Raw genomic sequence first — 44,080 nt, 5'->3', positions numbered from 1 at the left:
GCCACTCGCTACGACAAGACCCGCGAGTCCTACCAAGCCGTCGTCACCATCGCCTCAATCCTGCTCTGGATCTGACCTTTGAAGACGATCTCTAGGGCCCGCGGACGGCCCCGGTAATCAGTCGGTCAAAACCGGGTCACACGGCGGAAACACTTCAGACGTACTCTCCACCCCTGTCCACCTGCGGTTTTCGAACAAATGGCAGGTGCACCGCGGCCCATTCGTGTGTGTTACATCTAGAGCCGTCGCGGTGGCCGCGGCAGCCCGGACCGTCCGGTCCCGGCGTCATGTCCTGTGAGGTGGTACATGCAACTGACCCCGCACGAGCAGGAGAGACTGCTCATCCATGTGGCCGCGGACGTGGCGGAGAAGCGCCGCGCGCGAGGCGTGAAGCTCAACCACCCCGAGGTCGTCGCGCTGATCACCGCGCACATCCTCGAAGGCGCCCGGGACGGGCGGACCGTGGGAGAACTCATGTCCTCCGGACGCAAGGTGCTCCAGCGCGACGAGGTCATGGAGGGAGTCCCCGAGATGATCCACGACGTGCAGGTCGAGGCCACCTTCCCGGACGGCACCAAGCTGGTCACCGTCCACGAACCGATCGTCTGACGGGGGCGGCGGCCATGATTCCCGGAGAGATCCTCTTCGCCGACGCGCCGGTCCCCTTCAACGAGGGGCGCCCGGTCACCCGTCTGACCGTTCTCAACACCGCCGACCGGCCCGTCCAGGTCGGCTCCCACTACCACTTCGCCGAGGCCAACCCCGGTCTCGAGTTCGACCGCACCGCCGCGCACGGCACCCGGCTGAACATCGCCGCCGGCACCGCCGTCCGGTTCGAGCCCGGCATTCCCGTCGACGTCGAACTGGTCCCCCTCGCGGGAGCCCGCGTCGTCATGGGCCTGCGCGGCGCGACCGGAGGTGCCCTCGATGCCTGAGCTGTCCCGCGGCGCCTACGCCGACCTGTTCGGCCCGACCACCGGAGACCGGATCCGCCTCGCCGACACCGACCTCTTCGTCGAGATCGAGGAGGACCGCGCGGGAGGCCCCGGCCGCTCCGGGGACGAGGCCGTCTTCGGCGGCGGCAAGGTGCTGCGCGAATCCATGGGCCAGTCGCGCGCCACCCGCGCCGAAGGCGCCCCCGACACCGTTGTCACCGGTGCCGTGATCATCGACCACTGGGGCATCGTCAAGGCCGACGTCGGTATCCGCGACGGACGGATCACCGGCATCGGCAAGTCCGGCAACCCGGACACGATGGACGGCGTCCACCCCGGTCTCGTCATCGGCCCCGAGACGGAGGTCGTCGCGGGCAACGGCAAGATCCTCACCGCGGGCGGCATCGACACCCACGTGCACTTCATCGCGCCGACCGCCGTCGACGAGGCCCTGGCGTCCGGCGTCACCACCCTCATCGGCGGCGGCACCGGCCCGGCCGAGGGCAGCAAGGCGACCACCGTCACCCCGGGTTCGTGGCACCTGGCGCGGATGTTCGCCGCGCTGGAGTCGAGCCCCGTCAACATCGGCTTCCTGGGCAAGGGCAGCACCATGTCCAAGGATTCCATGCGCGACCAGCTGCGCGCCGGGGTGCTCGGCTTCAAGATCCACGAGGACTGGGGTGCCACCCCCGCAGCCATCTCCGCGTGCCTGGACGTCTGCGAGGAGTCCGGCGTCCAGCTCGCCGTCCACACCGACACCCTGAACGAGGCGGGCTTCGTCGGCGACACCTTCGACGCGGTCGCGGGCCGCACCCTGCACGCCTTCCACGTCGAGGGCGCGGGCGGCGGCCACGCACCCGACATGATCACCGCGGTCTCACTGCCCAACATGCTGCCGGCCTCCACCAACCCGACCCGGCCGCACACCGTCAACACCGTCGAGGAACACCTCGACATGCTGATGGTCTGTCACCACCTGAACCCCGCCGTCCCCGAGGACCTGGCCTTCGCCGAGTCCCGGATCCGGCCCAGCACCATCGCCGCGGAGGACGTCCTGCACGACATGGGGGCGATCTCCATCATGGCCTCGGACGCGCAGGCCATGGGACGCATCGGCGAGGTGATCATGAGGACCTGGCAGACGGCGCACGTGATGAAGCGCCGCCGCGGCTTCCTGCCCGGCGACACACGGGCCGACAACCACCGTGCACGTCGATATGTCGCCAAGTACACGATCAACCCCGCCGTGGCGCAGGGCATCGAGCACGAGGTCGGCTCCGTCGAGACCGGCAAGCTCGCCGACCTGGTGCTCTGGGAGCCGCGGTTCTTCGGGGTGAAGCCGCAGCTCGTCCTCAAGGGCGGGCAGATCGCGTACGCGCAGATGGGCGACGCGAACGCCTCCATCCCGACCCCGCAGCCGGTCCTGCCGCGCCCGATGTTCGGTGCCCACGGGACGGCGCCGGCCGGCAACTCGGTCGCCTTCGTGGCCGAGCGGGCCGTCGAGGACGGACTGGCGGAACGGCTGGGACTCGGGCGGGAGCTGGTGCCGATCCGGTCGACGCGCGGCCGTACCAAGGCCGACATGCGGGAGAACGACGCGCTGCCCCGCGTGGAGGTCGCCGCGGACTCCTTCGCGGTGACCATCGACGGCGAACTCGTCGAGCCCGCACCCGTCGCCGAACTGCCGCTGGCCCAGCGGTACTTCCTCTTCTGAGCGCCGGGATGAGCCGCGCAGCACTGCTCGTCCTCGCGGACGGCCGCTTCCCCGCCGGAGGGCACGCCCACTCCGGCGGGGCGGAGGCCGCCGTGCGGGCGGGACGCGTGACCGACGCCGTGAGCCTGGAGGAGTTCTGCCGGGGGCGGCTGCACACGAGCGGCGCCGTCGCGGCGTCCCTCGCGGCGGCCGCGGCCCTCGGTGCGGACCCCGTCGGGCTCGACCGGGCCGCCGACGCCCGTACCCCGTCGCCCGCCCTGCGGGGGGTGGCGCGCAGACTCGGGCGGCAGCTGATGCGGGCCGCCCGGGCGACCTGGCCGCATCCCGAACTCGACGCGCTGGCGGGGAGGTTCCCCAAGGGCGCGCATCAGCCCGTCGTGCTGGGGGTCGCCGCCCGGGCGGCCGGGCTGGGGGCGCTGGACGCGGCGTACTGCTCCGCCTACGAGGGGGTGAGCGGGCCGGCCACCGCGGTCGTGCGGCTGCTCAGCCTCGATCCGTTCGACGCGACGGGGGTGCTGGCGCGGCTTGCGGACGACGTGGACCTGGTGGCGCGGGACGCGGTGGAGGCGGCGGGGCGCGTCCTGGCCGACGGTGTCGACGTGCTGCCCGCGCGGTCGGCGCCGTTGCTGGAGATCGCGGCGGAGGCGCATGCGGGGTGGGCGGTTCGGTTGTTCGCCTCGTAGAGCGTTGTCCGCCCCGCCGCCCCTTCCCTTTCCCGACCCCAGGGGCTCCGCCCCTTCGACCCCGCCAGGGGGCTTCGCCCCCTGGACCCCCGTCGGCCTGGACGGCCTCGTCCTCAAGCGCCGGACGGGCTGCAAGCACACCAGAGTTGCCGAGGAGCCGTCTTATGCATCTTGACCATCACCACGAAGTCCCCGCCGCCGTCTCCGCCGACGCCCGGCGGCCCGACGGCACGCGCCGGGCGGTGCGGATCGGGCTCGGTGGGCCCGTCGGGTCCGGGAAGACCGCCACCGTCGCCGCGCTCTGCCGGGCCCTGCGCGAGGAGTTGTCGCTCGCCGTGGTGACCAACGACATCTACACCCGCGAGGACGCCGAGTTCCTGCTCCGGGAGGCGGTGCTGCCGCCCGAGCGGATCACCGCCGTCGAGACCGGGGCCTGCCCGCACACCGCCATCCGGGACGACATCTCCGCCAACCTGGAGGCCGTGGAGGACCTGGAGGACGAGGTCGGGCCGCTCGACCTGGTCCTCGTGGAGTCCGGCGGGGACAACCTCACCGCCACCTTCTCCAAGGGGCTCGTCGACGCCCAGATCTTCGTGATCGACGTGGCCGGCGGCGACGACATCCCGCGCAAGGGCGGGCCCGGCGTCGCCACCGCCGACCTGCTGATCGTCAACAAGACCGACCTCGCGCCCCACGTCGGCTCCGACCTCGCGCGGATGGCCGCGGACGCCAAGGCGCAGCGGGGTGAACTGCCCGTCGTCCTGCAGTCGCTGCGCGGCGAGGACGGGGTGGGCGAGGTCGCCGACTGGGTCAGGGGGCGGATCGCCGCGTGGACCGCGTGACCAGCCCGGGCGGCGTGCGGGCGAGGGCCCGGGTCCTCGCCCGCGGCGACGGGCGCGGCGGGACCGTCCTGCCTGTGCTGGAGGGCGGGGGACCGCTCGCGGTGCGCCGGACCCGGGGCAGCGGTGCCGAGGCCCGGGTGATGCTGGTCGGGGCGATGAGCGGGCCGCTCGGCGGCGACCACTTCACGGTGACGGCCGAGGCGGCCCGGGGCGCCCGGCTGCGGGTCGGCTCGGCCGCCGCCACCCTCGCCCTGCCGGGGCAGGATAAGGCTGGCTCCCGCTACGACGTCCGGCTCACCGTCGGCGAGGACGCCGAACTGCTTTGGCTGCCCGAGCAGCTGATCTCCGCCCACGGCAGCGACCTGTACGTCGGCACGTGCGTCGACCTCGCCGCCGGAGCCCGGCTGCTGCTGCGCGAGGAGCAGGTGCTCGGCCGGGCAGGGGAGGAACCGGGCCGCCTCACCAGCCGTCTGACGGTACGGATCGAGGGGCGCGGCGTCCTCGACCAGGAACTGGCCTGCGGGCCCGGCGCCCCGGCCGGCTGGGACGGGCCCGCGGGGCTCGCCGGACACCGTGCCGTCGGCCAGCTGGTCGTCGTACGGCCCGGATTCGCGAAGGAGCCGCCGGCCGCCCGGGTGTTCGAGGAGGGCGCGGCCGTCATGCCGTTGGCCGGCCCCGCCGTGCTGGTGACCGCGGTGGCGCCGGACGCGCTGCGGCTGCGGCGGCTGCTGGACGGGGCGTTGGCAGCGCTGGGACGCGACTAGCGAACGCCTTTCTCCGTTTATCGGATTGGCAAAGAAGTCATACATGGTCTGTTCTCAGTCGACGCACAGCCGCGAGGATCCCCGTACTTGTCACGAACACGTACGGGGAGGGCCACTTGAGCAAGAGCAGAGTGCGGCGGAGGGCGACGGCGTTCGGCACGGCCGGAGCGCTGGTCACCGCCACGCTGATAGCCGGTGCCGTCACGGCACCCACCGCGAGCGCCGCACCCGCGTCCGGGCAGCCCTCCGCGCAAGGCTGGGACCGCGAGGCCCGCGGTGCCGTCATCGCCGCCGCCCGCGCCGCCCGCGCCGGGGTCGACTGGCAGGACTGCCCCGCCGACTGGAACCTCCCCAAGCCGATCCAGTGCGGCTACGTCACGGTGCCGCTCGACTACGCCAAGCCGTTCGGCAAGCAGATCGAGATCGCCGTCGACCGCATCGGCAACACCGGCACCAGGAGCCAGCGCCAGGGCGCCCTCCTCTACAACCCCGGCGGCCCGGGCGGCTCCGGACTGCGCTTCCCGGCCCGCGTCACCGGCAAGAGCGCGGTGTGGGCCAAGACGGCCGAGGCCTACGACTTCGTGGGCTTCGACCCGCGCGGCGTCGGCAAGTCCGCGCCGATCTCCTGCGTCGACCCGCAGGAGTTCGTCAAGGCGCCCAAGATGGACCCCGTGCCCGGCTCCGAGGCCGACAAGCTCGCCCAGCGCAAGCTCGCCCGGGAGTACGCCGACGGCTGCTTCGAGCGCAGCGGCGAGATGCTCCCGCACATGACCACGCCGAACACCGCACGCGACCTCGACGTCATCCGGGCCGCCCTCGGCGAGAAGAAGCTCAACTTCCTCGGCGTCTCCTACGGCACCTACCTCGGCGCCGTCTACGGCACCCTCTTCCCCGGCCACGTGCGCCGCATGGTCGTCGACAGCGTCGTCAACCCGTCCCGCGAGAAGATCTGGTACCAGGCCAACCTGGACCAGGACGTCGCCTTCGAGCAGCGCTGGAAGGACTGGCAGGACTGGGTCGCCAAGAACGACGCCACCTTCCACCTGGGTGACACCCGCGCCGAGGTCCAGGAGCAGTGGCTGAAGCTGCGCGCCACCGCCGCGAAGGAACCCCTCGGCGGCGTCGTCGGCCCGGCCGAGCTGATCTCCTTCTTCCAGAGCGCCCCCTACTACGACTCCGCGTGGGCACCCATCGCGACCGTCTTCGGCAAGTACGTCGCCGGTGACACCCAGGCCCTCGTCGACGCCGCCGCGCCGGACCCCTCCGACACCGCGGGCAACGCCTCGTCCGAGAACGGCAACGCCGTCTACACGGCCGTCGAGTGCGCCGACGCCCAGTGGCCCACCGACTGGCGGACCTGGGACGCCGACAACACCAGGCTGCACCGCGACCACCCGTTCATGACCTGGGCCAACGCCTGGATGAACCTGCCCTGTGCCACCTGGCCGGTCAAGCAGCGCACCCCGGTGGACGTGAAGACCGGCAGGGGCCTCCCCCCGGTGCTGATCGTCCAGTCCGAACGGGACGCGGCCACCCCGTACGGCGGCGCCGTCGAACTGCACAAGCGGTTCAAGGGATCCCGCCTCATCACCGAGCGGGACGCCGGCTCGCACGGCGTCACCGGGCTGGTCAACCCGTGCGTCAACGACCGGGTCGACACCTATCTGCTCACCGGGAAGGTGGACACCAAGGACGTGACCTGCGCCCCGCACGCCACGCCCAAGCTCTGACACTCGCGCGACCGATGGGGGCGGCCGGTCCGAACGGCCGCCCCTTCGGCCGTTCTCAGCCCCGGCGCGCCGCGAACCAGGCGTCCTCGGCCGCGTAGTCGAAGAGGTCGCCGTACGCCTGGAACATCTTGGGGTACGCCTCCCGCCAGTCGCGTCCGGTCAGCCGCTCCTCGATGAAGGCGACCGTCTCCGCCAGATGGTCGGCGTACCGGCCCACCGGGCGGTAGCCCAACTGGCGTTCCGCCTCGCTCATGCCGCACACGACGGGCGCGGGCACCGACCACGGCGTGTCGCCCACGGTCTTTGCGGGCGGCTCCCCGTCCACCAGGACGTCCTCGGTCTCCACGCCCATCACCCCGTCGACGGCCGCCGCGATCTCCGCCACCGTCGGCGCGTCCGGGTCGACCGCGTTCAGGACGCGGCTGCCCGGCCGGGGCGCGGCCAGCCGGATCAGCTCGGCGATGGTGTGCACACTCGCCGGGTGGAAGCGGCTCTGGCCCCCGTACGCGAGTACCCGCCGGCGCCTGCCGTCGAGGTTGCGCTTGACGAAGTACAGCTCCCGCGGGGTCCGGCAGTACGGACCGTGCACCGCGCCCGCCCGCAGCAGGGTCGCCGGCAACCGGTCGCCCGCCGCGAGGAGTTCACGCTCCAGCGCCACCTTCCGGGTGCTGTACGAGGCGTCGCCCGGCTCGACGGTGCGCTGCGCCTCCGCGAGCGGCACCGGGTAGTTGGGGAAGCCGTCGGGCTCGGACTGGGTGTCGAAGTTCCGGCCCTGGTCGTCCTCGTAGACCGAGATGCTGGAGACGACCACGGCCGAGCCGACCCGACCGGCGAGTGCGGTCAACTGCCGTGCGTGCCTCGCGTCGAACGCCACCGTGTCCACCAGGACGTCACAGCCCTCGCCGACCGCCGCCGACAGCGCCGCGTCGTCCTCCCGGTCGGCCCGTACCACCCGTACGTCCCGCGGCCACCGCGCGTCCCGGTCGCCGCCCCGCGAGACGGCCGCCACCTCCCAGCCGTCCCGGGCCAGTGCCCCCACGGCCATGCGTCCGATCTGCCCCGTCGCCCCGATCACCACTGCGCGTGTCATACGCCGACCGTAGGCAAGTCCCCCGGTTCCGGCCACGGCCTTCTGCCGACAGCAGACGGCCCGCCCCGGGCCCTGCCGTCAACAGCCCTCTAGCGGTGCGGAAGGCGGGGGAACCGGCGTCCCTGCGCCGCCTTCTGAGCCTCCTCGGCCTTCACGTCCGCCGCGTAACGGTCGACGTACTCCTGACCGGACAGCGACAGGATGGCGTACATGATCTCGTCGGTGGCGGCGCGCAGCACGGCCTTCTCGCCCTCCATGCCGGCGTAGCGGGAGAAGTCCAGGGGCTCGCCGAAGCGGATCACCACCGGGTGCACCTTGGGGATCTTCCGGCCCGGCGGCTGCGCCTCGAACGTGCCGATCATCGCGCAGGGCACGACCGGCACCCCCGCCCGCAGCGCCATCACCGCGACACCGACCTTGCCCTTGTACAGCCGTCCGTCGTGCGAGCGGGTGCCCTCCGGGTAGATGCCCAGCAGTTCGTCCTTGCCCAGCACGCCCAGGCCCTCGCGGATCGCGGCCTGACCCGCCTCCTTGCCGGAGCGGTCGACCGGAATCTGCCCGGCGCTGCGGAAGAAGTACGCCGTCAGCCTGCCCTTCAGACCCGGCCCGGTGAAGTACTCGGCCTTGGCGAGGAAGGTGATGCGGCGTCTGAGCACCGCGGGCATCAGGAAGTGGTCCGAGAAGGAGAGGTGATTGCCCGCAACGATGGCCGCCCCCGACGCCGGTACGTGGTCCAGGCCCTCGATCCGGGGCCGGAAGACCAGCCTCAGCAGCGGGCCCAACAGCACGTACTTGAGGACGTAGTAGAACAAGGCGTCGCTCCTCAGCCCGGTGGGACGGCACGATCGCCGTGTTCTCACTGGTCGACCGGCGTCTGCCGGGCTGCCAGTGTAGGTGCGGGCCGGGCCCGCCCGGAACCGGACGTGCCCGGCCCGCCGGCCGTACTCCCGTCAGAACTTCGGCGTCGGCGCCTGCGCCTCCACCATCTCCGCGGCCTCCTCGTCGCTCTGCACCGACGGCGGGGAGCCTTCCAGCGGCTGCTGGGCCGTCTCCTTCATGCAGGCCACCGCCACGACACCGATCAGGGCCGCGGCCATCGCGTAGTAGGCGGGCATCATGTCGGAGCCGGTCACGCTGATCAGCGCGGTGATGACCAGCGGCGTGGTGCCGCCGAACAGGGACGCCGAGAGGTTGTAGCCGACCGACAGGGACCCGTACCGGACGTTGGTGGGGAACATCGCCGGGAGCGCCGCCGACATCGTGCCGAGCAGGCACACCAGGGACAGTCCGAGCATCAGCATGCCCGCGGAGACGGCGAGCAGACTGCCCTCCTGGACCAGTACGAAGGCCGGTGCGGACAGGACGAAGAAGCCGATCATGCCGGTCATCAGCAGGGGCTTGCGGCCGAAGCGGTCGGACAGCCTGCCGACCTGGTTGATGATCAGCATCAGCAGCACCATCGTCGCCACCAGGATCATCAGGCCGTGGCTCTCGCTGTAGTCCAGCTCGTCCGACAGGTACGTCGGCATGTACGACAGCAGCATGTAGTCGGTGATGTTGTACGCGCCGACCAGCGCGATGCACAGCACCAGCGACCGCCAGTGGGTCCGGAAGATCTTGGCGAGGTCGCCCCGGGCGGTGGTCTCGACCGCCGTCGCCGCCTCCGAGACGTGCACGCTGGAGTCCTCCAGCTTCAGGAACGCGGGCGTGTCGTCCAGCCTCAGCCGCAGGTAGATACCGACGATGCCGAGCGGCGCCGCGACCAGGAACGGGATGCGCCAGCCCCAGGCGTCCATCGCGTCGGTGCCGAGCCAGGCCGTGAGCCCGGTGACCAGACTCGCCGCGCCGGTGTACCCGGCGAGTGTGCCCAGCTCCAGGAAGCTGCCGAAGAAGCCGCGCCGCTTGTCGGGCGCGTACTCGGCGATGAACGTGGAGGCACCGCCGTACTCGCCGCCGGTCGAGAAGCCCTGGAGCAGACGGAACACGATCAGCAGGACCGGCGCCCAGAAGCCGATCGAGGCGTAGCTGGGGATGAGTCCGATGGCGGCGGTGCCGATCGCCATCAGGATCATCGTCAGCGCGAGCACCTTCTTGCGGCCGATCTTGTCACCCATCGGGCCGAAGAACATGCCGCCCAGCGGACGCACCAGGAACGCCACGGCGAACGTGGCGAAGGAGGAGAGCAGCTGCGCCGTGTCGCTCCCGGACGGGAAGAACACCCGGCCGATGGTGCCGGCCAGGTAGGCGTAGATGCCGAAGTCGAACCACTCCATGGCATTGCCGAGGGACGCCGCCTTCACGGCACGCTTGACCGCGGCCTCGTCCGTGACGGTGATGTCCGACCGGCGCAGCCGGGGGTTCTGCCGGCGCTTGATGGCCCGGAACAGGGCCCGGTGGCGGCGCACCGCCGCGGCGTCGGGTTCCTGGCCGTTGTCGGTGGGGGACGTGGCGGCCTCCCTTTCCACGCGCAGCCACTCCTGCCGGAGCGCTGCTCGGTCGTACGAATCTCAGGTCGTACCCCTTCCCTCGATCATGCTGGGTATGGTCGTGACTTCAGTCATGTGGTTGAGCCGATGAGGTGAGAGGGCGGGCGGTACCCTGCGCGCATGCGCATCGCCGTCTCCTCCGACATGGACGAACCCGTGGCCCGGCTCCTCGTGGAGGAGCTGCGCGGACGCGGACACGAGGTGCTCGCGCACGGCGCGCTGAGTGCCGGGGCGGACGACCGGTGGGCCGTGTGCTCGGAGCGGGCGGCCCGCGAGGTCGCCGACGGGCGGGCCGACCAGGCCGTGGTGTGCTGCTGGACCGGCACCGGTGCGTCGATCGCCGCCAACAAGGTGCCGGGCGTCCGCGCGGCCCTGTGCGCCGACGCGTACACGGCGGACGGGGCCCGCCGGTGGAACGACGCGAACGTGCTAGCCCTCAGCCTGCGCCTGACGTCGGCGCCGCTGCTGCGGGAGATCCTCGACGCCTGGTTCGCGGGCGGGCCGAGCGAGGACGCCGAGGACCGCGAGAACGTCACGCGCGTGGAGCGGCTCGACCGGGGCCGAACCGCTCCGTAGGACGCGCTCTGGTCAGGACGTCAGAACCTTCTCCAGCGTCCCGAGCGCCCCCTCCAGCTCCGCGGCGGTGACCGTCAGCGGCGGCGCCAGCCGGATCGTCGAGCCGTGCGTGTCCTTGACGAGGACGCCCTCGCGCATCAGCCGCTCGCTGATTTCGCGGCCGGTACCCAGCGCCGGGTCCACGTCGACCCCCGCCCACAGCCCCCGCGCGCGGAAGCCGACGACGCCCCTGCCGACCAGCGCGGCCAGACCCGCGCGCAGCACTGCCCCCAGCTCCGCCGCGCGGCGCTGGAACTCGCCGGTCTCCAGCAGCTCCACCACCGCCGTGCCGACCGCGGCCGCCAGCGGGTTGCCGCCGAACGTCGAACCGTGCTCGCCCGGGTGCAGCACGCCCAGCACGTCCCGGCGGCCGACCACCGCCGACACCGGGACGATGCCGCCGCCGAGCGCCTTGCCGAGCAGTACCACGTCCGGCTCGACCGACTCGTGGGCGACGGCGAGCGTGTGCCCGGTGCGGCCGAGACCCGACTGGATCTCGTCCGCGATGAACAGACAGCCCGCCCGGCGGGTCAGCTCCCGCACCCCGGCCAGATAGCCGTCGTCCGGGATCAGCACCCCCGCCTCGCCCTGGATCGGCTCGATCAGCACGGCCGCCGTCGTCTCGTCGACGGCCGCCTCCATGGCCGCCAGGTCGTTGTACGGCACCACCCGGAAACCCGGCGTGAACGGGCCGAAGCCCGCGCGCGCCGTCTCGTCCGTGGAGAAGCTGACGATCGTCGTCGTCCGGCCGTGGAAGTTGTCCGCCGCGACCACGATCGTCGCCCGGTCCGCCGGGACGCCCTTCACGTCGTAGGCCCACTTGCGGGCCACCTTGATGCCGCTCTCCACCGCCTCCGCGCCGGTGTTCATCGGCAGCACCATGTCCGTACCGGTCAGCGCGGCCAGCCGCTCCGCGAAGCCCGCGAGCCGGTCGTTGTGGAAGGCGCGTGAGGTGAGGGTGAGCCGGTCCAGCTGGCGGTGGGCGGCCTCGATCAGCGCCGGGTGGCGGTGCCCGAAGTTGAGCGCCGAGTAGCCCGCCAGCATGTCCAGGTAGCGGCGGCCCTCCACGTCCTCGACCCAGGCGCCCTCCGCGCGGGCCACGACCACGGGCAGCGGGTGGTAGTTGTGCGCGAGGACGGGCTCCTCCGCGCGGATCAGCTCCGCGGAGCCGCGGGTGGGGGCGGGTGCGGTCATGAGCGGGTCTCCCGGATCTCCTGGGTGCAGCACTTGATGCCGCCACCGGCCTTGTGGAACTCGGACAGGTCGACGGGGACGGGCACGTAGCCGCGGCCGGCGAGCCGGTCGGCCAGGGCACGGGCCTGGGGCGCGATGAACACGTGCCGCCCGTCGGAGACGGAGTTCAGCCCGAACGCCATGGCGTCCTCGCGGGTGGCGAGCACCGCGTCCGGGTACAGCCGCTCCAGCACCTCGCGGCTGCCCGGCGAGAACGCCTCGGGATAGTAGGCGATGTTCGCCTCGGTGCCGTCCGCCCCGTCGTCGAGCACGAACAGCGCCGTGTCCAGGTGGTAGAAGTACGGGTCCACCAGCGTCAGCGAGACCACCGGCACGCCGAAGAACTCCTGCACCTCCCGATGTGCCTCACGGGTGGTGCGGAACCCGGTGCCGGCCAGGATCCAGCGGCCGGCCGGGACCAGGTCGCCCTCGCCCTCGCAGACCGACTCGGGAAGCTGGACCTCGAAGCCCCCCGTCTTGAACCACGCCATGAAGGGCAGGGACTCGGGGCGTCGCTCGGGCGCGTGGAAGAGCGAGCCGAAGACCCGCCCCTCGACGACGACCGCGCAGTTCGCGGCGAACACCATGTCGGGCAGGCCCGGGACCGGGTCGACGCCGTCGACGGTGTGGCCGTGGGCACGGTAGGCGTCGACCAGCGCCTGCCACTGGTCGAGGGCGCGTATGACATCGACCGGTCGGTCGGTGCTCATCCACGGATTGATCGCGTACTGCACGGCGAAGTGCCTGGGTTCGCAGACCAGGAAGCGCCGTCGGCGCGGCACACGGGACTCGGGCACAGAGGGGTACCTCCGCTCCTCACGGTGTGTAACTGGGTTGACACCACGGTAGAAAGCGACGACCACGCCGGACAAGCGACAAAGGCTGCGTGTTGCCGCACGATCGATGCGTCTTCCACCAGGTCAGCGCACGTCTGCTGCGCCCTCCGGAGCCAGCAGGCCCGCGCCCGCCTCCGGACTGTCCGGGATCAGGTGGGACAGCACCATCACACTGATCGTCTTGCGGATGAACGGCTCCGCACGGATCCGCTCCAGCACCTCCTCGAAGTGCTCCACGTCCCGCGCCCGCACGTGCAGCAGGGCGTCCGCGCCGCCGGTCACCGTCATCGCCGCCCTGATCTCCGGATAGCCCCGCACGACCTCCGCCAGCCGCCGCGGCGGCGCCGCCCCCTCGCAGTACACCTCCACGTACGCCTCCGTGCGCCAGCCCAGCGCGGCGGGCCGCACCGTCGCCGTGAACCCGGTGATCACGCCGGTCTCGCGCAGCCGGTCCACCCGGCGCTTGACCGCCGTCGAGGAGAGCCCGATCTCCGCGCCGATCTCGGCGAAGGACGTCCTGGCGTTCGTCATCAGGGCGGTGACGATCTTCCGGTCGAGTTCGTCGAACGGAGTGGGCCTGCTGTTCATGCGGGCACTGTATCCAGCGGAGACGCCCACGCCCGGCCCGTGTGCAGGCGTACGGATTACTCCTACACTCCAGCCTCATGCTGCGCGCCCTCGCTGTCGACGACGAACGCCCCACGCTCGAAGAACTCGTGTACCTCCTCAACGCCGATCCCCGCATCGGCGCGGCGGAGGGCGCGAGCGACGCGACCGAGGCGCTGCGCCGCATCAACCGGGCGCTGGAGTCGGGCCCCGACGGGCCGGACGCCATCGACGTCGTCTTCCTCGACATCCAGATGCCCGGCCTCGACGGACTGGACCTCGCCCGGCTGCTGACCGGGTTCGCGCGGCCGCCGCTGATCGTGTTCGTCACCGCCCACGAGGACTTCGCCGTGCAGGCCTTCGACCTGGAGGCGGTCGACTACGTCCTCAAACCCGTGCGCCGGGAACGGCTCGCCGAGGCGGTGCGCCGCGCCGTCGAGCAGCGCGGCGCGACGCCCCCCTCACCGCGGATACCCGTCCACGAACCCGACCCCGACCACATCACGGTGGAACTCGGCGGGGTCGCCCGCTTCGTCCCCGTCGACGACATCACCCACGCCGAGGCCCAGGGCGACTACGCCCGCCTGCACACCGACAAGGGCAGCCACCTCGTCCGCATCCCGCTGTCCACCCTGGAGGAACGCTGGCGGGCCCGCGGCTTCGTCCGCATCCACCGCCGGCACCTCGTCGCCCTGCGCCACATCGGCGAACTCCGCCTGGACGCCGGCACCGTCAGCGTCCTGGTCGGCACCGAGGAACTCCAGGTCAGCCGCCGCCACGCCCGCGAGCTGCGGGACCTGCTCATGCGGAGGCCGTGACCGTGCCCCAGGACCCCGGCGAGCGCCGTGTCACCGTCACCGGCCCGCCCAGGCGCACCCGGCGGGCCTCCGGCTACTACCGCCCGCGCACCGAGATCGACGAGCAGACCACCCTCGGCCACACCTACGTCCGCTCCCTCATGCGCAGCCAGCTGCGCGCCGGCCTCACCGCCCTCGCGGTCCTCGGCCTCCTCGTCGGACCGCTGCCCCTGCTCTTCGCGGCACTGCCCGACGCCCGCCGCCTGGAATGGGCCGTCCTCGGCTTCGGCCTGTACGCCCCGCTGGTCCTCCTCGCCCGCTGGTACGTGCGCCGTGCCGAGCGCAACGAACGGGACTTCGTGCGCCTCGTCGAGGACCGATGAACTCCAGCTACGCCATACCCGCGGTCGCCCTGGTCGTCGTGGCCACCGTCCTGGTCGGCGCCTTCGGCCTGCGCATCTCCCGCACCACCTCCGACTTCTACGTCGCCTCCCGCACCGTCGGCCCGCGCCTGAACGCCGCCGCCATCAGCGGCGAGTACCTCTCCGCCGCCTCCTTCCTCGGCATCGCGGGACTGGTCCTCGTCCAGGGCCCCGACATGCTCTGGTACCCGGTCGGCTACACCGCCGGCTACCTGGTCCTGCTGCTCTTCGTGGCGGCCCCGCTGCGCCGCTCCGGCGCCTACACGCTGCCCGACTTCGCCGAGGCGCGGCTCGCCTCCCAGGGGGTGCGGCGGCTCGCGGGAGCCTTCGTCGTCGGGGTCGGCTGGCTGTACCTGCTGCCCCAGCTCCAGGGCGCCGGGCTGACCCTCACCGTGCTCAGCGGCGCCCCCGACTGGCTCGGCGGGGTGATCGTCGCCGTCGTCGTCACCGGTGTGGTCGCCGCCGGCGGCATGCGCAGCATCACCTTCGTCCAGGCCTTCCAGTACTGGCTGAAACTCACCGCCCTGCTCGTCCCCGCCCTCTTCCTGGTGCTCGCCTGGCAGGGCGACGGCGCGCCCGGCCGCCCCTTCGAGGAACCGGCCACCTTCCGCGAGCAGCGCTCCGTGCGGGTCGACGAGGGCCTCACCCTCAAGCTCGACCGCCCGCTGACCGTCACCGTCGACGGCACCGTGGACGGCCGCGCCCACGACGGCACCCGGCTGAGCCTCCCCGCCGGCACTCACCGCATCGAGGCCGGCACCCGCCTCACCTTCGCCAAGGACACCCCGGTCCCGGCCGCCGGACGCGGCGCCGACGACGCCTTGTCGCCCTCCCGCGCCGAGAGCCGCACGGAACGCCCGCTGTACGCCACGTACGGCCTGATCCTCGCCACCTTCCTGGGCACCATGGGCCTGCCGCACGTCGTTGTGCGCTTCTACACCAGCCCGCACGGCGTCGCCGCCCGCCGCACCACCGTCGCCGTGCTCGGCCTGATCGGCGCCTTCTACCTGCTGCCGCCCGTCTACGGCGCCCTCGGCCGCCTCTACGCCCCCGAGCTGACCCTCACCGGGGACGCCGACGCCGCCGTCCTGCTGCTGCCCGACCGGATCATCGGGGGAGTGGGCGGCGACCTGCTCGGCGCGCTGGTCGCGGGCGGCGCCTTCGCCGCGTTCCTGTCCACCGCCTCGGGGCTGACCATGGCCGTCGCGGGCGTCCTCACCCAGGACGTGCTGCCGTCCCGGGGCGTGCCGCACTTCCGCCTCGGCACCCTCCTCGCCATGTCCGTGCCGCTGGCGGCGAGCGCGCTGGTCGGCGGACTGCCCGTCGCCGACGCCGTCGGCCTCGCCTTCGCCGTGTCGGCCTCGTCCTTCTGCCCGCTGCTCGTCCTCGGCATCTGGTGGCGCCGGCTGACCCCGCCCGGCGCCGCGGCCGGGATGCTGGTGGGCGGCGGCTCCGCCCTGCTCGCCGTCGCCGCCACCATGGGCGGCTTCCCGGGCGGCGGCGGGGCGCTGCACGCGCTGCTGGCCTGGCCGGCGCTCTGGTCGGTGCCGCTGGGCTTCCTCACCATGGTGCTGGTCTCCCTGGCCACGCCGGGCCGGGTACCGGCCGGGACGGCGGCGATCCTGGCCCGCTTCCACCTGCCGGAGCAGCTGAGCGCGGAGGAGCTGCGCGGGGAGGGCCGCCCGGCGGACGCGCTGACCGCCGGCGCGCTGCCCTCGGGCGGTCCCCGGACGCCGCGCGAGGGGGCGACGCAGTGAGCGGCTCCCTGGGCGGTTTCCTGGCGGGCCTCGCCGTGGCCCTGCTGCCCCTGCTGGCGGCGGGCTTCTGGCTGGGTCGGCGCACCGCCCGCCCGCAGAGCCTCGGCGGCCTGGGCACCCCGGTCGAGCACGCCACCTTCCAGACCCTGCACACCGCGTCCCTGGCCACGCCCCCGCTGCGGGCGGGCCTGACCGAGGAGACCGCCGGCAAGTCCGCCCGCAAGCTGCGCTCCCTGCTCGGCACGGACGCGCTGTGCCTGACCGACCTCAAGGAGGTCCTGGTCTGGGACGGTGTGGGCGGCCATCACCGCGCGGAGATCATGGAACGCCTCGCCGGGCCGCTGGAGACGGGCCGCGGCGAGGCGTTCTGGCTGACCTGCGACATCCCCGACTGTTCGGTGCGCTGGGCGGTGGTCGCCCCGCTCACCGTCGACGACCGGGTGCACGGTGCCCTGGTCGCCTGCGCGCCCCGCGAGTCCGCCGTCCTGGTCCGGGCCGCCGGGGAGGTCGCCCGCTGGGTCTCCGTCCAACTGGAGCTGGCCGACCTCGACCAGTCCCGCACCCGGCTCATCGAGGCCGAGATCAAGGCGCTGCGGGCGCAGATCTCGCCGCACTTCATCTTCAACTCGCTCGCGGTGATCGCGTCCTTCGTCCGCACCGATCCCGAGCGCGCCCGGGAGCTGCTGCTGGAGTTCGCCGACTTCACCCGCTACTCGTTCCGCCGGCACGGGGACTTCACCACCCTCGCCGACGAGCTGCACGCCATCGACCACTACCTGGCGCTGGTGCGGGCCCGCTTCGGCGACCGCCTCGCCGTCACCCTCCAGGTCGCCCCCGAGGTGCTGCCGGTCGCCCTGCCCTTCCTGTGCCTCCAGCCGCTCGTCGAGAACGCCGTCAAGCACGGTCTTGAGGGCAAGGCCGACCGCTGCCGCATCCAGATCACCGCGCAGGACGCGGGCGCCGAGGCCCTGGTCGTCATCGAGGACGACGGCGCCGGCATGGACCCGGGCCTGCTGCGCCGCATCCTCGCGCGCGAGGTCAGCCCGTCGGGCGGCATCGGGCTGTCCAACGTCGACGACCGCCTCCGCCAGGTCTACGGAGACGACCACGGGCTCGTCATCGAGACGGCCGTCGGCGCGGGCATGAAGATCACCGTCCGGCTGCCGAAGTACCAGCCGGGCGTCCACTCGGCGGGCCGGCTGGGCCGCGAGTGAGGGGGCGGGCGCGCCACCCGCTCAGGCGCTGCGGGTGGCCACCATCCCCAGGGTGATCAGTCCCAGCACGACCCAGCCGAACCACAGCCAGCCGTTGCTTCCGAGCGCCACCGTGTAGGCCGTCACCGCGACGAGGCCGCCGATGGTGAGCGCCCCCATGGTCTTCGTCGAACTGTCCGTGGAACCGGGCATCGCAACACCCTCCTCGTGGTCCGTTGCCTTCCATGGTGCCCCGGTTCTGCCTGGATAGGGCACGGAAGGCCGGATACGGGCCCGATCCGCGTCAGCCGCCGCGGGTGTTCAGCGAGGCCAGGTAGGCGTTGTAGGCCGCCAGCTCCTTGTCGCCGTCCCGTTCGGCGGCCCGGTCGGTACGGCGGGCCTGGCGCTGCTCGGAGGCGTACCACTGGAAGAGCAGGGCGAGCAGGACCAGCACGGACGGGACCTCGCTGAAGGCCCAGGCGATGCCGCCCGCCGCGTTCTGGTCGGAGAGCGCGTCGATGCCGAGCGACGCGGGCGGGTTCTCGAACGTCTTCACCATCGGCGACGATCCCATCATCAGCGCGATGCCGAAGAACGCGTGGAACGGCATGCCCGCGAACAGCTCCAGCATCCGCATCAGGTAGCCGGGCCGGTGCGGCCCCGGATCCACGCCCATGATCGGCCAGAAGAACACCAGCCCGACGGCGAGGAAGTGCACCATCATCGCGATGTGCCCGGCCCGGGAGCCCATCAGGAAGTCGAAGAGAGGCGTGAAGTACAGGGCGTACAGGCTGGCGATGAACAGCGGGATGGTGAACGCGGCATGCGTGATGATCCGCATGTAGCGGCTGTGCAGCAGCATCAGCAGCAGTTCGCGGGGACCCTTGCTGCCGCGGGCCGCCGGCGGCAGCGCGCGCAGGGCCAGCGTGATCGGGGCGCCGAGCAGGATCAGGATCGGCGAGACCATGCTGATGATCATGTGCTGCACCATGTGCACGCTGAACATGACCATGCCGTAGTCGTTGATCTTGGTGCACATCATGAGCACGATGCTCAGCACGCCGATGACGAAGGCCACGGTCCGGCCGACCGGCCACTTGTCACCGCGCCGCACCAGCCGCGCCACACCCCAGCCGTACAGCGCCAGTCCCAGCAGGCAGGCGATCAGGAAGAACGGGTCCGCCGACCAGGCGAGCCCCCGCCCCAGCGTGAACGGCGGCAGATCCATCGTCATGCCGTGCCCGCTGTGATCCATCCGCCGGCTCCTGATTCGTGGGGGTTGAACGCAGTCTGTCCGAAGCAAGACTAGAACCGCCCCCGGCGACTCAAGTCACCGGGGGCGTTGAGCGCCCCTCAGGGGCGCGGGGAACTGCGCGAGCAACCACACACGAGCCGCAGCCCGCGACGAACCGACGGACCCGAGCTCTCAGCGGCGCCCGGCAATCAGAGAACGCACTCCGCCTCCGCGTACCGCGCATCCGGCACCGTCTTCAACGCCTCGACCGCGTCAGCGAGAGGCACCATCGCGATGTCCGTCCCGCGCAGGGCCGTCATCATCCCGAACTCCCCACGATGCACGGCCTCCACCGCATGCCACCCGAACCGCGTCGCCAGCACCCGGTCGTACGCCGTCGGCGTGCCCCCGCGCTGGACGTGTCCGAGGATCACCGGCCGGGCCTCCTTGCCGAGCCGCTCCTCCAGCTCGATGGAGAGCTGGCGGGCGATCCCGGCGAAGCGCTCGTGCCCGTAGACGTCCTTGCCGCCCTCGTCGAAGTCCATGGTGCCCGCCTTCGGCTTGGCACCCTCCGCGGCCACCACGATCGCGAACCGCTTGCCCGCCGAGAACCGCTCGCCGACCTTCGCGGTCAACTCGTCGATGTCGAAGGGCCGCTCCGGGACGACCACGGCGTGGGCACCGGCCGCCATACCCGAGTGCAGCGCGATCCAGCCGGTGTGACGGCCCATGACCTCCACGATCAGCACCCGCTGATGGGACTCGGCGGTGGTCTTCAGCCGGTCCAGGGCCTCGGTCGCCACGGTCACGGCGGTGTCGAAGCCGAACGTCACATCGGTGACCGCTATGTCGTTGTCGATGGTCTTGGGCACGCCGACGATGGGCAGGCCGTTGTCCGACAGCAGGCGGGCCGCCTTCAGGGTGCCTTCGCCGCCGATCGGGATGATCGCGTCCAGGCCGAGTTCCTCGACGTGGCCGCGGGCCCGCTCCACGCCGTCCCGCAGGTGCTCGGGGCGGACCCGGGAGGAGCCGAGGATGGTGCCGCCGCGGGCCAGGATGCCGCCCACCGCGTCGAGGTCGAGCTTCAGGTAGTCGCACTCCAGGAGGCCCTTCCAGCCGTCCCGGAAGCCGATGACCTCGTCGCCGTGGTCGACGACGGCGCGGTGCACGACGGACCGGATGACGGCGTTCAGGCCGGGGCAGTCGCCGCCGGACGTGAGGACACCAATGCGCATAGCCCGAAATACCTTCTCAAACGTGGCACGGGTCCGGACCGCGCTGTCCGGCTCGATCCCCGCCACCCTAGCGGCATCGGGGGCCGGGACCGAACCACGCGTCCGCCTACTGGACCTCTCCGCTCACCTGTGCGGATGACCCATCAGACGGGCCCGCCGAGGTGGATCAGGCAGGCTGCTGGGCAGCGGCGATGCGTTCGTTGCGGAGCGCCTCGTACCAGCGGTCGTCCGTCGGCGGCAGGGCGTTCACGTCGAGGGCGAGCTTGAGCAGCAGGTCGGCGATCTGCGGGTTGCGTGCCAGCACCGGGCCGTGCATGTACGTACCGAAGACCGTGTCGTTGTACGCGCCCTCGGTGCCGTCGCCCGTGCCGTTGCCGTTGCCGAAGCGGACCTGGGAGAGCGGGCGCGCGGTGGGGCCCAGGTGGGTGACGCCCTGGTGGTTCTCGAAGCCGGTCAGGGGCGGCAGCCCGAGGCGCGGGTCGATGTCGGCGAGGACGTCGCCGACGCACCGGGCTCCCTCGCCGCGCGTCGAGACCACGTCGAGCAGGCCGAGGCCCGGCTCCCGCTGGCCCAGGTCGTTGATGAACTCGTGGCCGAGGATCTGGTAGCCGGCGCAGACGGAGAACACGATCGCGCCGTTCTCCACGGCCCGGTGCAGGCCGCCGTCGCGGCGCAGCCGCTCGGCGGCGAGCCGCTGCGGACGGTCCTCGCCGCCGCCGATCAGGTAGATGTCGCCGGAGGTCGGGATCTGCTGGTCGCTGCGCACGTCGAGCCGGGCCACGTCGAGGCCGCGCTGGCGGGCCCGGCGCTCCACCACGAGGGCGTTGCCCTGGTCGCCGTACGTGCTGAGCAGGTCCGGGTAGATCCAGACGATCCGCAGTTGGTTGTCGCTCACGAAAGTCCCCTGAAGTCTCGCGGTCAGTTGCCGACGCGGCGGCGCAGGTCCTGGAAGGCGGTGTAGTTGGCGATGACCTCGATCCGGCCGGGCGGGCACATCTGCACCGCCTGGTCGAGGTCCTCGCACACCTGGAACTGCTGGTTGGCGACCTCGAGGCGCACCGCGAGGTCCAGCTTGCGGTCGCCGATCACGCAGATCGGGTGGCCGGTCAGCCGGGTGTAGTCCACGTCCCACAGCCAGGAGGTGTCGGTGCCGTCGGCCCCCCGCGCGTTCACCGAGAGGATCACGGGCGTGGGCGGCGGGTCGATCAGGGAGAAGGTCTCCAGCCAGCCCGCCGGGTTCTTGGCGAGCAGCAGACGCAGGTCGCGGCCCTGGAACTGCACCACGTCGTAGCGTCCGGCGACCGCCTGCACCTGGTACATGCGCTCCAGGGCGACCTGCGGCGGCACGCCGAAGACGGCGGCGACGGCGGCCGAGGAGGCGGCGTTGGCCTTGTTGGCGCGGCCCGGCAGCTGGAGGTGGATCGGCCAGGCGGAGCCGTGCGGGTCGAGGACGTGGTCGCCGGAGAGCGCCCAGCTCGGTGTGGGGCGGCGGAAGCCGCACTCGCCGCAGAACCAGTCGTCGCCGGGACGCTGCATCACGCCGCCGCAGGCCGGGCAGGACCAGGCGTCGTCCTTCCACATCTGGCCGGCGGCGACCCAGATCACGTTGGGGGAGGAGGACGCCGCCCACACCACCAGCGGGTCGTCGGCGTTGGCGACGACCACGGCCTTCGAGCCGGTCAGGCCCTCACGCCAGTTCTCGGCGAGCATGCGGGTCTCGGCGGCGCGGTCGAGCTGGTCGCGGGAGAGGTTGAGGAGCGCGATGCACTTCGGCTCGGTGGCCTGGGCGACGCCGACGAGGTACTTCTCGTCGACCTCGATGACGCCGTAGCGGGCGTCCGCGCCGGCCGCGAGGGCCGAGGTGATGCCGGCCGGCATGTTGGCGCCGAGCGCGTTGGACACGACCGGTCCCGCCGCGCGCAGCGCCTCGGCGATCAGCCGGGTGGTGGTGGTCTTGCCGTTGGTCGCCGAGACCAGGGTCACGTCCAGGTGCTGGGCGAGCCGGTTGAGGAGGTCCGGATCGAGTCTCAGCGCGACCTTGCCGCCGATCACCGAACCGCTGCCGCGCCCCGCGGCGCGCGAAGCCGCCGCGACCGCCTTGCCCGCGGTCACGGCGATCTTGGCCCGGGGCGAGAGCGGGTCCGAGTTGCCTGCCATCAGTTCTCGATCCTCCTTGCGTACGCGCCGCGCCTGAAGCCTGACGGCCACGTGGTGTGGACCTCAGCCTATCGAGATCCGTTCGCACTCCCGAATCGCGGCACCGGCCACGGGGCTCCGGCGGTGGGCGCGACCCGCCGGGGGACACAGGGACCTTACTCTTGCCGCCATGCGACACGGCTCCATCCCGGGCGCCCACGGGCGCGTCCGTCCCCTCGGTCTCCTCGGCGATCCCGTCCTGCACGCCCCGTGCGAGGAGGTGACGGACTTCGGTCCGGAACTCGCGGGGCTCGTGGAGGACTTGTTCGCGACCATGTACGCGGCCCACGGCGTGGGCCTGGCCGCGAACCAGATCGGCACGGGGCTGCGCGTCTTCGTCTACGACTGCCCGGACGACGAGGACGAGCGCCACCTCGGTCACCTGGTGAACCCGCGGCTCGTCGAGACCGGCGGGGTGGTGGTGCGCGGGGCGGAGGGCTGTCTGTCGCTGCCGGGTCTGGAGGCCGGGACCGAGCGGCACGACGAGGCCGTCGTGACGGGACTCACGGTGACCGGGGAGCCCGTCACCGTGCGCGGCACCGGGTTCTTCGCGCGGTGCCTCCAGCACGAGTGCGATCACCTGGAGGGGCGGGTGTACTCCGAGCGGCTGTCGGGATGGCGGCACCGGCGGCTGGCGCGGCAGGTGGCGCGCGCCGGCTGGCGCCGCTGAGCGCGCGGGGGCCGGGGCCGGAGGAGGGCGTGGGCCAAGGGGCCCTCAGAAGCCGGGCCCGCCCGCCTTGTCCCCGGCGGCCGCCAGCCGGCCCCACAGCAGGTCGGCCAGGGTGCTCACCAACTCCGCCCGGGAGCAGGGGCGTTCGCCCAGCCACCAGTCGCCCGCGGCGTGCATCATGCCGACGATGCCGTGCCCCCACACCCGGGCCAACTGCTGGGTGCCGGGGCCGACGTCGAGGCGTTCCTCGATGACCTGGGCCAGTTCCTCGCCCATCCGGCGCAGCAGCGGGGCCGAGTGCCTGCCGACGTCGAAACCCTGGTCGGCCTGGTCGGCCGGGGTGGCGACGCCCTCCGCCGGATGCATCAGGAAGCGGTACACCTGCGGGCGTGCCTCGATGGCCGCCAGATAGGTGTCCAGGGTGGCCTCGACGCGCTGTCGCCGCTCCGCCGGGGCGTCCAGGGCGGCCCGCAGCGAGGCGAGGAGGGCGTCGGTGTGCCGGACGGCGAGGGCGGCGTACAGTCCGCCCTTGTCGCCGAAGTGGCGGTAGAGGATCGGCTTGGTGATGCCGGCCTCGGCGGCGATGGCGTTCATCGAGGCCTGCGGACCGTCGCGCAGCACCACCCGGTCGGCGGCCTCGAGCAGCTCGCGCCGTCTGCGGTCGGCGGACCGCTGCTGGTCGGTCCGCTGTGTGGTGTCCATGTGCTCTCCCCACCCGTGCTGTTTCGGTGACGCCGTCGCAAACTAACACCCACGGGGCGCCCGGCATCGAACGGGAGGGCGACGGGGCCTCGGGAGTTGACTTTTCCTACCGACCGGTAACAGACTCGTGTTACCGCAAGTAACACGCACGTGGGTCACTGGAGGGGACATGGCCGAGTTCACCATGGAGCTGAGCGACGAACAGAAGGAGGTCCGGGACTGGCTGCACGGCTTCGCGGCCGACGTCATCCGCCCCGCGGCCGCCGAATGGGACGAGCGTGAGGAGACTCCCTGGCCGGTCATCCAGGAGGCCGCCAAGGTCGGCATCTACTCCCTCGACTTCTATGCCCAGCAGTACTTCGACCCCACCGGCCTCGGCATCCCCATGGCGATGGAGGAGCTGTTCTGGGGCGACGCCGGCATCGCCCTGTCCATCGTCGGGACCGGCCTTGCCGCCGTCGGTGTCCTCGCCAACGGCACCGAGGAGCAGATCGGCACCTGGATCCCCCAGATGTACGGCGACGTGAACGACGTGAAGGTCGCCGCCTTCTGCTCCTCCGAGCCGGACGCCGGCTCCGACGTGGCCTCCATGCGCACGCGCGCCGTGTACGACGAGGCCAAGGACGAGTGGGTGCTCAACGGCACCAAGACCTGGGCGACCAACGGCGGCATCGCCAACGTCCACGTCGTCGTCGCGGTCGTGGACCCGGAGCTGGGCTCCAAGGGTCACGCCTCCTTCATCGTGCCGCCGGCCACCCCGGGGCTGTCCCAGGGCCAGAAGTTCAAGAAGCACGGCATCCGCGCCTCGCACACCGCCGAGGTGGTCCTGGACAACGTGCGCGTTCCCGGCTCCTGCCTGCTCGGCGGCAAGGAGAAGCTGGACGCCCGGCTGGCCCGCGCCCGGGAGAAGGCCAAGCAGGGCGGCGAGCGCGTCAAGAACGCCGCCATGGCCACCTTCGAGGCCTCGCGCCCGGCCGTCGGCGCCATGGCGGTGGGCACCGCCCGCGCCGCGTACGAGGAGGCGCTGGAGTACGCCCGGACCCGTGAGCAGTTCGGGCGGCCGATCATCGACAACCAGGGCGTCGCCTTCCAGCTCGCCGACATGCGGACGTCCGTCGACGCGGCCCGGCTGCTGGTGTGGCGGGCCTCCTGGATGGCGATCAACGGCAAGCCGTTCACGGCGGCCGAGGGGTCGATGTCCAAGCTGTTCGCGAGCGAGACGGCGAAGAAGGTGACCGCGCAGGCGGTCCAGATCCTGGGCGGCAACGGGTACACGCGGGAGTACCCCGTGGAGCGCATGCACCGGGACGCCGCGATCTACACCATCTTCGAGGGGACGAGCGAGATTCAGCGGCTCGTCATCGCGCGGACGCTGGCGGGGGTGCCGATTCGTTAGTGCCCGGCGGCGGGCCGGAGCCCGGCGATCTCTCGCCGGGCCGGTCCGTTCCGGGGCGCGGCGTCAGGAGGACGGGCCGCTGCTGTGGGCGATGCACGCCACGTCGATCCGGTCGGCCAGCTTGGCCAGCTCGATGGTGAGCGCCGCGACCGTGTCCTCGTCCAGACTCACCTCGCCCGCCTCCACCAGCCGCACCCACCGCCCGCCCACCGTGCGCAGCAGCTTGCTCACGTCGGACGCGGCGACCTGCAGGGTGCCGCGGTCGTCGACGATCAGAGGCAGGGTCACTTCGCGGTTCACAAAGGGGATCGTAGTCGCGGAAGGCTCACGCTCCGTGCCATACGGTGGTGATGTTGCAGAACTCCCGGATTCCGTGCCCGGACAGCTCACGGCCGTAGCCCGACCGCTTGACCCCGCCGAACGGGAACGCCGGATGGGACGCGGTCATCCCGTTGACGTACACGCCGCCCGCCTCCAGATCCCGTACGAAGCGGTCCACGTCGGCGTCGTCGCGGGTCCAGACGTTGGAACTGAGCCCGAAGTCCGAGTCGTTGGCGATCAGCACCGCCTCGTCCAGGTCCGCCACCCGGTACAGCGTGGCGACGGGGCCGAAGGCCTCCTCGCGGTGGATGCGCATCTCGCGCGTCACGTCGGCCAGCACGGTCGGCGGGTAGTACCAGCCCGGTCCCTCGGGCCGTTCGCCACCGCACAGCACCGTCGCACCGGCCCGCTTCGCGTCGTCGACCAGCTCCATCACGTCGTTCAGGCCCTGCTCGCTGGAGAGCGGCCCGACCTCGGTCTCCTCGTCCAGCGGGTCGCCGACGGTCAGCGCCCTCATGCCCGCGGTGAAGCGTTCCACGAACGCGTCGTACACGTCCGTGTGCACGATGAACCGCTTGGCGGCGATGCAGGACTGCCCGGCGTTCTGCGTGCGCGCGGTGACGGCGACCTCGGCGGCCCGGTCCACGTCTGCGGACGGCATCACGACGAAGGGGTCGCTGCCGCCCAGCTCCAGCACCGTCTTCTTGATCATCTCCCCGGCCGTGGCGGCGACCGCACGGCCGGCCGGCTCGCTGCCGGTGAGGGTGGCGGCCCGCACCCGCTCGTCGCGCAGGATGCCGTCCACCTCCGCCGAGCCGATGAGCAGGGTCTGGAAGCAGCCCTCGGGGAAGCCCGCCCGGTGGAACAGGTCCTCCAGGTACAGGGCGGTCTGCGGCACGTTCGAGGCGTGCTTGAGCAGCCCCACGTTGCCCGCCATCAGCGCGGGCGCCGCGAACCGGATCACCTGCCAGAGCGGGAAGTTCCACGGCATCACCGCGAGCACCGGGCCCAGCGGCCGGTAGCGGACCAGGGCCCGGGAGGCGCCGGAGTCCTTCACGTCGGACTCCGCGGGCTCCTCGTCGGCGAGCAGGGAGGCCGCGTGGTCGGCGTACCAGCGCATCGTCTTGGCGCACTTGGCGGCCTCCGCTCGGGCCTGCTTGACCGGCTTGCCCATCTCGGTCGTGATGACCTTGCCGATCTCCTCCTGGTCCGCCTCCAGAAGATCGGCGGCCCGGCGCATGAGCCGGGCGCGCTCGTCGAGCGCCGTCGTCCGGTACGTGCGGAAGGTGGCCTCCGCGAGCTGGATCCGGCGCTCGATCTCCTCCTCGCCCATGGCCTCGTACGTCCTGAGCGTCTCGCCGTTCGCCGGATTCACCGTCGCGATGGGCATGACCGACCTCCCTGGGTGCTGGCTCGTGCTTCGACCCTGGCGCGTGGCGCGGGGCGCCGCAACGCGGACGGGTCCGGTGCGGGCTTTCCGCACCGCGTCGCCTCTTGTCAGTGCGAGTGCTCAGCCAGCCGGTCGAGAAACGCGGCCTGTGCCGTCACGATCACCTCGCGCGCCCGCTCCACCGGGAACCAGGCGACCCGGTCCAGTTCGGGGAACTCCTGGGTCCGCCCCGACCGCGGCGGCCACTCCATACGGAAGGTGCCGGGTGAGACCGTGGCCGGGTCGAGGTCGGCCTCGACGGCCCAGACCGTGACGACCTTCCCGCCCGCCTGCCGCACCTCGCCCAGCGGGACGGCCTCCCCGTCGGGCGGCGGCAGCCCCAGCTCCTCCTCGAACTCCCGCCGGGCCGCGTCCCAGGCCGGTTCCGCGGGGTCGTACTCGCCCTTGGGGACCGTCCACGCGCCGGCCTCGCGACGGGCGTAGAACGGGCCGCCCATGTGCCCCAGGAGCACCTGGAGTTCCGCTCCGGGGCCGCGGCGGTGCAGCAGCAGGCCCGCGCTGCGCCTCACGGGGCGGCGCCCGGGTGGGCGGCGAGCAGGGTGTCCACGGTGTCCGCGTCCTCGGGGCGCTTGTCCTCGCGGTAGCGGACGACGCGGGCGAAGCGGAGGGTGACGCCGGCCGGGTAGCGGGTGGAGCGCTGGAGGCCGTCGTAGGCGATCTCGACGACGAGTTCGGGGCGTACGGTCACGCCCCAGGGGTGTTCCTCGACGGCCAGCTGCCCGAGGCGCTCGGTCTGCCAGGCCAGCAGCGCGTCCGTCATGCCCTTGAAGGTCTTGCCCAGCATCGCGAAGGAGCCGTCGGCCGTGCGGGCGCCCAGGTGGAGGTTGGACAGCCTGCCGGTGCGGCGGCCGTGGCCCCACTCGGCGGCCAGCACCACCAGGTCGAGCGTGTGGACGGGCTTGACCTTCAGCCAGGACGCGCCGCGGCGGCCCGCGCTGTAGCCGGCGTCGAGTCCCTTGACGACGACGCCCTCGTGGCCGCGCCGCAGCGTCTCGGCGAGGAACTCCTCGGCGGCCGGCGTGTCCTCGGGCCCGCCGACCAGGGTGCGCCGCACTCGTTCGGGCTCGGGGACCAGCCGGGCCAGCGCCGCGTGCCGCTCGGTCAGCGGCAGGTCGAGCAGGTCGTGGCCGTCGACGGACAGCGCGTCGAAGAACACCACGGAGACGGGGACCGCCCGCGACGCCGTCGCCACGTCCGTGCGGGAGCCGACCCGTCCGGCGGTCTCCTGGAACGACCGGGGACGTCCGCTGCCGTCCAGGGAGAGCACCTCGCCGTCCAGGATGAACCGCTCGCCGGGCAGCGCGAGCGCCGCCCGGGTGACCTCGGGGAGCCGGCCGGTGATGTCGTCCAGGGTGCGGGTGTAGAGGCGGACGGTGCCGCGGTCGCGGTGCACCTGGACGCGGATGCCGTCCAGTTTCTCCTCGACCGCGCAGGCGCCCAGCTTGCCGACCGCCTCGGCGACCGAGGAGGCGCTGTGTGCCAGCATCGGCAGCACGGGCCGGCCGACGGTGAGCCGGAACCCCTCCAGGGCGCCGGGCCCGTCCGCGAGCAGGGCCTCGGCCACCGTCTGCAGGGAGCCCGCGAGCATCACCGCCCGGCGTACGTCGGCCGGGGGCGCGTCCGTCGCCGCGGCCAGCCCTTCGACGGCGGCCGCGTCCAGGGCACCCTGCCGGACCTCGCCGGTCAGCAGCCCGATCAGGAAGCGCTGCTCGTCCTCGGTGGCCGCGCCCATCAGCTCGCCGACCAGCCGCGCCCGCTCGGCCTGCGAACCGGTGCCGGTCACCGAGGCGAGGTGGGTGAGCCGGGCATCCACGTCACGCACGGTGAGCGACGGCTCGGCGGCCGGCGTCACCTCGCGGCTCAGCACCTTCCAGCCGACGCCGATCCTGCCCTGCGGGAGGCGTCCCGCCAGGTAGGGGATGACGACCGGCACGTCCGCCGCCTCCGCCTCCCGGAACAACTCCGCGAGCAGGACGGTCTTCCGGGACCGCGCCGACGTCTCGGCGACCTCCCGGGACACCTGGGCCAACCGGGCAAGCAGCATGCAGTCATGGTGCACCGGAGAGGGCGAGGACACACCTGGCGGGCGGGTCCGGGTCCGGCGGGTGGGGGGCGCGGCGTGGTCCCGGACGATCCGCGCACGCCGGACGGCGCCCGGTCCGCGGCCGGCGCCTCCCGGCGTCCCGCCCCTGGCACGCCGGTACGGCGCCTCCCGGTGTCCCGCCCCTGGCACGCCGGTACGGCGCCTCCCGGTGTCCGCCCCTCGCACGCCGGGACGGCGGCCCCTCCCGACGCCCCCTCTCACTCCGCCAGGGCCGCGTCCAGGTTCGACATGATCAGGTCGCCGACGATCGCCGCCGCCGCACGGTAGCCGCCGCTGGCCGCGTGGACGACCTGCTCGCCGAAGCCCAGCGCGTTGCCGGCCGTCCACACGCCCGGGACGGAGGTGCGGCCCGTCGCGTCGACCACCGGGTACGCGCCGAACGGGGTCTCCTGGAGGTCCGCGCCCAGCAGCTCCATCAGTCCGGTCTGCGGTACGGCCCGCGGGGCGACGAACACGACCGAGCGGTCGTGGGCCGAGCCGTCGGCCAGCCGGACCCCGGTGAGCCGGTCGTCCTCGATCCGCAGGGCGGCGACCTCGCCGGGGACCACTTTGACCCCGGCCGCGGCGAGACGGCGCAGGTCGTCGTCGGTCAGCTCCTCCTCGGCGACGGTGTGCAGGAAGAGCGTCACGTCGTCCGACCAGCCGGAGACCATCAGTGCCTGGTGCACACTGAGCGGGCTGGTGGCGAGCACGCCGAAGTGTCCGTCGCGCACCTCCCAGCCGTGGCAGAACGGGCAGTGCAGTACATCCCGGCCGAACCGCTCGGCGACTCCCGGCACGGGCGGCAGCTCGTCCCTGAGCCCGGTGGTGACGATCAGCCGCCGGGCCCGCACGGTGTCGCCGCCCGCCAGCCGCACGGCGAAGTCCCCGTCCCGGGACACGTCGACCGCCCGGTCGCGGACCAGTTCCACGCCGTAGCGCGCGATCTCCTCCCGGCCGAGCGCCAGGAACTCGGCGGGCGACATGCCGTCCCGCGTCAGGTAGCCCTGCATGTGGTCCGAGGGCGTGTTGCGGGGCTCCCCGGCGTCGACGACCAGTGTGCGCAGCCGTGACCGGCCCAGCACGAGCGCGGCGGACAGCCCGGCGGCCCCGCCGCCCACGACGGCCACGTCGTAGGTCCCGGAAGGGTCCTCGCTCTGGGTAGGAGTCTGGGTTGGGGTGACGTTCTGGGTCATGGTGACCACCTCCACCCAGAAGGTCGCCCCACCACCCCGGTATTGACAAATCCTGTTGCCGATTCTGCAATATTCACATGACTGCAGACGACGTCCTCGCCGGTGTCGGCCCCCGGCTCCGCCAGCTCCGCAAGGAGCGCGAGGTGACCCTGGCGGCCCTGTCCGAGACCACCGGCATCTCCGTCAGCACCCTGTCGCGGCTGGAGTCGGGCCTGCGCAAGCCGAGCCTCGAACTGCTGCTGCCGATCGCCCAGGCCCACCAGGTGCCACTGGACGAACTCGTCGGCGCCCCGCCGGTGGGCGACCCCCGCGTGCGGTCCGAGCCGATCGTCCGCCACGGCCGCACGCACTGGCCGCTCACCCGCCAGCCGGGCGGGCTCCAGGCGTTCAAGGTGCTGGAGCCCGCGCGCAAGGAGCAACCGGACCCGCGTACCCACGAGGGGTACGAGTGGCTCTACGTCCTCTCGGGGCGGCTCCGGCTCGTGCTCGGGGACCACGACGTGGTGCTGTCGGCGGGGGAGGCCGCCGAGTTCGACACCCGGGTGCCGCACTGGTTCGGGTCCACGGGGGAGGGCCCCGCCGAGTTCCTCAGTCTCTTCGGCCCGCAGGGCGAGCGGATGCACGTACGGGCGCGGCCCACCGCCCGCGGGTGAGGCCCGCCCGGTGGGCGGCGACGGTGCGCGTCGCCGCCCCGGGGCCGGGTCGGCGAGGGAGACGGTGGGCGTTGCGCGGGCACCGGCCCGGCCCCGCCGACGGGGCTCGCCCGGCGTGTGGTGGCGGTGCGTGGCGTACGGCCGCGCCCGAGCTGTTCCCCGAACGGCAAGCGACCGCTTAGTATGCGAGTGACCCGGTCGGACGACGCAGTCGGTGGAGGCCCCGCATGCAGGCATGGCAGGTGCACGAGAACGGCGAGCCGGGCGAGGTGATGCGCCTCGAGGACGTGGCGCCGCCCACGCCCGGCGACGGCCAGGTCCTGCTGAGGGTCCGCGCCGCCAACATCAACTTCCCGGACGCCCTGCTCTGCCGGGGCCAGTACCAGATCAGGCCGCCGCTGCCCTTCACACCGGGCGTGGAGATCTGCGGCGAGACCGAGGACGGGCGCCGCGTCATCGCCAACCCCGCGCTGCCCCACGGCGGCTTCGCCGAGTACGCCCTCGCGGAGGCCCGGGCCCTGCTGCCCGCGCCGGACGCGCTGGACGACGCCGAGGCCGCGGCCCTGCACATCGGCTACCAGACCGGCTGGTTCGGCCTGCACCGCCGCGCGCGGCTGGAGGCCGGCGAGACCCTGCTGGTGCACGCCGCCGCCGGAGGGGTCGGCAGCGCGGCCGTACAGCTCGGCAAGGCCGCGGGCGCCACCGTCATCGGTGTCGTGGGCGGGCCCGAGAAGGCGGCCGTCGCGCGGGAACAGGGCTGCGACGTGGTCGTCGACCGGCACGCCGAGGACGTCGTCGCCGCCGTGAAGGAGGCCACCGGCGGGCGGGGCGCGGACGTAATCTACGACCCGGTGGGCGGCCAGGCCTACACCCAGTCCGCCAAGACCGTCGCCTTCGAGGGCCGGATCGTCGTCGTCGGCTTCGCGAGCGGCACCATTCCCAGCCCCGCGCTCAACCACGCCCTGGTGAAGAACTACGCGATCCTCGGCCTGCACTGGGGCCTCTACAACACCAAGGACCCCAAGCTGGTCCAGCACTGCCACGAACAGCTCACCGACCTGGCCGCGCGGGGCGCGATCAAGCCGCTGGTGAGCGAGCGGGTCCCGCTCGGCGGGGCGGCGGACGCCGTGCAGCGCGTCGCCGACGGCAGGACGACCGGCCGGGTGGCCGTCGTACCCCAGACGCTGGAGAAGGGAGCCACCGCATGACCGACGCGACCGAACTGCGCACCCGTACCAAGGAGTTGCTGGCCGCTTATCCGCCGGCCGGCACGGAACGCCTGGACTTCCTGAGGGCCCGCTTCGACGCCGGACTCGCCTGGGTGCACTACCCGCAGGGCCTCGGCGGACTCGGCGTCCCCCGCTCCCTCCAGGCCGTCGTGGACGCCGAGTTGGCGGCGGCCGGCGCTCCCGACAACGACCCCCGGCGGATCGGCATCGGCCTCGGCATGGCCGCCCCGACGATCCTCCAGTACGGCACCGAGGAGCAGAAGCGCCGGCTGCTGCGCCCGCTGTGGACCGGCGAGGAGGTGTGGTGCCAGCTGTTCAGCGAACCGGGCGCCGGATCCGACCTCGCCGCGCTCGGCACCCGGGCCGTCCGTGAGGGCGAGGGCTGGGTCGTCGACGGGCAGAAGGTGTGGACCTCCAGCGCGCACCTGGCCCGCTGGGCCATCCTCATCGCCCGCACCGACCCGGACCTGCCCAAGCACCGGGGCATCACCTACTTCGTCTGCGACATGACCGACCCCGGCGTCGAGGTCCGCCCGCTGCGCCAGATCACCGGCGAGGCCGAGTTCAACGAGGTCTTCCTCACCGGCGTCCGCATCCCCGACTCCCGGCGCCTCGGCGAGACCGGCGACGGCTGGCGGGTCGCGCAGACCACGCTGAACAACGAGCGCGTCGCCATCGGCGGTACCCCGATCCCCCGCGAGGGCGGCATGATCGGCAAGATCGCCGGCACCTGGCGCGAACGCCCCGACCTGCGCACCCACGACCTGCACCAGCGGCTGCTCGGCCTGTGGGTCGAGGCCGAGGTCGCCCGGCTCACCGGCGTACGGCTGCGCCAGCAGCTGGTGGCCGGCCAGCCCGGACCCGAGGGCGCCGGCATGAAGCTGAACTTCGCCCGGCTCAACCAGGAGATCAGCGGCCTGGAGGTCGAACTCCTCGGCGAGGAGGGCCTGCTGTACGACGACTGGACGATGCGCCGCCCCGAGCTGGTGGACTTCACCGGCCGCGACGCCGGGTACCGCTACCTGCGCTCCAAGGGCAACAGCATCGAGGGCGGGACCAGCGAGGTCCTGCTCAACATCGTCGCCGAACGCGTCCTGGGCCTGCCCGCCGAGCCGCGCACCGACAAGGACGTCGCATGGAAGGACCTCGCCCGATGAGCGCACAGCCGGAACCCGCTCTGCTCTACTCGGAGGAGGAAGAGGCGCTGCGCGCCGCCGTCCGGGACCTGCTCACCGACCACTGCGACCCAGCGGGCGTCATCACCCGCGCCGAATCGGCCACCCCGCAGGACCTGTCGCTGTGGAAGGCGCTCGCCGACTCCATGGGCCTCGCCGGCCTGCTGATCCCGGAGGAACTGGGCGGCCAGGGCGCCACCCACCGGGAAACCGCCGTAGTGCTGGAGGAGCTGGGGCGCGCGGTCGCGCCGGTGCCCTACCTGACGAGCGCCGTCGTCGCCACCGAGGCGCTGCTGGCCTGCGCGGCCGACGACCTGCTCACCGAGCTGGCGTCCGCGACCTCCCTCGCCGCGCTCGCCGTCGGGCTGCATGTCGCACCGGGCGGCCCCGTCCCCGACGTGCGGCTCGAAGCGGGCACCCTGCACGGGGAACTGACCGGCATCGCCGACGCGGCCGTGGCCGACGTCCTGCTGGTGCCCGCGGACGACGGGGGACTCTACGCGGTCCGGACCGCCGACGTGACCGTCACCCCGCAGACGTCCCTGGACCTCACCCGGCCCCTCGCCCGCGTCACCCTCGACGGTGCCCCCGGGCGCCGGCTCGGCGACTCCGGGCCGGCCGTGCGGCGCGCCCTGCGGGCCGGTGCCGGGCTGCTCGCCTCCGAGCAACTGGGGCTCGCCGACTGGCTGCTCACCGAGACCGTCCGCTACCTGAAGGAACGCAAGCAGTTCAACCGCCAGGTCGGCGGTTTCCAGGCGCTCAAGCACCGGCTCGCCGGGCTGTGGCTGGAGGTGGCCGGGCTGCGCGCCGCGGCCCGCAACGCGGCCGACGCCCTGGCCACCGGCGAGGACACCGACGTCGCCGTCGCCGTGGCCCAGGCGTACGCGGCCCGGGTGGCCGTCCACGCGGCCGAGGAGGCGCTGCAACTGCACGGCGGCATCGGCATGACCTGGGAGCACCCGGTCCACCTGTACCTGAAGCGGGCCAAGGCCGACGCGATCGCCTACGGCGCGGCGGGCACCCACCGGGCGGCCCTGGCCGACCTGGTCGACCTCCGAGCCCCCTGACGGCCTTCCGTCCCGTCGGTGCGTGCCCGTCCCTCCCGAGGGGCGGGCACGCACCGTGCGCCCGGCTCCGTCGAGGTGAACGACCGAGGGCGGTCCGGCCAACTCCCCGCACGGCTCTGCTCCCTGAGTGCACCGGGACCGCATACTCACAGGCGTCCCGTACGGCACATCCAGGGAGGCAGAGCATGGCCCTCACCACCCGACGCAGAGCCCTCACCACCCTCGGCGCCGCCCTCGCGGGCGCGGTCGCCCTGCCCGCAGGCAACGCGCTGGCGAGCGAAGGCGGGCGCGGACCGCGCCCGTTGTGGCGCGCGCACGCCCACAACGACTACGAGCACCCCCGCCCGCTCCTCGACGCCCTCGACCATCGCTTCGGCAGCGTCGAAGCCGACATCTACCTGGTCGACGGCCAACTCCTCGTCGCCCACGACCCCGAGGACCTCGACCCGGCCCGCACCCTGGAATCCCTCTACCTCGACCCCCTCGCCGCCCGGATCCGCGCCAACCACGGCCGTGTCTACCGGCGGGAGAGCCGCGCCCTGCAACTCCTCATCGACATCAAGACCGAGGGTGCGTCGACGTACCTCGAACTCGACCGGCAACTGCGCCGCCACAGGCACCTGTTCACGACCTACACCCACGGACGGGTCCTGCCCGGCGCGGTCACCGCGGTGGTCTCCGGCGACCGGGCGGCGCGCGCCCCCATGGAGGCCCAGCGCACCCGCCGTGCCTTCTACGACGGCCGGCTCACCGACCTCGGCACCACCGCACCCGCCTCCTTCGTCCCGCTGATCAGCGACAACTGGACGCTCAACTTCACCTGGCAGGGCGTGGGCGCCTTCCCGCCCGCCGAACGGCGCAGGCTGCGCGGCATCGTCGGCGCGGCGCACGCCCGCGGGCAGCGGGTCCGGTTCTGGGCCACGCCCGACATCGCGGGCCCCGCGCGGGACGCCGTGTGGACCGAACTGGTCGCCGCCGGCGTCGACCACCTCAACACCGACGACCTCGCGGGCCTGGAGGCGTTCCTCGACGCCCACCGGGGCGCGTAGGGCTCCGGCGGGAACACCACTCGTTCGGCGGACAGGTCAGCCGCCCGGACGAACCCTCCGCTACGCCACACTTGCGGCCGAACGCCGCGAAGTGGACGTGGCGGAGGAGGTTGACCATGGCCGTTTCCATCTCTGTGGTGCTGTTGCTGTCCGTCCTCGCGGTGATCTTCCTGCGCAACGGCGGGCTGAAGATCTCGCACGCGCTGGTGTGCCTGCTGCTCGGCTTCTACCTGGCGAGCACGAGCATCGCCCCGACCATCAACAGCGGTCTGACCGCGACGGCGGACATCGTGAGCAGCCTCAGACCGTAGACCTCAGACCTCAGACCGGGCCGCGGGCGGGCTAGGCGTCGACGACTCGCGAGCGGATGAGGAAGCGCACCCCCTCGGGCGCCTCCAGGGAGAAGCCGCTGCCGCGGCCCACGACGACGTCCACGGTCAGCCGGGTGTGACTCCACACCTCGTACTGGCTGCGCGACATCCAGAACTCCACCGGCTCCGCGACACCGTCGACGTCCAGTTCGCCGAGCAGGACGTCCGAACCGCCGGTGCGGAACTCGCCCGCGGGGTAGCACATGGGGGCGCTGCCGTCGCAGCAGCCGCCGGACTGGTGGAACATCAGCGGGCCGTGCGTCTCGCGGAGCCGTCGCAGCAGTACGGCGGCCTCTGCGGTCAGCTCGACGCGGGGGGTCTCCTCGTATGTGTCGCCCATGGGGCGCATCCCAGCACGGGGAAGGTTGCGAGTGCGTTGCGCCGGTGGTGCGGCGGGCCCGGGCTTTGGTCTTTTGACATACCTATATGCCTATACCTATTATCCGCGGGTGACCGACTCCAGCTCCCCCCGCCGGGACATCGACCGCGTGGCCTCCGGGCTCGCGGCGTGCCTTCCCGCGCTGCACCGGGCGCTGGACCGGCAGGTCGCCGCCGCATACCCGCACCCCAAGCCCTCGGAGAGTCACCTCGCCCTGCTGCGCTTCGTCGCGCAGCGCGAGGGCGCCACGGTGCGCGAGGCCGCCGAGGCCCTGCTGATGAAGCCGAACAACGTCAGCGCCCTGGTCTCCCAGCTCACCGAGCGGGGTGATCTGGAGCGCCGGCAGGACAGCGCGGACAAGCGGGTCGCCCACCTCCACCTCACGGCCACGGCCCGTCAGCGGGTGTCCGAGGTGCGGGAACTCGAGACGGCGTTCATCCGCCACGCCCTGACCTCCCTCACCGAGGGGCAGCAGGGCGCGCTCGGCTCCGCCCTGGACGCGCTTGACGCGTTGGCGCGCCACCTCCACCCCACCGCCCGCTGACCGGGCGGAATCCGCGCGTTCCCGCCGGCCGCGGGCGCACCGTCGTGCCCGCGGCCGGTCCGCCGTGGGCCCGCGGACCGCCATGTCCCGGCGCACCATCCTCCCGAACCTGGAAGCGAAGGCTCCTTCATGCCCTCCACCTCCGTGGCCGACCCCACCGCGCCCACGGCCGAGACCGCCCCACCGGCGGCCGGCCGGCGGCGGTCCAACCCGTGGCTGACCCTGCTCGCCGTCGCGTTCGGACTCTTCATGGTCCAGCTCGACGGCTCCGTCGTCGCCATCGCCAACCCCGCGATCGGCAGCGACCTGCACGCGTCGACCGCCCAACTCCAGTGGGTCACCAACGCCTACCTGCTCGCCCTGGCCGCCACTCTCATCCTGGGCGGCAAGCTCGGCGACCGGTTCGGACGGCGCACCTACTACCTCGTGGGCGTCGCCGGCTTCACCCTCGCCTCCGTCGCCATCGGCCTCTCCGGCTCGGTCGAGGGCGTGGTCGTCTTCCGCGCGCTCCAGGGCGCCTTCGGCGGACTGCTGATGCCCAACACCCTCGGCCTGCTGCGCTCCGTGTTCCCGCCGAAGAAGTTCGGCATGGCCGTGGGCATCTGGGCCATGGTCTCCGCGGTGGCGACCGCCCTCGGACCCATCGTCGGCGGGCTCCTCGTGGAACACGTCGACTGGGAGTCCGTCTTCTACATCAACGCCCCCATAGGCGTCGCCGCCATCGTCTTCGGCGTCCTCGTCCTCCCGGAGAGCCGCGGGGCCGCCGGCCGGGAGCGCTTCGACCTTCCCGGTCTCGTCCTGCTCGCCCTCGGCCTGCTGGCCGTGGTCTTCGGGGTCGTCAAGGGCGAGACCTGGGGCTGGACCTCCGCCGGAACGCTGGGTGCCGTCGCCGCCGGACTGGTCCTGCTGCTCGTGTTCGGGCGGCACGAGACCCGGACCGCGCACCCGTTGCTGCCGATGAGCCTGTTCCGCAGCCGGGCACTGACGACCGGCGCGGTCATCACCGCGCTGAACTTCTTCGTCATGCTCGGAGTGATCTTCTTCGTGATGCTGTACCTCCAGAACGTGCGCGGCTTCACCCCGGTCGAGGCGGGCGTGCGCACCCTTCCGCTCAGTCTCGCCTCGCTGGTCGCCTCACCGCTGGGCGCGGCCCTGACCCAGCGCTTCGGGCCGCGGCTGACCATGCCGGTGGGCATGCTGCTCCAGGCGGCATCCTGCTTCGGCATGCTCACCTGGCAGACCGACTCCGCCTACGCCACGATGTGGCCGCCGTTCATCGCGCTCGGCCTCGGCGTCGGCATGGTGATGTCGGCCTCCTCGGACGCCATCGTGGGCAACGCCCCCGTCCGGTACGCCGGTGTGGCCGGCGGCCTCCAGGCGACCACCCTGCAGATCGGCGGGGCGCTCGGTACGTCCGTCCTGGTCTCGCTGATCAGTGCCAGGGTCGGCTCCACGCTGACCGGGGAGCTGACCGGCGCGGGCGTGCCGGCCGCCGTGGCCCACGGGTTGCGGGAGGCCGAGGACGCCGTGGCGATGGGCGTGGCACCCGTCTCCGGCGACCTGCCGGCCGGCCTGCGGGCCGCCGTGGTGGAGGGCAGCGGGCAGGCGTTCATGAACGGCGTCCATCTGGCCGTGGCCGTCACCGGCGTCCTGTGCCTGTTCGGCGCGGTCCTCGCCGCGGCCGGTGTCCGGCGCGCCCCGGAGGGCCCGGCGGACCGCTGACATCGGGTCACGGCGGTGTCCCCACGGCGGGCGCACCGCCGTCGGCGTTCGTCAGACCTCCTCGGCCACCGTGCGGGGCAGCACCGTGACCCGGCGGAAGTTGCACCCCGAGGGCGGGTCGCCGGCCGGACGGGACTGATGGGCCTTGAGCGCGATGCTCACCAGGCTCAGCAAAAGATCGACGTCGGCGTCGCAGTCCAGGTGCACGGTCACCCAGCGCGAGCCGGCGACCAGCCGGATGGCGCTGGAGCCGCTGAGGTCGTACTGGAAGCGCTGGATGGCCCGGTGGGTGAGGTGGAGGTCCACGTCCCGGTCCGAATGGAAGTGGACGATCTCGGAGCGGACGGAGCACAGTGCCCGTCCGGTTCCACAACTGGCCGAACCCGCGGTGAGGTCGGGCCAGGCTTGCAGCCGCTCAAAGGCGTGCTGGGCCGGAGTCATGCCCCCATCGTCGCCCGATCACCGCTTCGCAACCAGAGGTTGAGCGATTCGTAACCGGTACGTGAGGTCGGCGGGGCCCGGGGCGGGGCACCGCCGACCTCACTCGAAAGAGGTCAGGGCGCGACGCAGCCGATCGTCCCCGCGGGGAAGTCGTTGCCCGTGGACGTGGCCGTGAAGCCGAAGGTCACGCTGGAATCCGGTGGGATGACGCGGTTGTGGTCCACGTTCCGGACCGTCACCGTGCCGTCGCCGCCGCTGGACACCGAACCGTTCCACACCCCGCCCAGCGTGGTCCCGCTGCCCGGCCGCCACTGCACCGCCCAGCCGTTGAGGGGCTCGCTGCTGTGGTTCATCACCTCCACGGAGCCTTGGAAGCCACCGCTCCAGGAGTTCTCCACGGTGTAGACCGCCATGCAGGAACCGGAGTGCGTGGGCGGAGTCGTCGGGGTCGGTGTGGGCGTCGGGTCCGGGGTCGGAGTGCTTCCCGAACCGCGGATGCCGGTCACCTCGCCGTTGCCGCCGTCGAAGACGACGTCCGAGCAGGAGAAGAAGTTCTCCTGGCTGTCCGAACGCACCCACTGCATGAAGATCAGCGCGTCGCCCGAGCGGCCCGAGGGCAGCGCGAGATCCCAGAAGTAGTGGCCGCCGTCGGTACCCGGCGAGCCCTGCTGCGGCGGATCGGTCACCGTCTCGATCAGTTCCAGGTCGTCCCAGCCCAGCTCGGACGTGGGCGACCAGCCCGGCTTGGTCAGATAGACCCGGAAGTCACCCGGGTGGGCCGCCCAGTTGCTGTACTGCACCTTGATCGTCGAGCCGGACGTCAGATGCGTCCGGGGCCAGTCCGCGCGGGCCGCGTTGTAGGCGGAGAAGTCGTACGGGGAACGGTCGCCGGCGCTGCACAGGGTGCCGTCCGGCACGTAACCCGCGCCGCGTCCGCCCGCGTTGGAGTCGAGTACGGCGAACCAGTTGTACAGCGCCGACCCGCCGCTCTCGTCGAGGGCGGCCCGGCAGGCCGGGTTCGTCGGGTCGAGGGCGCCTGTGCCGGTCTTGGCGTCCAGTTGGCAGAGGTAGGTGCGGGAGCCGGGCATCATCGCCACGCCGTGCGCCTCGGCGCGCCCCTGCCCGAGCAGGAGGGTCACGCCGAGCGCGCTGAGCAGGGTGGCCAGCACCGCCGCGAGGGAGAGGAGTCTGCTGCGTCGAGCCATGGGGTCTCCTGATTCCACCGGGTGTTCATGATCGGTTCATGACAAGCAAGCGAGGTCTGGGGAGAGGCGGCGGGGAGATGGAGCCCCCGCCCGTCCGGGGGCGGGGCTTCGACCGGACGGGCGGGGGAGCGCTTACGCCGTGGTGCAGGCGGCGTCGTTCAGGCGGAAGCCGTCCGGCTCGGCGAACGTCCCGCCGTGCGCGCCCTGGAAGCCGAACGACAGGCTGCCGCCGGGAGCGATCCGGGCGTTGTGTGCCACGCCGGTGGCCGTGACCGTGCCCGAGGACGGGGTGACCGAGGCGTTCCAGGCGTTGGTGATCCGCTGGCCGGAGGGCAGGGTGAAGGCGAGCCGCCAGCCGTCGACGGGCGCCGTTCCGGTATTGGTGACAGTGACGTCCGCGGTGAAGCCGTTCTGCCAGACGTTCGTGCCGTACGACACCTCGCACGTCGCCTCGCCCGGCTCGCCGGGGTCGGGGTCCGGGCCGGGTCCGGTGCCGGTCTGCACGGTGGAGGAGAAGGAGTTCACGGCCAGGCCCGCGCCGTTCTGCCAGGGCTCGAAGCCCGCCTGAACGCTCGTCAGGTACCAGTCGTCCTCGGCGAGACCGCGCGCGACGGTCGCCCGGACGAAGTCCATGACGTCGAAGCTCCAACTGCTGATCGCCGACGGGGCCACGAAGGACAGTACGTCGTTGGATCCGTTGCCGCCGCTCCACACCTCCCAGGTCCGGCCACCCACGGTGGCCGTGCCGACCGGGGAGCCGATGGGCTGGATCGGGCCCACCCGGTTGCACCAGATCATGATCTCGGTCTGGTTGACGCCGTCGGTCCGGGGCGTCGGGTCGAGCCATATGTCGTAGGAGGCGTTGTAGACGGCGTCGCCGACGTAGCCGTACGAGATGCTGGACGGCGCGCTGGACACGGTGTTCAGCCGGGCGGGCAGGCTGGTGCCCGGCGAACAGGTGGTGTAGTGACAGCCGTTGAAGACCGACGGGTACGACTTCGGTGCTCCGTTGGTCGGCACCGAGCCGTCGGCCTGGGTGACCCGGAAACCGCTGTCGGTCGCGGTGACGCACTGGGTGGCGCTGGAGCCCCAGCGGTTGTTCTGGACGACGTACCGTCCCTGGATCGTCGCCGTTCCGAAGGGTTCGCAGATCGTGGTGTCCGCCTGGGCCGGCGGCGCCGCGGTCACCAGGGTCGCGACGGCCGCGAAGCTCGCGAGCGTCGCGATCAGGGCCGACAGGAGGCCGCGTAAGGTGCGGCCTTGGGGCGGTGGCGTTCGCATGGGGGCCTCTCCGGGAGGGTGCGGGGGGAAGGGCCGGTGCGGGAGCGCTCCCAACTCCCCACTGATGGGAGCGCTCCCAACTACCGGTTGACTGGGGACTGTAGGAGCCGTTCATGTTCCTGACAAGACTGTGCGCAACGGAGTCGTCGCACGAATCCCGACGCCCCAGGTGAGAGCCGGGCCTCCGCCGGGAGCGCTCCCGGCGGAGGCCTCAATCAGGCGGAGTCCCGGAGTACCAGCTCGGTACGGAGGATGACGTGCCGCCAGGCGACGGGCGACTCCTCCATCTCCTCCAGCAGCAGCCGCACCATGGTCCGGCCGATCTCCTCCAGCGGCTGCCGGACCGTCGTCAGCGGCGGGTCAGTGGGCCGGGCCGGCTGGAAGTCGTCGAAGCCGATCACCGCCACGTCCTGGGGCACCCGTCGGCCCGCGGCGCGCAGCGCGCCGAGCGCCCCGGCGGCCAGGGTGTCCGAGGCGGCGAAGACCGCGTCCAGCTCCGGGTGACGGCCGATCAGGCCGGCCATCGCCCGGCGCCCGCTCTCCTCCGTGAAGTCGGCGCCCTCGACGACCAGCGACGGGTCGGCCGTCACCCCGGCCAGCTCCAGAGCCTCCCGGTATCCGCGCAGCCTGCACTGGGCGACGTACATGTCCAGCGGCCCGCTGATGGCCCCGATCGCGCTCCGGCCTCCGTCCAGCAGATAGGTGACCGCGCCGCGCGCACCTCCGGCGTTGTCGGCGTCGACGTAGGTGACGCTCTCGTCGCCGGAACGCCGCCCGAGCATCACGGTGGGCAGCCCCGCCTTGGCCAGCATGTCCGGCAGCGGATCCGCGGCGTGCACGGACATCAGCAGCACACCGTCGACCCGCCCGCCTCGCGCGTACTCCACGAACCGCCGGCGCTCGGTGTCCGTACGGACCAGCGTGAGCAGCAGCTGCACGGGTGTGTCGGTCAGGGCGTCGCCGACGGCATGCACGATCTCCGTGAAGAACGGCTCCCCGAACAGCCGCCAGTCCGTCTCCGTCATCACCAGCGCGACGGCGTCCGCACGGTGCCCCGCCAGCGAACGCGCCGCGAGGTTCGGGACGTACCCCAGCTCCGCGATGGCCCGTTGCACGGCGCGGCGCGTCGAGTCCCGCACGCCGGCCGCGTTGTTGATGACCCTCGAGACGGTGCCCCGCCCCACGCCGGCGAGGGCTGCCACCTCCTCCAGCGTCGGCGTACCGGGACGCTGTCTGCCCATGTCCGCCCGCCTTCCCCCACGAGATCATCCGATACTACGGCGACCCGCGCCGCTCAGCGGGCGGATCGTGCGGCTGGTTCCGCTGAGCGGACCGCCTCACTGTCGTCCGGTCCTGGTGCCCGCGCCCTGCGTCTGGTCCGTGGGCTTGGCCGGTGTCCGGTCCGTGGGCTTGGCCGGGGCTGCCCTGGGCGCGGGGTCGTCCGGCGCGGAGAGGTCCACGCTGAGGCTCGCGGTGGAATCCGCGCTGAGGTCCGCGGTGGAGTCCGCGGTGAGATCCGCGGTGAGATCCGCGCCCCACGCGGCGGCGCACAGGGCGCGGTCGAGTGACTCCGTGTAGACGGCGGCGCCGAGCCAGGCGCGGACGAAGCGGCCGGTGTCGGCCGGGAGCAGCCGGCCGAAGGGGTCGCGCGTGCGGTCCGCCGCGGTGGTGTGCAACTCGGCGAGCAGCTCACCCGCGGTGCCCAGGCCGTACCGCCGCAGCCGTGCGACCTCGGCGTCCCGGTCGCCGGGGAACGCCGGCACGAGCGGCGCCCTCCGGAGACGGCCTGCATGACCCGGCGCCGCAGCAGGTGGACCGGGGCGTCGTCGATGGCGGGCGGGGGCTCCTGAGGAGGGGTGTTGTGTGGTGGCGGGGGCTGGGGTGACGGCTCGTGCGGTGACTGGTGCGAGGGCTGGGTCTGTGGGAGCGGCACGGCGGGCAGGTCGGCGCGGCGGAGACGGTCCAGGCCGAGATCGACGCGTCCGCCGGGGTCGGTGGGATGGCTCACGGCCAGCAGCGTGGCGCGGGGGAGCGGGCCGGGGGCGAGCCGGGCGACGACGCGCAGCCGGGCGCCCGGCACGGAGGCGAGGAGACGCAGGTTCTCGCGGTGGGGCAGCGCCGGATGGTCGTGGGCGGCGGCGAGCCGGAGCCCGCCGCAGTCCGCAACCAGGCACTCACCACGGTGCCGACGAGCGTGACGTCGAGGAAAACTGTAGGGGCGACCACTGACAACGCCGTCGGTCCAGGGGGACGGCCGGGGCGGAGAGGCCCCTGGGCTGCCCTCAGCCGTCCAGGCGGACCGGCATCAGCAGCGAGAACGTGTCCTCGTCGTCAATCCGCCGGATCGCGAGCGGCGCCGTGGGGGCGCCCAGCTCCAGGACCAGTCGGTCCCGCCCGGCGGCGGCGAGCGCGTCCAGCAGGAACCGACGGTCGACGGCGACGACGTCCCGGTCCTCGTCGCCCTCCTCGCACACGGCCACGGTTCCGTCATCGGCCAGGTCGAGCACACTCAACTCCTGCGCTCTCCCGCCCTCTTCGACCATCTCACCGGCGCGGACGGGCCCGTCCTCCAGGGCCGTCCGGAAGGAAGCCACGTCGACGACGGCGCGCCGTCCGGCCGGCAGTCGCACCAGACGCCGGTAGTCGGGGAAGTCGTACGCGAGGCGCGGCCCGGCCGCCTGGCGGTCCCCGGCCTCCAGCGTCACACGGTCACCCTCCACCCCCAGGTGGACGGGCCCGTCGCCGCCCAGCAGGGCGCGCATGGCATCCACGAGCGGG

46 protein-coding genes (1 of these 46 cut by a window edge) are annotated in these 44,080 nt (G+C 72.7%); 22 read left to right on the top strand and 24 right to left on the bottom strand.

Annotated features, from left to right (window positions below; genetic code table 11):
- Nucleotides 1-306 precede the first annotated feature (306 nt).
- The 7 genes from ACFW01_RS10610 to ACFW01_RS10580 all read left to right on the top strand — a co-directional run bounded on the left by ACFW01_RS10610 (nucleotide 307) and on the right by ACFW01_RS10580 (nucleotide 6,668).
- Nucleotides 307-609, top strand: a complete 303-nt coding sequence (locus ACFW01_RS10610; RefSeq protein ID WP_064726706.1) for an urease subunit gamma — start codon at nucleotides 307-309, stop codon at nucleotides 607-609.
- A 14-nt stretch (nucleotides 610-623) separates the two neighbouring features.
- On the top strand, nucleotides 624-935 hold the full coding sequence (locus ACFW01_RS10605; RefSeq protein WP_125490856.1) for an urease subunit beta: 312 nt from the start codon (nucleotides 624-626) through the stop codon (nucleotides 933-935).
- A complete protein-coding gene (locus ACFW01_RS10600; protein ID WP_384502973.1) occupies nucleotides 928-2,649 on the top strand; it encodes an urease subunit alpha in 1,722 nt (573 codons plus the stop codon). Before ACFW01_RS10605 ends, ACFW01_RS10600 begins: the two co-directional genes overlap by 8 nt.
- 8 nt (nucleotides 2,650-2,657) lie before the next feature.
- Nucleotides 2,658-3,332, top strand: coding sequence for an urease accessory UreF family protein (locus ACFW01_RS10595; RefSeq protein ID WP_234957527.1), 675 nt, complete (start codon nucleotides 2,658-2,660; stop codon nucleotides 3,330-3,332).
- A 164-nt stretch (nucleotides 3,333-3,496) separates the two neighbouring features.
- Nucleotides 3,497-4,174 carry an urease accessory protein UreG gene (gene ureG, locus ACFW01_RS10590; protein ID WP_234957526.1) on the top strand — a complete coding sequence of 226 codons (678 nt, stop codon included), beginning with the start codon at nucleotides 3,497-3,499 and terminating at the stop codon, nucleotides 4,172-4,174.
- Entirely contained in the window at nucleotides 4,162-4,938 is a 777-nt protein-coding gene (locus ACFW01_RS10585; protein WP_384502971.1) for an urease accessory protein UreD, read from the top strand. Before ureG ends, ACFW01_RS10585 begins: the two co-directional genes overlap by 13 nt.
- Before the next feature lie 116 nt (nucleotides 4,939-5,054).
- On the top strand, nucleotides 5,055-6,668 hold the full coding sequence (locus ACFW01_RS10580; RefSeq protein ID WP_384502969.1) for an alpha/beta hydrolase: 1,614 nt from the start codon (nucleotides 5,055-5,057) through the stop codon (nucleotides 6,666-6,668).
- 55 nt (nucleotides 6,669-6,723) lie between these two features.
- Here the strand turns inward: ACFW01_RS10580 and ACFW01_RS10575 are convergent, their stop codons facing one another.
- The 3 genes from ACFW01_RS10575 to proP form a co-directional block, all read right to left on the bottom strand.
- Nucleotides 6,724-7,758, bottom strand: coding sequence for an NAD-dependent epimerase/dehydratase family protein (locus ACFW01_RS10575; protein WP_384502967.1), 1,035 nt, complete (start codon nucleotides 7,756-7,758; stop codon nucleotides 6,724-6,726).
- 89 nt (nucleotides 7,759-7,847) lie between these two features.
- Nucleotides 7,848-8,570: a lysophospholipid acyltransferase family protein gene (locus ACFW01_RS10570; RefSeq protein WP_384502965.1), complete on the bottom strand. Its 723-nt coding sequence runs from the start codon at nucleotides 8,568-8,570 to the stop codon at nucleotides 7,848-7,850.
- Between the two features lie 138 nt (nucleotides 8,571-8,708).
- A complete protein-coding gene (proP, locus tag ACFW01_RS10565; RefSeq protein ID WP_234957521.1) occupies nucleotides 8,709-10,223 on the bottom strand; it encodes a glycine betaine/L-proline transporter ProP in 1,515 nt (504 codons plus the stop codon).
- Nucleotides 10,224-10,364: 141 nt separating this feature from the next.
- Here proP and ACFW01_RS10560 point away from each other — a divergent pair, with 141 nt between their 5' ends.
- The gene (locus ACFW01_RS10560) at nucleotides 10,365-10,820 is read left to right on the top strand and encodes an RpiB/LacA/LacB family sugar-phosphate isomerase (RefSeq protein WP_122620901.1); all 456 of its coding nucleotides are present in this window, start codon (nucleotides 10,365-10,367) and stop codon (nucleotides 10,818-10,820) included.
- Nucleotides 10,821-10,832: 12 nt separating this feature from the next.
- Here the strand turns inward: ACFW01_RS10560 and rocD are convergent, their stop codons facing one another.
- From rocD to ACFW01_RS10545, 3 genes are all read right to left on the bottom strand, one after another.
- Complete coding sequence (gene rocD / locus ACFW01_RS10555; protein WP_384502962.1) at nucleotides 10,833-12,053, bottom strand: ornithine--oxo-acid transaminase; 1,221 nt, start codon at nucleotides 12,051-12,053, stop codon at nucleotides 10,833-10,835.
- Entirely contained in the window at nucleotides 12,050-12,889 is an 840-nt protein-coding gene (gene ddaH / locus ACFW01_RS10550; protein ID WP_234957519.1) for a dimethylargininase, read from the bottom strand. Before ddaH ends, rocD begins: the two co-directional genes overlap by 4 nt.
- Nucleotides 12,890-13,012: 123 nt before the next feature.
- On the bottom strand, nucleotides 13,013-13,516 hold the full coding sequence (locus tag ACFW01_RS10545) for an Lrp/AsnC family transcriptional regulator (protein ID WP_122620898.1): 504 nt from the start codon (nucleotides 13,514-13,516) through the stop codon (nucleotides 13,013-13,015).
- Nucleotides 13,517-13,593: 77 nt separating this feature from the next.
- Here ACFW01_RS10545 and ACFW01_RS10540 point away from each other — a divergent pair, with 77 nt between their 5' ends.
- Genes ACFW01_RS10540 through ACFW01_RS10525 form a run of 4 tightly spaced genes read left to right on the top strand, consistent with a single transcriptional unit; the run spans nucleotide 13,594 to nucleotide 17,724 of the window.
- Entirely contained in the window at nucleotides 13,594-14,352 is a 759-nt protein-coding gene (locus tag ACFW01_RS10540; protein WP_234957518.1) for a LytTR family DNA-binding domain-containing protein, read from the top strand.
- A 2-nt stretch (nucleotides 14,353-14,354) separates the two neighbouring features.
- Complete coding sequence (locus tag ACFW01_RS10535) at nucleotides 14,355-14,714, top strand: hypothetical protein (protein ID WP_161332471.1); 360 nt, start codon at nucleotides 14,355-14,357, stop codon at nucleotides 14,712-14,714.
- Nucleotides 14,711-16,510, top strand: coding sequence for a cation acetate symporter (locus ACFW01_RS10530; protein ID WP_384502959.1), 1,800 nt, complete (start codon nucleotides 14,711-14,713; stop codon nucleotides 16,508-16,510). The genes ACFW01_RS10535 and ACFW01_RS10530 overlap by 4 nt, the downstream gene beginning before the upstream one ends.
- An 8-nt stretch (nucleotides 16,511-16,518) precedes the next feature.
- On the top strand, nucleotides 16,519-17,724 hold the full coding sequence (locus ACFW01_RS10525) for a histidine kinase (RefSeq protein WP_234957651.1): 1,206 nt from the start codon (nucleotides 16,519-16,521) through the stop codon (nucleotides 17,722-17,724).
- Between the two features lie 21 nt (nucleotides 17,725-17,745).
- On the opposite strand, the gene ACFW01_RS10520 is transcribed toward ACFW01_RS10525, so the two are convergent.
- From ACFW01_RS10520 to ACFW01_RS10500, 5 genes are all read right to left on the bottom strand, one after another.
- Complete coding sequence (locus tag ACFW01_RS10520; protein WP_107291848.1) at nucleotides 17,746-17,916, bottom strand: hypothetical protein; 171 nt, start codon at nucleotides 17,914-17,916, stop codon at nucleotides 17,746-17,748.
- A 91-nt stretch (nucleotides 17,917-18,007) separates the two neighbouring features.
- Complete coding sequence (locus ACFW01_RS10515) at nucleotides 18,008-18,958, bottom strand: cytochrome c oxidase assembly protein (protein WP_234957516.1); 951 nt, start codon at nucleotides 18,956-18,958, stop codon at nucleotides 18,008-18,010.
- A gap of 188 nt (nucleotides 18,959-19,146) precedes the next feature.
- Entirely contained in the window at nucleotides 19,147-20,172 is a 1,026-nt protein-coding gene (locus tag ACFW01_RS10510; protein WP_161332463.1) for a 6-phosphofructokinase, read from the bottom strand.
- A 166-nt stretch (nucleotides 20,173-20,338) separates the two neighbouring features.
- Nucleotides 20,339-21,067, bottom strand: coding sequence for a type 1 glutamine amidotransferase (locus ACFW01_RS10505; RefSeq protein WP_122620892.1), 729 nt, complete (start codon nucleotides 21,065-21,067; stop codon nucleotides 20,339-20,341).
- 23 nt (nucleotides 21,068-21,090) lie between these two features.
- A complete protein-coding gene (locus tag ACFW01_RS10500; protein ID WP_234957515.1) occupies nucleotides 21,091-22,329 on the bottom strand; it encodes a MurT ligase domain-containing protein in 1,239 nt (412 codons plus the stop codon).
- Between the two features lie 169 nt (nucleotides 22,330-22,498).
- On the opposite strand from ACFW01_RS10500, the gene def reads away from it, so the two are divergent.
- On the top strand, nucleotides 22,499-23,038 hold the full coding sequence (gene def, locus ACFW01_RS10495; protein ID WP_234957514.1) for a peptide deformylase: 540 nt from the start codon (nucleotides 22,499-22,501) through the stop codon (nucleotides 23,036-23,038).
- A gap of 45 nt (nucleotides 23,039-23,083) precedes the next feature.
- Here def and ACFW01_RS10490 read toward each other — a convergent pair whose 3' ends face one another.
- Nucleotides 23,084-23,740 (bottom strand): TetR family transcriptional regulator, encoded by a 657-nt coding sequence (locus tag ACFW01_RS10490; protein ID WP_234957513.1) that lies wholly within the window; start codon nucleotides 23,738-23,740, stop codon nucleotides 23,084-23,086.
- Between the two features lie 169 nt (nucleotides 23,741-23,909).
- Between ACFW01_RS10490 and ACFW01_RS10485 the strand changes: the two genes are divergently transcribed.
- Nucleotides 23,910-25,136, top strand: a complete 1,227-nt coding sequence (locus ACFW01_RS10485; RefSeq protein ID WP_234957512.1) for an acyl-CoA dehydrogenase family protein — start codon at nucleotides 23,910-23,912, stop codon at nucleotides 25,134-25,136.
- 63 nt (nucleotides 25,137-25,199) lie between these two features.
- Here ACFW01_RS10485 and ACFW01_RS10480 read toward each other — a convergent pair whose 3' ends face one another.
- From ACFW01_RS10480 to ACFW01_RS10460, 5 genes are all read right to left on the bottom strand, one after another.
- Complete coding sequence (locus ACFW01_RS10480) at nucleotides 25,200-25,436, bottom strand: DUF6213 family protein (RefSeq protein WP_161332461.1); 237 nt, start codon at nucleotides 25,434-25,436, stop codon at nucleotides 25,200-25,202.
- A gap of 25 nt (nucleotides 25,437-25,461) precedes the next feature.
- Nucleotides 25,462-26,847 carry an NADP-dependent succinic semialdehyde dehydrogenase gene (locus tag ACFW01_RS10475; RefSeq protein WP_234957511.1) on the bottom strand — a complete coding sequence of 462 codons (1,386 nt, stop codon included), beginning with the start codon at nucleotides 26,845-26,847 and terminating at the stop codon, nucleotides 25,462-25,464.
- 107 nt (nucleotides 26,848-26,954) lie between these two features.
- The gene (locus tag ACFW01_RS10470; RefSeq protein ID WP_234957510.1) at nucleotides 26,955-27,416 is read right to left on the bottom strand and encodes an NUDIX domain-containing protein; all 462 of its coding nucleotides are present in this window, start codon (nucleotides 27,414-27,416) and stop codon (nucleotides 26,955-26,957) included.
- The gene (locus tag ACFW01_RS10465) at nucleotides 27,413-28,951 is read right to left on the bottom strand and encodes an ATP-dependent DNA ligase (protein WP_384502954.1); all 1,539 of its coding nucleotides are present in this window, start codon (nucleotides 28,949-28,951) and stop codon (nucleotides 27,413-27,415) included. Before ACFW01_RS10465 ends, ACFW01_RS10470 begins: the two co-directional genes overlap by 4 nt.
- Nucleotides 28,952-29,208: 257 nt before the next feature.
- A complete protein-coding gene (locus ACFW01_RS10460) occupies nucleotides 29,209-30,186 on the bottom strand; it encodes an NAD(P)/FAD-dependent oxidoreductase (RefSeq protein WP_384502952.1) in 978 nt (325 codons plus the stop codon).
- A gap of 77 nt (nucleotides 30,187-30,263) precedes the next feature.
- On the opposite strand from ACFW01_RS10460, the gene ACFW01_RS10455 reads away from it, so the two are divergent.
- From ACFW01_RS10455 to ACFW01_RS10430, 6 genes are all read left to right on the top strand, one after another.
- Nucleotides 30,264-30,839: a helix-turn-helix domain-containing protein gene (locus ACFW01_RS10455; protein ID WP_384502950.1), complete on the top strand. Its 576-nt coding sequence runs from the start codon at nucleotides 30,264-30,266 to the stop codon at nucleotides 30,837-30,839.
- A 227-nt stretch (nucleotides 30,840-31,066) separates the two neighbouring features.
- Nucleotides 31,067-32,047, top strand: coding sequence for an NADPH:quinone oxidoreductase family protein (locus ACFW01_RS10450; RefSeq protein WP_384502948.1), 981 nt, complete (start codon nucleotides 31,067-31,069; stop codon nucleotides 32,045-32,047).
- Nucleotides 32,044-33,225: an acyl-CoA dehydrogenase family protein gene (locus tag ACFW01_RS10445; RefSeq protein ID WP_234957505.1), complete on the top strand. Its 1,182-nt coding sequence runs from the start codon at nucleotides 32,044-32,046 to the stop codon at nucleotides 33,223-33,225. The genes ACFW01_RS10450 and ACFW01_RS10445 overlap by 4 nt, the downstream gene beginning before the upstream one ends.
- Nucleotides 33,222-34,310 (top strand): acyl-CoA dehydrogenase family protein, encoded by a 1,089-nt coding sequence (locus ACFW01_RS10440; protein ID WP_234957504.1) that lies wholly within the window; start codon nucleotides 33,222-33,224, stop codon nucleotides 34,308-34,310. The genes ACFW01_RS10445 and ACFW01_RS10440 overlap by 4 nt, the downstream gene beginning before the upstream one ends.
- A gap of 185 nt (nucleotides 34,311-34,495) precedes the next feature.
- Nucleotides 34,496-35,359 (top strand): phosphatidylinositol-specific phospholipase C/glycerophosphodiester phosphodiesterase family protein, encoded by an 864-nt coding sequence (locus ACFW01_RS10435; protein WP_234957503.1) that lies wholly within the window; start codon nucleotides 34,496-34,498, stop codon nucleotides 35,357-35,359.
- A gap of 116 nt (nucleotides 35,360-35,475) precedes the next feature.
- Nucleotides 35,476-35,670, top strand: coding sequence for a hypothetical protein (locus tag ACFW01_RS10430; protein ID WP_125490826.1), 195 nt, complete (start codon nucleotides 35,476-35,478; stop codon nucleotides 35,668-35,670).
- 31 nt (nucleotides 35,671-35,701) lie between these two features.
- Here the strand turns inward: ACFW01_RS10430 and ACFW01_RS10425 are convergent, their stop codons facing one another.
- Nucleotides 35,702-36,070 carry a DUF779 domain-containing protein gene (locus ACFW01_RS10425; RefSeq protein ID WP_234957502.1) on the bottom strand — a complete coding sequence of 123 codons (369 nt, stop codon included), beginning with the start codon at nucleotides 36,068-36,070 and terminating at the stop codon, nucleotides 35,702-35,704.
- 109 nt (nucleotides 36,071-36,179) lie between these two features.
- On the opposite strand from ACFW01_RS10425, the gene ACFW01_RS10420 reads away from it, so the two are divergent.
- On the top strand, nucleotides 36,180-36,653 hold the full coding sequence (locus tag ACFW01_RS10420; protein WP_384502944.1) for a MarR family winged helix-turn-helix transcriptional regulator: 474 nt from the start codon (nucleotides 36,180-36,182) through the stop codon (nucleotides 36,651-36,653).
- 129 nt (nucleotides 36,654-36,782) lie between these two features.
- Nucleotides 36,783-38,375 (top strand): MFS transporter, encoded by a 1,593-nt coding sequence (locus tag ACFW01_RS10415; protein WP_384502942.1) that lies wholly within the window; start codon nucleotides 36,783-36,785, stop codon nucleotides 38,373-38,375.
- A gap of 51 nt (nucleotides 38,376-38,426) precedes the next feature.
- Here ACFW01_RS10415 and ACFW01_RS10410 read toward each other — a convergent pair whose 3' ends face one another.
- The 6 genes from ACFW01_RS10410 to ACFW01_RS10385 all read right to left on the bottom strand — a co-directional run.
- Complete coding sequence (locus ACFW01_RS10410) at nucleotides 38,427-38,816, bottom strand: luciferase family protein (RefSeq protein ID WP_234957499.1); 390 nt, start codon at nucleotides 38,814-38,816, stop codon at nucleotides 38,427-38,429.
- A 113-nt stretch (nucleotides 38,817-38,929) separates the two neighbouring features.
- Nucleotides 38,930-40,021: a lytic polysaccharide monooxygenase gene (locus ACFW01_RS10405; protein ID WP_234957498.1), complete on the bottom strand. Its 1,092-nt coding sequence runs from the start codon at nucleotides 40,019-40,021 to the stop codon at nucleotides 38,930-38,932.
- 132 nt (nucleotides 40,022-40,153) lie between these two features.
- A complete protein-coding gene (locus ACFW01_RS10400; protein WP_234957497.1) occupies nucleotides 40,154-41,302 on the bottom strand; it encodes a cellulose binding domain-containing protein in 1,149 nt (382 codons plus the stop codon).
- Nucleotides 41,303-41,517: 215 nt separating this feature from the next.
- Nucleotides 41,518-42,543 carry a LacI family DNA-binding transcriptional regulator gene (locus ACFW01_RS10395; protein WP_234957496.1) on the bottom strand — a complete coding sequence of 342 codons (1,026 nt, stop codon included), beginning with the start codon at nucleotides 42,541-42,543 and terminating at the stop codon, nucleotides 41,518-41,520.
- 96 nt (nucleotides 42,544-42,639) lie between these two features.
- Nucleotides 42,640-43,065 carry a hypothetical protein gene (locus ACFW01_RS10390; RefSeq protein ID WP_384502939.1) on the bottom strand — a complete coding sequence of 142 codons (426 nt, stop codon included), beginning with the start codon at nucleotides 43,063-43,065 and terminating at the stop codon, nucleotides 42,640-42,642.
- Between the two features lie 519 nt (nucleotides 43,066-43,584).
- On the bottom strand, nucleotides 43,585-44,080 hold the end of the coding sequence (locus tag ACFW01_RS10385) for a MerR family transcriptional regulator (protein WP_384502937.1). 590 nt of this gene lie beyond the right edge of the window; 496 of the gene's 1,086 nt are visible here — the last part of the coding sequence; the start codon falls outside the window, past its right edge; its stop codon occupies nucleotides 43,585-43,587.

The sequence above is a fragment of the Streptomyces sp. NPDC058985 genome, assembly GCF_042740985.1.
In the GTDB taxonomy this organism is placed as follows: domain Bacteria; phylum Actinomycetota; class Actinomycetes; order Streptomycetales; family Streptomycetaceae; genus Streptomyces.
The sequence above is the reverse complement of the archived record's forward strand: the minus strand, read 5'-3'. Positions and strand labels throughout refer to the sequence as shown.

Excerpts from the sequence above, each read along its gene's own strand:
- ACFW01_RS10520 (WP_107291848.1), bottom strand. The coding sequence starts at position 17,916 with ATGCCCGGTTCCACGGACAGTTCGACGAAGACCATGGGGGCGCTCACC.
- ACFW01_RS10410 (WP_234957499.1), bottom strand. The coding sequence starts at position 38,816 with ATGACTCCGGCCCAGCACGCCTTTGAGCGGCTGCAAGCCTGGCCCGAC.
- ACFW01_RS10515 (WP_234957516.1), bottom strand. The coding sequence starts at position 18,958 with ATGGATCACAGCGGGCACGGCATGACGATGGATCTGCCGCCGTTCACG.
- ACFW01_RS10430 (WP_125490826.1), top strand. The coding sequence starts at position 35,476 with ATGGCCGTTTCCATCTCTGTGGTGCTGTTGCTGTCCGTCCTCGCGGTG.
- ACFW01_RS10400 (WP_234957497.1), bottom strand. The coding sequence starts at position 41,302 with ATGCGAACGCCACCGCCCCAAGGCCGCACCTTACGCGGCCTCCTGTCG.
- ACFW01_RS10560 (WP_122620901.1), top strand. The coding sequence starts at position 10,365 with ATGCGCATCGCCGTCTCCTCCGACATGGACGAACCCGTGGCCCGGCTC.
- ACFW01_RS10475 (WP_234957511.1), bottom strand. The coding sequence starts at position 26,847 with ATGCCCATCGCGACGGTGAATCCGGCGAACGGCGAGACGCTCAGGACG.
- ACFW01_RS10490 (WP_234957513.1), bottom strand. The coding sequence starts at position 23,740 with ATGGACACCACACAGCGGACCGACCAGCAGCGGTCCGCCGACCGCAGA.
- ACFW01_RS10485 (WP_234957512.1), top strand. The coding sequence starts at position 23,910 with ATGGCCGAGTTCACCATGGAGCTGAGCGACGAACAGAAGGAGGTCCGG.
- ACFW01_RS10575 (WP_384502967.1), bottom strand. The coding sequence starts at position 7,758 with ATGACACGCGCAGTGGTGATCGGGGCGACGGGGCAGATCGGACGCATG.
- ureG (WP_234957526.1), top strand. The coding sequence starts at position 3,497 with ATGCATCTTGACCATCACCACGAAGTCCCCGCCGCCGTCTCCGCCGAC.
- ACFW01_RS10465 (WP_384502954.1), bottom strand. The coding sequence starts at position 28,951 with ATGCTGCTTGCCCGGTTGGCCCAGGTGTCCCGGGAGGTCGCCGAGACG.
- ACFW01_RS10460 (WP_384502952.1), bottom strand. The coding sequence starts at position 30,186 with ATGACCCAGAACGTCACCCCAACCCAGACTCCTACCCAGAGCGAGGAC.
- ACFW01_RS10455 (WP_384502950.1), top strand. The coding sequence starts at position 30,264 with ATGACTGCAGACGACGTCCTCGCCGGTGTCGGCCCCCGGCTCCGCCAG.
- ACFW01_RS10540 (WP_234957518.1), top strand. The coding sequence starts at position 13,594 with ATGCTGCGCGCCCTCGCTGTCGACGACGAACGCCCCACGCTCGAAGAA.
- ACFW01_RS10545 (WP_122620898.1), bottom strand. The coding sequence starts at position 13,516 with ATGAACAGCAGGCCCACTCCGTTCGACGAACTCGACCGGAAGATCGTC.
- ACFW01_RS10425 (WP_234957502.1), bottom strand. The coding sequence starts at position 36,070 with ATGGGCGACACATACGAGGAGACCCCCCGCGTCGAGCTGACCGCAGAG.
- ACFW01_RS10395 (WP_234957496.1), bottom strand. The coding sequence starts at position 42,543 with ATGGGCAGACAGCGTCCCGGTACGCCGACGCTGGAGGAGGTGGCAGCC.
- ACFW01_RS10500 (WP_234957515.1), bottom strand. The coding sequence starts at position 22,329 with ATGGCAGGCAACTCGGACCCGCTCTCGCCCCGGGCCAAGATCGCCGTG.
- def (WP_234957514.1), top strand. The coding sequence starts at position 22,499 with ATGCGACACGGCTCCATCCCGGGCGCCCACGGGCGCGTCCGTCCCCTC.
- ACFW01_RS10450 (WP_384502948.1), top strand. The coding sequence starts at position 31,067 with ATGCAGGCATGGCAGGTGCACGAGAACGGCGAGCCGGGCGAGGTGATG.
- ACFW01_RS10440 (WP_234957504.1), top strand. The coding sequence starts at position 33,222 with ATGAGCGCACAGCCGGAACCCGCTCTGCTCTACTCGGAGGAGGAAGAG.
- rocD (WP_384502962.1), bottom strand. The coding sequence starts at position 12,053 with ATGACCGCACCCGCCCCCACCCGCGGCTCCGCGGAGCTGATCCGCGCG.
- ACFW01_RS10415 (WP_384502942.1), top strand. The coding sequence starts at position 36,783 with ATGCCCTCCACCTCCGTGGCCGACCCCACCGCGCCCACGGCCGAGACC.
- ACFW01_RS10595 (WP_234957527.1), top strand. The coding sequence starts at position 2,658 with ATGAGCCGCGCAGCACTGCTCGTCCTCGCGGACGGCCGCTTCCCCGCC.
- ACFW01_RS10610 (WP_064726706.1), top strand. The coding sequence starts at position 307 with ATGCAACTGACCCCGCACGAGCAGGAGAGACTGCTCATCCATGTGGCC.
- ACFW01_RS10445 (WP_234957505.1), top strand. The coding sequence starts at position 32,044 with ATGACCGACGCGACCGAACTGCGCACCCGTACCAAGGAGTTGCTGGCC.
- ACFW01_RS10510 (WP_161332463.1), bottom strand. The coding sequence starts at position 20,172 with ATGCGCATTGGTGTCCTCACGTCCGGCGGCGACTGCCCCGGCCTGAAC.
- ACFW01_RS10435 (WP_234957503.1), top strand. The coding sequence starts at position 34,496 with ATGGCCCTCACCACCCGACGCAGAGCCCTCACCACCCTCGGCGCCGCC.
- ACFW01_RS10405 (WP_234957498.1), bottom strand. The coding sequence starts at position 40,021 with ATGGCTCGACGCAGCAGACTCCTCTCCCTCGCGGCGGTGCTGGCCACC.
- ACFW01_RS10605 (WP_125490856.1), top strand. The coding sequence starts at position 624 with ATGATTCCCGGAGAGATCCTCTTCGCCGACGCGCCGGTCCCCTTCAAC.
- ACFW01_RS10600 (WP_384502973.1), top strand. The coding sequence starts at position 928 with ATGCCTGAGCTGTCCCGCGGCGCCTACGCCGACCTGTTCGGCCCGACC.
- ACFW01_RS10530 (WP_384502959.1), top strand. The coding sequence starts at position 14,711 with ATGAACTCCAGCTACGCCATACCCGCGGTCGCCCTGGTCGTCGTGGCC.